55 protein-coding genes are annotated in these 53,620 nt (G+C 40.6%); 10 read left to right on the top strand and 45 right to left on the bottom strand.

All coding sequences use genetic code 11. From position 1 onward, the window contains the following. Window positions 1-185: 185 nt before the first annotated feature. From pyrF to FTU83_RS09410, 28 genes are all read right to left on the bottom strand, one after another. A complete protein-coding gene (gene pyrF, locus FTU83_RS09545; protein ID WP_180010309.1) occupies window positions 186-866 on the bottom strand; it encodes an orotidine-5'-phosphate decarboxylase in 681 nt (226 codons plus the stop codon). Window positions 867-1,106: 240 nt separating this feature from the next. Continuing rightward, window positions 1,107-1,472, bottom strand: coding sequence for a lipopolysaccharide assembly protein LapA domain-containing protein (locus FTU83_RS09540; RefSeq protein ID WP_078188931.1), 366 nt, complete (start codon window positions 1,470-1,472; stop codon window positions 1,107-1,109). 24 nt (window positions 1,473-1,496) lie between these two features. Further along, a complete protein-coding gene (locus FTU83_RS09535) occupies window positions 1,497-1,799 on the bottom strand; it encodes an integration host factor subunit beta (RefSeq protein ID WP_067767464.1) in 303 nt (100 codons plus the stop codon). Window positions 1,800-1,961: 162 nt separating this feature from the next. Continuing rightward, a complete protein-coding gene (gene rpsA / locus FTU83_RS09530) occupies window positions 1,962-3,641 on the bottom strand; it encodes a 30S ribosomal protein S1 (RefSeq protein ID WP_078188933.1) in 1,680 nt (559 codons plus the stop codon). A gap of 107 nt (window positions 3,642-3,748) precedes the next feature. Further along, window positions 3,749-4,432 carry a (d)CMP kinase gene (cmk, locus tag FTU83_RS09525; RefSeq protein ID WP_180106258.1) on the bottom strand — a complete coding sequence of 228 codons (684 nt, stop codon included), beginning with the start codon at window positions 4,430-4,432 and terminating at the stop codon, window positions 3,749-3,751. A gap of 17 nt (window positions 4,433-4,449) precedes the next feature. Next, window positions 4,450-4,881, bottom strand: coding sequence for an SRPBCC family protein (locus FTU83_RS09520; protein WP_078188937.1), 432 nt, complete (start codon window positions 4,879-4,881; stop codon window positions 4,450-4,452). A gap of 26 nt (window positions 4,882-4,907) precedes the next feature. Next, window positions 4,908-5,459: a tRNA adenosine(34) deaminase TadA gene (gene tadA, locus FTU83_RS09515; RefSeq protein WP_180106256.1), complete on the bottom strand. Its 552-nt coding sequence runs from the start codon at window positions 5,457-5,459 to the stop codon at window positions 4,908-4,910. 7 nt (window positions 5,460-5,466) lie between these two features. Then, the gene (locus FTU83_RS09510) at window positions 5,467-6,588 is read right to left on the bottom strand and encodes an enoyl-CoA hydratase/isomerase family protein (RefSeq protein WP_180106254.1); all 1,122 of its coding nucleotides are present in this window, start codon (window positions 6,586-6,588) and stop codon (window positions 5,467-5,469) included. After that, entirely contained in the window at window positions 6,585-7,298 is a 714-nt protein-coding gene (ung, locus tag FTU83_RS09505; protein ID WP_078193660.1) for a uracil-DNA glycosylase, read from the bottom strand. Before ung ends, FTU83_RS09510 begins: the two co-directional genes overlap by 4 nt. 36 nt (window positions 7,299-7,334) lie before the next feature. Next, window positions 7,335-7,931, bottom strand: coding sequence for a 6-carboxytetrahydropterin synthase (locus tag FTU83_RS09500; protein WP_078193661.1), 597 nt, complete (start codon window positions 7,929-7,931; stop codon window positions 7,335-7,337). A 130-nt stretch (window positions 7,932-8,061) separates the two neighbouring features. Beyond that, window positions 8,062-9,009, bottom strand: coding sequence for a type II secretion system minor pseudopilin GspK (gspK, locus tag FTU83_RS09495; RefSeq protein WP_180106252.1), 948 nt, complete (start codon window positions 9,007-9,009; stop codon window positions 8,062-8,064). Window positions 9,010-9,048: 39 nt separating this feature from the next. Further along, window positions 9,049-9,678: a type II secretion system minor pseudopilin GspJ gene (gene gspJ / locus FTU83_RS09490; protein WP_111885090.1), complete on the bottom strand. Its 630-nt coding sequence runs from the start codon at window positions 9,676-9,678 to the stop codon at window positions 9,049-9,051. A gap of 46 nt (window positions 9,679-9,724) precedes the next feature. Next, window positions 9,725-10,117, bottom strand: a complete 393-nt coding sequence (gene gspI, locus FTU83_RS09485; protein WP_180022530.1) for a type II secretion system minor pseudopilin GspI — start codon at window positions 10,115-10,117, stop codon at window positions 9,725-9,727. Continuing rightward, entirely contained in the window at window positions 10,107-10,664 is a 558-nt protein-coding gene (locus FTU83_RS09480; RefSeq protein WP_180049347.1) for a type II secretion system protein, read from the bottom strand. The genes gspI and FTU83_RS09480 overlap by 11 nt, the downstream gene beginning before the upstream one ends. A gap of 9 nt (window positions 10,665-10,673) precedes the next feature. Further along, window positions 10,674-11,288 (bottom strand): TetR/AcrR family transcriptional regulator, encoded by a 615-nt coding sequence (locus FTU83_RS09475; protein WP_078193665.1) that lies wholly within the window; start codon window positions 11,286-11,288, stop codon window positions 10,674-10,676. 42 nt (window positions 11,289-11,330) lie between these two features. Beyond that, window positions 11,331-12,104 carry a TatD family hydrolase gene (locus FTU83_RS09470; RefSeq protein WP_180106250.1) on the bottom strand — a complete coding sequence of 258 codons (774 nt, stop codon included), beginning with the start codon at window positions 12,102-12,104 and terminating at the stop codon, window positions 11,331-11,333. A 31-nt stretch (window positions 12,105-12,135) separates the two neighbouring features. After that, window positions 12,136-12,477, bottom strand: a complete 342-nt coding sequence (locus FTU83_RS09465) for a PilZ domain-containing protein (RefSeq protein ID WP_111885061.1) — start codon at window positions 12,475-12,477, stop codon at window positions 12,136-12,138. Between the two features lie 15 nt (window positions 12,478-12,492). After that, entirely contained in the window at window positions 12,493-13,476 is a 984-nt protein-coding gene (locus tag FTU83_RS09460; protein ID WP_180010303.1) for a DNA polymerase III subunit delta', read from the bottom strand. Window positions 13,477-13,489: 13 nt separating this feature from the next. After that, the gene (gene kdsB, locus FTU83_RS09455; RefSeq protein WP_180106248.1) at window positions 13,490-14,251 is read right to left on the bottom strand and encodes a 3-deoxy-manno-octulosonate cytidylyltransferase; all 762 of its coding nucleotides are present in this window, start codon (window positions 14,249-14,251) and stop codon (window positions 13,490-13,492) included. A gap of 3 nt (window positions 14,252-14,254) precedes the next feature. Next, window positions 14,255-15,268: a tetraacyldisaccharide 4'-kinase gene (gene lpxK / locus FTU83_RS09450; protein ID WP_180106245.1), complete on the bottom strand. Its 1,014-nt coding sequence runs from the start codon at window positions 15,266-15,268 to the stop codon at window positions 14,255-14,257. Window positions 15,269-15,271: 3 nt separating this feature from the next. Further along, window positions 15,272-16,999 carry a lipid A export permease/ATP-binding protein MsbA gene (msbA, locus tag FTU83_RS09445; protein WP_180106243.1) on the bottom strand — a complete coding sequence of 576 codons (1,728 nt, stop codon included), beginning with the start codon at window positions 16,997-16,999 and terminating at the stop codon, window positions 15,272-15,274. After that, window positions 16,999-17,421: a biopolymer transporter ExbD gene (locus FTU83_RS09440; RefSeq protein WP_180106242.1), complete on the bottom strand. Its 423-nt coding sequence runs from the start codon at window positions 17,419-17,421 to the stop codon at window positions 16,999-17,001. Before FTU83_RS09440 ends, msbA begins: the two co-directional genes overlap by 1 nt. 13 nt (window positions 17,422-17,434) lie before the next feature. After that, the gene (locus tag FTU83_RS09435) at window positions 17,435-18,076 is read right to left on the bottom strand and encodes a MotA/TolQ/ExbB proton channel family protein (RefSeq protein WP_180106240.1); all 642 of its coding nucleotides are present in this window, start codon (window positions 18,074-18,076) and stop codon (window positions 17,435-17,437) included. Window positions 18,077-18,107: 31 nt separating this feature from the next. Further along, the gene (locus FTU83_RS09430; protein ID WP_168378888.1) at window positions 18,108-18,995 is read right to left on the bottom strand and encodes a ParB/RepB/Spo0J family partition protein; all 888 of its coding nucleotides are present in this window, start codon (window positions 18,993-18,995) and stop codon (window positions 18,108-18,110) included. Then, a complete protein-coding gene (locus FTU83_RS09425; protein WP_078188958.1) occupies window positions 18,992-19,774 on the bottom strand; it encodes a ParA family protein in 783 nt (260 codons plus the stop codon). Before FTU83_RS09425 ends, FTU83_RS09430 begins: the two co-directional genes overlap by 4 nt. A gap of 24 nt (window positions 19,775-19,798) precedes the next feature. After that, entirely contained in the window at window positions 19,799-20,431 is a 633-nt protein-coding gene (rsmG, locus tag FTU83_RS09420) for a 16S rRNA (guanine(527)-N(7))-methyltransferase RsmG (RefSeq protein ID WP_180106238.1), read from the bottom strand. Window positions 20,432-20,515: 84 nt separating this feature from the next. Next, complete coding sequence (gene murU / locus FTU83_RS09415; protein ID WP_180003085.1) at window positions 20,516-21,205, bottom strand: N-acetylmuramate alpha-1-phosphate uridylyltransferase MurU; 690 nt, start codon at window positions 21,203-21,205, stop codon at window positions 20,516-20,518. Further along, a complete protein-coding gene (locus tag FTU83_RS09410; protein WP_180106236.1) occupies window positions 21,205-22,218 on the bottom strand; it encodes an aminoglycoside phosphotransferase family protein in 1,014 nt (337 codons plus the stop codon). The genes murU and FTU83_RS09410 overlap by 1 nt, the downstream gene beginning before the upstream one ends. 120 nt (window positions 22,219-22,338) lie before the next feature. Between FTU83_RS09410 and FTU83_RS09405 the strand changes: the two genes are divergently transcribed. After that, the gene (locus FTU83_RS09405) at window positions 22,339-24,810 is read left to right on the top strand and encodes an LPS-assembly protein LptD (protein ID WP_180106234.1); all 2,472 of its coding nucleotides are present in this window, start codon (window positions 22,339-22,341) and stop codon (window positions 24,808-24,810) included. After that, complete coding sequence (locus FTU83_RS09400; protein WP_180106232.1) at window positions 24,810-26,117, top strand: peptidylprolyl isomerase; 1,308 nt, start codon at window positions 24,810-24,812, stop codon at window positions 26,115-26,117. The genes FTU83_RS09405 and FTU83_RS09400 overlap by 1 nt, the downstream gene beginning before the upstream one ends. 154 nt (window positions 26,118-26,271) lie before the next feature. Here FTU83_RS09400 and hfq read toward each other — a convergent pair whose 3' ends face one another. The 4 genes from hfq to tsaE form a co-directional block, all read right to left on the bottom strand. Continuing rightward, the gene (gene hfq, locus FTU83_RS09395) at window positions 26,272-26,781 is read right to left on the bottom strand and encodes an RNA chaperone Hfq (protein ID WP_168378882.1); all 510 of its coding nucleotides are present in this window, start codon (window positions 26,779-26,781) and stop codon (window positions 26,272-26,274) included. 92 nt (window positions 26,782-26,873) lie between these two features. After that, a complete protein-coding gene (gene miaA / locus FTU83_RS09390; RefSeq protein WP_168378881.1) occupies window positions 26,874-27,818 on the bottom strand; it encodes a tRNA (adenosine(37)-N6)-dimethylallyltransferase MiaA in 945 nt (314 codons plus the stop codon). A 6-nt stretch (window positions 27,819-27,824) separates the two neighbouring features. After that, on the bottom strand, window positions 27,825-29,837 hold the full coding sequence (mutL, locus tag FTU83_RS09385; RefSeq protein ID WP_180106230.1) for a DNA mismatch repair endonuclease MutL: 2,013 nt from the start codon (window positions 29,835-29,837) through the stop codon (window positions 27,825-27,827). Next, entirely contained in the window at window positions 29,827-30,306 is a 480-nt protein-coding gene (gene tsaE / locus FTU83_RS09380; protein WP_180003097.1) for a tRNA (adenosine(37)-N6)-threonylcarbamoyltransferase complex ATPase subunit type 1 TsaE, read from the bottom strand. The genes mutL and tsaE overlap by 11 nt, the downstream gene beginning before the upstream one ends. 135 nt (window positions 30,307-30,441) lie before the next feature. Between tsaE and FTU83_RS09375 the strand changes: the two genes are divergently transcribed. The 3 genes from FTU83_RS09375 to FTU83_RS09365 all read left to right on the top strand — a co-directional run bounded on the left by FTU83_RS09375 (window position 30,442) and on the right by FTU83_RS09365 (window position 32,349). Further along, window positions 30,442-31,347 (top strand): pseudouridine synthase, encoded by a 906-nt coding sequence (locus FTU83_RS09375; protein ID WP_180106227.1) that lies wholly within the window; start codon window positions 30,442-30,444, stop codon window positions 31,345-31,347. 112 nt (window positions 31,348-31,459) lie between these two features. Next, window positions 31,460-31,807, top strand: a complete 348-nt coding sequence (locus FTU83_RS09370) for a type II toxin-antitoxin system RelB/DinJ family antitoxin (RefSeq protein ID WP_078189014.1) — start codon at window positions 31,460-31,462, stop codon at window positions 31,805-31,807. 98 nt (window positions 31,808-31,905) lie between these two features. Then, window positions 31,906-32,349 (top strand): GNAT family N-acetyltransferase, encoded by a 444-nt coding sequence (locus FTU83_RS09365; RefSeq protein WP_168378877.1) that lies wholly within the window; start codon window positions 31,906-31,908, stop codon window positions 32,347-32,349. A gap of 138 nt (window positions 32,350-32,487) precedes the next feature. Here FTU83_RS09365 and FTU83_RS09360 read toward each other — a convergent pair whose 3' ends face one another. Further along, on the bottom strand, window positions 32,488-33,207 hold the full coding sequence (locus FTU83_RS09360; protein ID WP_180106225.1) for a pseudouridine synthase: 720 nt from the start codon (window positions 33,205-33,207) through the stop codon (window positions 32,488-32,490). 151 nt (window positions 33,208-33,358) lie between these two features. Between FTU83_RS09360 and FTU83_RS09355 the strand changes: the two genes are divergently transcribed. Beyond that, window positions 33,359-33,814, top strand: a complete 456-nt coding sequence (locus tag FTU83_RS09355) for a DUF441 domain-containing protein (RefSeq protein ID WP_180003104.1) — start codon at window positions 33,359-33,361, stop codon at window positions 33,812-33,814. Between the two features lie 32 nt (window positions 33,815-33,846). Here FTU83_RS09355 and FTU83_RS09350 read toward each other — a convergent pair whose 3' ends face one another. The 10 genes from FTU83_RS09350 to FTU83_RS09305 all read right to left on the bottom strand — a co-directional run bounded on the left by FTU83_RS09350 (window position 33,847) and on the right by FTU83_RS09305 (window position 48,881). Continuing rightward, complete coding sequence (locus tag FTU83_RS09350) at window positions 33,847-35,013, bottom strand: CynX/NimT family MFS transporter (RefSeq protein ID WP_257222573.1); 1,167 nt, start codon at window positions 35,011-35,013, stop codon at window positions 33,847-33,849. 302 nt (window positions 35,014-35,315) lie between these two features. After that, on the bottom strand, window positions 35,316-36,326 hold the full coding sequence (locus FTU83_RS09345) for a sensor domain-containing diguanylate cyclase (protein WP_180106221.1): 1,011 nt from the start codon (window positions 36,324-36,326) through the stop codon (window positions 35,316-35,318). A gap of 253 nt (window positions 36,327-36,579) precedes the next feature. Further along, a complete protein-coding gene (locus FTU83_RS09340; RefSeq protein WP_180106259.1) occupies window positions 36,580-36,903 on the bottom strand; it encodes a gamma-glutamylcyclotransferase family protein in 324 nt (107 codons plus the stop codon). Window positions 36,904-36,915: 12 nt separating this feature from the next. Next, entirely contained in the window at window positions 36,916-37,836 is a 921-nt protein-coding gene (locus FTU83_RS09335) for a LysR family transcriptional regulator (RefSeq protein WP_078189020.1), read from the bottom strand. Between the two features lie 245 nt (window positions 37,837-38,081). Continuing rightward, entirely contained in the window at window positions 38,082-39,797 is a 1,716-nt protein-coding gene (locus FTU83_RS09330) for an AAA family ATPase (protein WP_180003112.1), read from the bottom strand. Window positions 39,798-39,893: 96 nt separating this feature from the next. Then, window positions 39,894-41,909, bottom strand: a complete 2,016-nt coding sequence (locus tag FTU83_RS09325) for a hypothetical protein (RefSeq protein ID WP_180106219.1) — start codon at window positions 41,907-41,909, stop codon at window positions 39,894-39,896. Between the two features lie 213 nt (window positions 41,910-42,122). Then, window positions 42,123-42,890 carry a 1-acyl-sn-glycerol-3-phosphate acyltransferase gene (locus FTU83_RS09320; protein ID WP_180106217.1) on the bottom strand — a complete coding sequence of 256 codons (768 nt, stop codon included), beginning with the start codon at window positions 42,888-42,890 and terminating at the stop codon, window positions 42,123-42,125. A gap of 11 nt (window positions 42,891-42,901) precedes the next feature. Next, on the bottom strand, window positions 42,902-44,017 hold the full coding sequence (locus tag FTU83_RS09315) for a beta-ketoacyl-ACP synthase III (RefSeq protein ID WP_180106215.1): 1,116 nt from the start codon (window positions 44,015-44,017) through the stop codon (window positions 42,902-42,904). A gap of 30 nt (window positions 44,018-44,047) precedes the next feature. After that, a complete protein-coding gene (locus tag FTU83_RS09310; RefSeq protein ID WP_180106212.1) occupies window positions 44,048-48,001 on the bottom strand; it encodes a DUF3418 domain-containing protein in 3,954 nt (1,317 codons plus the stop codon). A gap of 505 nt (window positions 48,002-48,506) precedes the next feature. Next, complete coding sequence (locus tag FTU83_RS09305) at window positions 48,507-48,881, bottom strand: hypothetical protein (RefSeq protein WP_180124319.1); 375 nt, start codon at window positions 48,879-48,881, stop codon at window positions 48,507-48,509. A gap of 828 nt (window positions 48,882-49,709) precedes the next feature. On the opposite strand from FTU83_RS09305, the gene ahpC reads away from it, so the two are divergent. From ahpC to FTU83_RS09290, 3 genes are all read left to right on the top strand, one after another. After that, window positions 49,710-50,273 carry an alkyl hydroperoxide reductase subunit C gene (ahpC, locus tag FTU83_RS09300; protein ID WP_078193727.1) on the top strand — a complete coding sequence of 188 codons (564 nt, stop codon included), beginning with the start codon at window positions 49,710-49,712 and terminating at the stop codon, window positions 50,271-50,273. A 291-nt stretch (window positions 50,274-50,564) separates the two neighbouring features. Then, complete coding sequence (locus tag FTU83_RS09295) at window positions 50,565-51,041, top strand: hypothetical protein (protein ID WP_180034674.1); 477 nt, start codon at window positions 50,565-50,567, stop codon at window positions 51,039-51,041. A 218-nt stretch (window positions 51,042-51,259) separates the two neighbouring features. Continuing rightward, on the top strand, window positions 51,260-51,466 hold the full coding sequence (locus FTU83_RS09290) for a KTSC domain-containing protein (protein ID WP_078189026.1): 207 nt from the start codon (window positions 51,260-51,262) through the stop codon (window positions 51,464-51,466). 85 nt (window positions 51,467-51,551) lie between these two features. Here FTU83_RS09290 and FTU83_RS09285 read toward each other — a convergent pair whose 3' ends face one another. Next, complete coding sequence (locus FTU83_RS09285) at window positions 51,552-52,145, bottom strand: O-methyltransferase (RefSeq protein ID WP_373685365.1); 594 nt, start codon at window positions 52,143-52,145, stop codon at window positions 51,552-51,554. 57 nt (window positions 52,146-52,202) lie between these two features. After that, window positions 52,203-52,421 (bottom strand): DUF1653 domain-containing protein, encoded by a 219-nt coding sequence (locus FTU83_RS09280; protein WP_180010283.1) that lies wholly within the window; start codon window positions 52,419-52,421, stop codon window positions 52,203-52,205. 283 nt (window positions 52,422-52,704) lie between these two features. Between FTU83_RS09280 and FTU83_RS09275 the strand changes: the two genes are divergently transcribed. Continuing rightward, window positions 52,705-53,620: thioredoxin family protein (locus FTU83_RS09275; RefSeq protein ID WP_180106206.1), on the top strand; the 916-nt coding region annotated here is incomplete at its 3' end.

Raw genomic sequence — 53,620 nt, 5'->3', positions numbered from 1 at the left:
GCCATACTGGCAGGGCTTTCAATACTATTGAACACTCTTCAGTTGTTGTCAGAGTATTCGTCTGATGAGCTGAATGCGATTGCTCAGATCGCATTCAATTTATAAAAAATGTGTAGATACCTATGCCCAAAGGCAGAGGACTTTCTCTCTCCCTTTGGGAGAGAGTTAGAGAGAGAAGGTAAATATTAAAGTGTCGCTAAAATATCTTTTAAAGTCTGACGCATATTCTCCGATTTAGTAATTGGACGGCCAATCACCAAATGTGTAGAACCATCAAGCATGGCTTGTTTAGGTGTCACAATTCGTTTTTGATCATCAGCAGCAGAACCCGCAGGACGGATACCCGGTGTCACTAAAGCAAACTCTGCACCCAAAGTTTCACGTAACATTTTCGCTTCTTGCGCCGAACACACTACACCATCTAAACCACTTTCTTTCGTTAAAGTCGCAAGACGTTTCACATGTTCAAAGGGTTCAACATCTAAACCTAAATCAGCAAGATCTTCACGACCCATCGAGGTCAAAACAGTAACAGCAATCAGCTGAGTATTGTAATTGCCTGCTTTTAGGCGCTCTACACAGGTTTCCATCATTTTACGACCACCTGATGCATGAACATTCACCATCCACACACCCATATCCGCAGCTGCACAAACTGCTTGCGCTGTGGTGTTTGGAATATCATGGAATTTCAGATCTAGAAATACTTCAAAACCTTTATCATGCAAGGCCTTAACGACACTTGGACCCTCATGGGTAAATAACTCTTTACCAACCTTAACTCGACATAATGCAGGATCTAACTGCTCTGCAATTGTAAGTGCGTCATATTGGCTTTTAGCATCTAGTGCAACGATGATACTCAAGAGACTTACCCTTCATTTTGACAAAATTAGTGCATTATAGATGTATTCAACTTGATCAGAAAGTCATAAAACTCATGTTATTTGAAATGATTAATTTGAATTGAGCTATCTCATTATTTTATTTGAGATAAGCGTATTATTTTTTCAGCCCATAAAAAAACACCCCGATGATCCACCGGAGTGTTAAATATAAAATTTAAATCTACTCATAAAAGTAGTTAATTTACTTCTAAAACCCAATTATAACGGGTTAGAAGGACGCTCATTCGCATCAATATCTAAAACTGTCTTTTCATGACGCGTATGTGCAGCCGCTTCAGCAGCAGCCAGTTGAGCAGTTTGAATTTGCTCTTTACGTAGGCGGTCAATATCTTTACGTAGACGTTTAATTTCCCAGTTATTTTGAAATACTCGGAATACTTGCACTGCCAATAAAAGACCTAACACCAAACCTAATGACAAGGTTAATAGCAATAAAAGCCCTAAACGCATTGCAGGTACTTGTGTAAACAACAAATCGACTGAAAGTTCAGTTCCGTTTTGCAGAACCAAAGCCAATGAGTATCCAAATAGGACCAGTAGAATTACGACCAATACGTAACGCATAAACACCCCTAACAATGTTTTGAATTAGTTTGCAGATTCGTTTACCGCATCACGTAAAGCTTTACCAGGTTTAAAGTGCGGTACAGCTTTTGCTGCAACTTCAACTGATTTACCTGTTTTTGGGTTACGACCCACACGTGGTTCACGGTGATGTAATGCAAAACTACCAAAACCACGGATTTCAATTCGGTTGTCTGTAGACAAAGCTTCGATCATTTGATCGATCATTATCTTAACGGCCTCTTCCACTAAGGGTTCAGCTAAGTGTGGGTTTTTAAGAGAAATACGCTCTATTAAGTCAGACTTATTAAGTGCTTCAGTAGTCATCTGCGACCTCTTTAATTATCAAGCTACCTAGGATCAGTTTCCTGATAATAACCTGTTTAAATACAAAACGGTAGCGTAATAATCACTTACTACGCTACCGTTACAGTAATTGTGTAAAATATATTAATTAATTTACATTAACAATACAATTCAAACACTTACTTAGTGGTTCATTTGAGCTTTGATCAAATCACCAATAGTCTTAGGACCATTGTCTGAAGTTGCTGTAGCTGTCTTGTTCAAGTTAGCTACTGCTTCTTTTTCTTCAGCTTCGTCTTTCGCTTTGATAGACAAGTTGATAGAACGTGATTTGCGGTCTACGTTGATGATTTTAGCTTCAACTTCTTGACCAACTTCAAGGAACTTAGTTGCATCTTCAACGCGGTCGCGGTTGATTTCAGATGCTTTAAGAGTCGCTTCAACTTCGTCAGCTAACTTAACAGTAGCGCCTTTAGCGTCAACTGCAGTTACAGTACCTTTAACAAGCGCACCGCGTTCGTTAGCAGCTAAGAAATCGTTGAACGGATCGCTGTTCATTTGTTTGATGCCAAGGCTGATACGGTTGCCTTCAGCGTCTACTGAAAGGATAACCGCTTCAACTGTGTCACCTTTCTTGTAACGACGGATAGCTTCTTCGCCTTGTTCGTTCCAAGAAATGTCAGACAAGTGAACTAGACCATCGATACCGCCTGGTAAACCGATGAAGATACCGAAGTCAGTGATTGACTTGATAGTACCTGAAACTTTTTCACCTTTGTCGTGTTCTTTAGCAAACTCTTCCCATGGGTTAGCACGAGTTTGTTTGATACCAAGAGAAATACGACGACGCTCTTCATCTACTTCAAGAACCATAACGTCAACTTCGTCACCGATCTGAACAACTTTAGATGGGTGGATGTTTTTGTTAGTATGGTCCATTTCTGAAACGTGTACTAAGCCTTCAACGCCTTCAGCAATTTCAGCGAAGCAACCGTAGTCAGTTAAGTTAGTTACACGAGCTTTAACGATAGAACCTTTAGGGTAACGGTTCATGATCGCTAACCATGGATCTTCGCCTAATTGTTTAAGGCCTAAAGATACGCGGTTACGTTCGCGGTCGAATTTAAGTACTTTAACAGTAACTTCTTGACCAACTTCAACAACTTCTGAAGGATGCTTGATACGTTTCCAAGCCATGTCAGTGATGTGAAGAAGACCATCAATACCACCAAGGTCAACGAACGCGCCGTAGTCAGTAAGATTTTTGATAGTACCAGTAACTGTTTGACCTTCTTCAAGCTGAGCAAGAAGAGCTTCACGGTCAGCTGAAGATTCAGCTTCCATAACAGCACGACGAGATACAACAACATTGTTACGTTTAGCATCAAGTTTGATTACTTTAAATTCTAACTCTTTACCTTCTAAGTGAGTAGTATCACGAATAGGACGAGTATCAACTAAAGAACCTGGAAGGAACGCACGAACTGGACCGATGTCAACAGTGAAACCGCCTTTAACCTTACCAGAGATAACACCAGTAACGATTTCGCCGTCTTCAAAGATTTTTTCAAGTTTAGTCCAAGTTTCAGCACGTTTAGCTTTTTCACGTGATAAAACTGTTTGACCCATACCGTTGTCAAGAGCTTCAACAACTACGTCAACAGTGTCGCCAACTTGAACTTCAAGTTCACGTTGTTCATTTAAGAATTCAGCGCGGTCAACAATACCTTCTGATTTAAGGCCAGTGTCAACTGTTACCCAGTCAGAGTCGATATTTACTACAACGCCTTGGATGACAGCACCCTTTTCAACGTTGAGGTTTAATTCGCTTTCTTCAAAGAGGGCTGCAAAAGATTCGGTCATGATATACCTAGTAAAGTCAGCGGTCTTGGATCAGACAAGGCCGGTTTAATTAAGCGTCTACATAGTCCGTATAAGACTGATCAAGCTATGCTTCTGCTGAAAATTCTTTAGTTTGCTAATTGCTGATCGATGTAATTCGTCATCAGCGTGAATACTTCATCAATACTCAAAGTTGAACTATCAATGAAATAAGCATCTGGCGCAGGCTTGAGTGGAGCGACTGTGCGTTCCATATCTCGCTTATCACGCGCTTCGATATTAGCTAAAATGTCGTTTATTTTAACATCCACGCCCATAGCCTGCAACTGATTTACACGGCGCTCTGCACGGGACTGAGCAGAAGCCGTTAAATAAATCTTGGCTTGAGCATTGGGAAAAATCGTAGTTGCCATGTCACGGCCATCTGCAACCAAACCAGGTGCTTGGGCAAAGGCATGCTGACGTTCTAAAAGCGCAGTTCTAAGTGCAGGAATTGCAGCAACTTTTGAGGCAAACTCTCCGACTCTCTCTGTACGGATAACTTTTGAGACATCTTCACCGTCTAAAAGCACTGAAACACCTGTTTCATTTGTCACAAATTGTATGTCTAAATTTGTTGCAATTTTTACGCACTCATCGAGCTTTGAGTCTAATGCATCAATTAAGTCTTGCTTATGCAATGACAATCCCAACAGACGATATAACGCACCTGAATCGAGTAAGTGGAACTGATAATGTGCCGCAATTTTTGCTGCCAATGTTCCTTTACCTGAGCCACTTGGGCCATCAATTGTAATGATTTGAACTGTCATTGCTCTTCCACTTTTGTTTATACGGTTTTTGCAAGTTTTGAAAAACCAATTTTAATCGCTGACTTCAGTTGCGCAAGGATTAATTGACTAACGAATGGCGCACGCGCCTGTAATTCAATCGTATAAGTGACTAAAGTACGCGCAGCATCGATCGCTTCGAATTGAATCACACCCAAATGATGTTTCACCAATGGGTTTTTAATAATCTTATATTCAATGCGTTGGTTTGGCTCAAGTAAGGTAATTTGCTCTTGTAACGGCTTCACTGGCCCAAAGCCCATTCGGCGCACTGAACCCACACCATCAGGACGCTCAGGATCTGCTGAATCTTTGACACGCACCACTTGAATCGGTGCAAAAGCCACGTTATAGGTCGAATGTTTTGAAAGTAAGTCAAAAACCTGCTCGACTGGTGCATTAAATTCTTTTTTTACTTGGATCGATTTCATGGTGTACCCTATTTTATTTGACAATATTAATTGTCAGTAGAGTTTACTTGATTTTTTAAATGAAGTTCAGTCAAAGTGGCTTTTTCCTGTAACTTCATCAGTCGTTTTTGTTCACGACGCATTTTAAAAAAATCACTTAATTGTTGGGAGCATTGCTCTTGTAGGCAACCATGCTCAAACTCAAAGATATGATTATAGTAGCCTGAATTTAACAATTGACGCGAACTGACCAAAGAACCTGCTTTAGGCTCAGTCGTTGCAAATACCACACGCTTAATTCTCGAATGTACCAAAGCGCCCACACACATTGTGCATGGTTCCAAAGTTACATATAAGGTTGCGTCGTCGGGTAAACGGTAATTATCGATATTTAAACAAGCTTGACGTAAAGCTTGTACTTCCGCATGTGCGGTGGGATCTTTCAAAGAAATCGGCGCATTAAACCCTGCACCTATGACTTGATTTTGACTCACAATGACTGCGCCTACAGGAATTTCTTGCAATTCTGCAGCTTGTGCAGCCTGCTCGAAAGCCAGCTGCATCCAGTGTTCATCACTATATAAGTTTGGTTCAGACATCAATTAATTAAATTACACCATACTGTCTTAACAGCGCATTCCAACTGTCAATATTGGTTACAGGAGGCTCATCAGCCAGAATTCCTTTGAGGGAAAGATCTGTACCTTTTTTCCATTCTGGAGACAGGTCTTTATCGACTAGGCGGGCGCGCACACCTTCAACAAAGTCCGCATGACGAATTTTCCAATCCGAAATTTGGGTTTCCAGTTCAAACACTTCATTCCAAGAATGCACTTTTTTCCCCCACTGCCACAATAACCATGTTAATGCTGCTGTTGCAAGTGAACCTTTTTGTAGATTTTCACTGGCTTGGCGTAACCAATCACTGCGTGCATCGCTTAAACCAATAATTGATTCATAGTCATGTTCAAAATTATGCCCACGGCACACACTTTGAATCACATCCAATGAATTTTGTAATGGTCCCGGCCCCACAGGACGATGCATACTATTTAAAGTGTCATCAATGGCACGGAAATCGCCCGCTGGATAATGATCCCAATCAATATTAATGACAGTTTCAAGTACATTATCACGCTGCGCATCACAAATATGCGTTGCCCAACCGATACCATAAGCACCTGCTGCGGTCATAATCGAGCCGGTTAACCCAGTAAACAAACCAATGGCGCCACGGTCAGCAAGGAAACGCGTCGCACCTACATCTGGATACAAACCAATATTAATCTCAGGCATTGCTAAACGTGAATAAGGTGTTACCAAGCGGAAAGGTGCAGCCATAAACAGACCTAAACCACCCCCCATGACATAACCTTCGCCCCAAACCAAAATCGGCTTTGCATAGTTATGCAGCAGCAAATCTAGAGCATATTCTTGTTCAAAGAATTTATTCGCCGTTTCAACTTCATCATTGACCACCAATTGTCGCAATTTGCGTACGTCGCCACCTGCACAAAATGCTTTTGGCGTAGTGGAATCCAACCAAATCGCTTTTACAGCATCATCGTGTTGAAAGTCCTGAAAGACTTCAAGCAACGCTGTACAGATAGATTCATCTAATGCATGAAGCGATTTTGGGCGATTCAGGCGAACAATGCGCCAGCCATTTTTCGCTTCTTCAACAATCAGATCTGGGTGATAATTTTTTGAAACGGGAGAATAAGTCATGCGTCCAGCTGCCAGTCTATTGGCTCAATGCCATTTTGTTTAAGATAATTATTACTTTTTGAGAACACCTTACAACCAAAAAAACCACCGCGGTTTGCAGCCAAAGGTGATGGATGCGCGGCTTTTAGCACCAAGTGCTTATTTTGGTCAATGCGTTGTCCCTTACGCTGTGCATATGCCCCCCATAAAATAAAGACAATATGCTCACGTTGTTCATTTAAAACATCAATCACATGGTCTGTAAAATCTTCCCAGCCACGTTTTTGATGTGAAGTTGGTTGCCCAGCCTCAACAGTCAGTACCGCATTTAAAAGCAAAACACCTTGTTCTGCCCAGCGTGTTAAGTCCCCATGTTTTGACACAGGTACCCCAAGGTCGGTATTTAACTCATGGAAAATATTACGTAAAGAAGGTGGTAATGCAACCCCCTTTTGTACCGAAAAACTCAAGCCATGTGCCTGATTTGGCCCATGATACGGGTCTTGGCCTAAAATCACCACCTTTACATTCGCCATAGGCGTAGTGTTTAAGGCATTAAAGATCAGCGGATTCGGTGGATAAATCACTTTATCCTGTTTGATTTGTTGTAGCAGAAAGTCTTTTAACTCATCCATGCGAGGGCTAAGCAAAAACTCACTTAGGGCATATTTCCAGCTAGGCTCAAGCTGCACTTTAGCGAGTTTTGCTTGTTGCTCTTCTGTTAAAGACATCACTGTTAACCAATCCTAATAAAACCAAATATTTACTTAAATTCTAACTTGTAAATCAACTGCAGGGTTTAAAAATTTTTGACCCTGTTTTAATTTTTCATACATTTGAGTATCGTTCCATTCCGACTGAACCTGTTCGGAGAAGACGATTTGATCTAACTGCAACAACCCCATTTGTGCGTTGTCGATATCTTCTAAGAAGCTTTGCGCATAGCCTGTGTCTGTCTCATGCACGATCACAGAATACACCTCAACATCACCCTCACCATTTTGAGTTTCTGTTGATTTTAGAACTTGTTGTGCTAAATAAAAGAAGATTCGTGAAAACTGTTCTGCTGAGGGCGATACGGGTAGTTCGACCCAACGTGCACTGAACTGTTTGCAGGCACGAATGTACTCAGCATCATCGTGTTGCCAAAAACAAATCGCGTGATCAAAACTGTCAAATAAGTCTTTAATTACCCCTTTGAGCAAACCGAAATCGTAAACCATTTGTCCATGGTCAAGTTTCGACGCTTTGAGTAATAATTCGACTTTATAACTGTGTCCATGAATGGAACGTTTGCAACGGTCTGACGTGCAATTACGCACGATATGCGCGTTTTCAAACTTAAATAACTTACGAATTAACATATGTCGTAATGCAATCAAATAATCTATGGGTTCTCAGAGATTATAATGCAAAAGTCTAACAAGAGGCATTAATTTTGCTGTTCAGCACAATTGGGAAAAGGCATCATGAAAATTTAGCGATATTTAAGACCTAAAATGGTGCCATACTGCGAAAAGCCACATATACATCTTTATCTTTTCGCACTAACTCACTGGTAAATTGACGCTTTCTTTCATTTAAAATAATTTCAATTTGCGCTTTAAAATAGTTCGACTGCACACCCAATTGTGAATTTAAAACTTCCCTATTTTCTGTGCTCACCTGTGCAAATGGCTCCATTGCCCATAAATCATTGATATTTTCGAAATGTTCAAATTTGGCAGCTTTTTGTTGCAAAGCTTGCTCAACTGCATTGACATCTAAACGATCATCCATAGTCGCTAACAAAAATGCAGGAGCGGTATTAATGTTTACCGTTGTTTCATGCGAGGGCAAGCTACTCACATAGGGCGCAATCAGTTTATATTGAGCACCTTCAAAACCACGGACTGATTTCAGTTCTTCCACACTATGAAATTTTGCATTTGGCGGTAGTGCCGCATTATTTAAACCACGATAGTACGCCAGCTCTGCTCCCATCGGGCCAGAGGTCTCATCATCTTCATCTTGCCAATCAATCACGGCTTGACTTAATTCTGCGGGCAAACCAACACGCTGCAATATTTTTTCAAACCATAGCTTAGCTTTGTCATTTACCACACCCTCTTCTGAAACCAAGCTATTAAGGTTAAATTTTCCAGATTCGTCTTGCAGCACACCTGCAACAGTTCCACCTTCCACTGGAAAGGCGGGCATAGGCTGAGCCCAATTTTCTTGGAGGTGATCCACCTGCCCTGCATTTTCGGCATCATTTACCAAAAGTTCAGCAAAAAATGCTTCGGCACTTTTCGCATATAACATCGATTGATTTTGGCGCATCACGTAGGCGGTGTTTTCAGAAGTATTGGCTTGTTGTTTTGCGATGGCTGCTGCAACAATAGTAGCCAAAGCTACCATCATCAGGATAGTTAACAAGGCGATGCCGCGTTGCTGTTTCATAAGCAACTCCGAACTTCAAATGACTCTACTACCTGACCGCTAACCATTCTTATTTTTATCCAATAAAAAATCAGTATTTAACAAACTGAATAACCATTCGTAGTTTGTCCCATCAACTGTGAGCTGCATCCTGATACCCCGCGGTAACAGTTGAATGGTTTTTTCATTATTCAAATCAGCGGCAGCATCTGGCCAATTCTCTAACTCATTTGGATTGAGTACCGTGATTTTATATTGTTCAACATTATCCAGTAAAACACTCGAATCTGGCTGATCATGCCCCGTTTGGTTGAGATTTTTAAATTTTAGCCGATACAATTTTTTTTCATCAGCTTTGTATTGATATTCCACTCGCTCGTCAGGTGCAATGCCCTGATTTAATGGATCAGTGACACCTGTCTTACTGAAATTAAATCGGCCATTTTGCAACACCAGCGCTGGTTGAATATCTCCATTAATATTGGCAGTTAAGGGCACAGCTTGTACTGTGTCTCTGAGAATTTGCTGATGGGCATCTTGCAACTGACTAAGCCTTGCCTCATGGGTTGCGTTTCGTTCCTTCACTTTCGAGACATAATCAAAAACCTTCCAACCCAAAGCAGACAGCACTGCGAAAATAGCAATCGCAACCAAAAGCTCAACTAAGGTAAATCCTGCTTGATTCTTCATTCCTTGCTGTACAAGCACAGGCATATCTTGAGATGTACGTTTTTTTCTAGTTATTATTTTCATCCAACGGAGCCTTATAGTTAAAGAACACCAAACTGCTAATCCCTGCTTCAACATCGCCTGTTTCAGCATTCATCAAACTCACTTGGATATCAATCCGTTGTACATTTGGACTAATGGTGGCTTGGGCTTTTTTGTCAATTTGCCATTGTTCGCCTTGTTCAGTGACTTGTTTTGATGCAGTACCCGTCATCCATTCACGATTGATTTCCATCTTAGCGATTTCATTCAGCGCAACGAATTGTGCTTTATTTCTTAAAATTGCGTGTGCTGTCGACTGTGTATATTGCATCGCAACATTAGACAAAGCCATTGTCGCAGTCGCAAAAATCGCCAATGCCACCATGACTTCAAGTAGCGTAAACCCTTTAGCCCGCATTGACTTTCCCTAAATGATCAATTTCGATTTCATTACCAATGGCACGTTCTTCAAAATAAAACTGTATACGTACAGGCTTTACTTCACCGTTGCCCAACCATATCAACTTGGGTGCATTGGTATTTAACAAATCATCATTATTGGCATTTTCATACTGCTGATCTAAAGGCTGAATCGTAAAAGAGACATTTTCAGGCAATACTCGGGTTTCAAAGTCTTTATAGTTTTGCCATTTATTATTCTGATTTAAAATACTATTTTCTACACGTTTTTGTTCTGGTAAATATTCTTGTACCGCATAGCTTTGGGTATTGACATCCGTTCCAGCTTTTTGCTGTAGGGCCAATATCAATGCTTGATCATTTGCATCGCGTAAAATTCGTTTCAGATCCATTACAAACACTTCACGTGCCTGCATGGCTTTGCGTTGATCTGTCCCACCGATATTTAAAAGCACCAATGAGGCCATAATGCCCATAATCACAATCACCACCATCAATTCTACGAGGGTGAATCCACGAACCGATGATGGTGATGCACTTTTCATAAGCAGCCTTTAAGCGAATTGAGCAACCGCATGCACTTGTTTTGGTAAGGCCAAGGCTTGATCAATATAAGCAACCCGCAAGGTGTCTCTTGAACCCAAATAACGCTGATAAAAACTAGAGTTCAAAATTGCTGCAGCGCCATGTGTAAGTGACCAAATTGAAGCAAGATAATCACGTACTGGCATGCTACTTTGAATCGACTCCAAATAATGCTCAGTCATACGAATGATCAATCGTAGGCGTTGTTTGCGCACTTGATATAGTTCACTAAACAAGTGCTGAATACCCACACCCGTTGTCGATAAACGCTCTTCAATTTGATGAAACAACACTGTACGTTCTGGGTGATGTAAGTGATGCAACATAAAGAAAGCAAGGTGTTCAGGAAAAGCTTTATCGGTGTCTTTAATCATTTCCAATAACATGCGTTCATTACGAATAATGAGCAACATATATAGTTCATCTTTACTTTGGAAATGTTTATATAACGTCCCTTTTGCCAAGTCGAGTTCTGCCGCTAGCGCATCTAGTGTCATCCCTGCTTCGCCATTTTCCAATAGCAGTTGCTCTGCCACTTGGAAAATTAATGCTTCTCTTGCTCTAAACTGAGCTTGACGATCCATCTTCACCCTATACTCTCTTACTCTTATATCAATTCAAATTATTTACTTAAGATTGAGGAGATTTTCAAAGTTTTGCATTGTAATGAAAGCCATCTCTTCAATTGACTTATCATATACATCACTTAAGGCTTTGGCTACATAGGGAACGTATTTTGGTTCATTAGACTTTCCTCTATAGGGCATCGGTGCAAGGTATGGACTATCAGTTTCAATCAGCACTCGATCCAATGGTACTTGCTTGGCCACATCACGCAAATCTTGTGCATTTTTAAAAGAAACAATGCCTGAAAATGACACGTAATATCCACAATCTAAGACAGCTTTTGCCGTTTCCCAATCTTCAGTAAAACAATGCAAAATACCGTGAGTAGATTTCTCTGCACGGATAATATCCACCGTATCATGCTTTGCAGAACGGGTATGTACAACCACCGGTTTTTTTACGGCTTGCGATGCGTGAATATGACGGGCAAAGCATTCTTTTTGCTCTGCAATAAAGTCTGTACTATGAAAATAGTCCAGCCCTGTTTCACCAATCGCCCAAACCTTTTCAGCTTGTGCTAATTCAATGAGATATTCTTCTGTTGCCCGAGCCATCGTTGCAGGATCTTCACATGGGTGTACCCCAACGGAATAACCCACATCGGCATGACGTGAAGCAATTTTTGAAAGTTCGATATGGTCATCTAGATCAACCGAGATACTCATAAATTTTGAGACCCCGGCTTGACGAGCCTGATCCAATGCAAGATCTAAATTACCCTCATAAGGGCTTAAGTCAAGCATGGTTAAATGGCAATGGGTATCTACAAACACAATATGTACCTACAAGTCTTCACTGTTGTAACTACATAGTGTAACTTCTACGCCCCTCAGATTTAAGCCCTGCAAGTAAACGTTCTGCTTCTGTTTTGAAATAAACGCCTTTTTCGCCGCTTAATTGAATTCCAAAGCCTTGTGGTTTAATGCCATTTTGCTTTTGCGAAATCCAAATCACTTTTCCTGTCAAAGGAATTTTTATACTTTGTTCAGGCAAAGTCGCCAATAAGAAAACCTCATCACCCATTTTCACAGCTTGCTTTGATGGCACAAATAAACCGCCACCAACGACATAAGGCATGTAGCTCGCAAAAAGTGTTTCCACATCTGGAATATTAGCGTGAACAATCCCGCCCATACGTGGTTGCATGATGTTTCCCCTTAATTAAACATTCATCAGTTTGATACAAAGCTCATCTACGACCAGATTCCCCTGTACGTTCTGCTCAATGAACTGCTTAGACTGCTGTAATTCTGTATAAATCCCAAAGAGTGTTTCGAGCGAATATTGCTCTGCCAACACCCCAAAATCCAAATCTATATTTTTTATGGATTGATTTAGCTTGACACAAATTATATCGGACAACAAGTATTCAAACATTTGACTAAAATCACTAAAACTCAGTGCTTTATTCCACTTTGTCGCAATTGCCATCGGCATGTTTTTTTGTGTCACAAGTTTTTGCCAATCTTGTAGAAACTCTTGGCGCATATTTAGCCATTCGCTACTTGCCAATGAAATTGCTTGTAATGGCATTTGACTGGCTAAGTTCATGAGAACTTTGCGCTGGGTTTCACCACTATCGGGCAAATGCTGCTGTAAATATTGCTGTGATTGTTCGGGTTCAATACGATCCAATGCATAGTGCTGCATTCGACTACGAATGGTTGCCGGTAATTTCAAATAATGCTCTGCCAACAACATAATCACAATGCGTTCGCCAGGCTCTTCAAGTGTTTTCAGCAATGCATTTGATGACGCAATGTTTAATGCTTCAGCGGGCTCAATCAACACAACTCGCCAACCATCTACGGTTTGCTGTACAAAGGGCAATAAATCACGAATTTTTTCGATTTTAATTTTGGCATTTTGCTTTTTATTGTCTTCATCTGTGCTGATGTGGACAAAATTTGGATGTGTATCTGACTTTAACCACTGGCAACTCCCACACTCACCACATGGCTCAGTTCGCTCATCACGTTTTTGACACAGCACCCAAGCAAGAAATTGTTTTGCAAATGCCTCTTTACCACAGCCTTTTTTGCCATACAAAAGCACGCCATGTCCCAGTTGTGGAAAACGGCTGGTTAATGTATTCCATGTATTTTGCTGCCAAGGGTACACTTGCGCCACAATGTCATTTTGCATAAATCGTTTAACCTTATTCGAAGTTTGAAACATCCATTTGGTTCAAACGATCAAGGTCAGCTTGAGTGTCTACGCCCGGTGGTAGGTTCGCTTCTGCCACAGCAATGGCAATACGGTGACCATTTTCCAAAACACGTAATTGTTCAAGGCTTTCTAATTTTTCTAGCACACCCATATCCCAAGTGACATATTCTTGAAGGAGTTTTACGCGGTATGCATAAATTCCTAAATGACGAAAAGCTTGATGATGCAAGGTTTTTTCAGCTTGCTTTGCACCGTCTCGGTCATAAGGAATAGTCGCACGACTGAAATACAGCGCTTGATTGTGCTTTGACATCACCACTTTGACAATGCTGTCACGTTGAAATTCTTCTAGACTATGAATCGGCTCGCAGAGTGTCGACATTGAACATTTCGGCTGATCAACGAGTAATTGTGCAACTTGTTTTACCAATTGAGCGGGAAGCAAAGGTTCATCGCCCTGCACATTGACAATAATGTCATCACTTGCCCAACCTTTGATGCATGCAACTTCACTTAAACGATCTGTCCCTGATGGATGCTCTGCAGAGGTCAGTACCACATCAACCCCTTCTGCACGACACACTGCTGCAATACGCTCATCATCTGTAGCGACACAAAGGTCATCGAATCCTGCAACTTTTTTGGCTTGATCGACCACACGTAAAATCATCGGACGACCATGAATTTCAAGTAAAGGCTTACCCGGTAAACGTGAACTTGAAAAACGTGCAGGAATAACAATATGTTTCATAAATTAAATGCCTTCGGGAAGTTTCAGACCCAGTTTTTTCAACTGCGCATGCAAAGTTTCATAACACGCAGGTGACAACACTGCATCTACAGGAACAACCCATATTTCTCTTTTAAAATCTGGATTATTTTTGAGGATCGCTAAAATTTTAACTGCATCTTTTTCAGTGGTAATGATGGGATTGGCATCTTCAAATTGCAAATCACTCAGTTCATATTCATAATGATCTGGGAATTCATGACATTGAAATTGATGAATCCCCATGTTTTCTAGGGTTTTATAAAATCGTTGCGGAAAACCGATACCCACTACGGCATAAAAATCTTTATTTGCATCAAATGTCGTCACAAGATCTTTATTGAGCAAATAAGGCTGCGCCGCTTCTAGGTGCATATTCAGTGGAGAACTTGGATCTGCTGAATGCTCAATGACCGTTCCACTGGCAAGGCGCTTTTTCGGTTCACGCAAATAACCTTCAGGTAATAATTTTTCATTGCCTAAACCACGGTTATTATCCAGTACGATCCACTCCAACTGGCGTTGAAGCGCCCAATGCTGCAAACCATCATCACAGATAATCAAATCCAATTCATGCTTGGATAGTAGCAACTCAATACTTTGCTGGCGATTTGGACCGACCGCCATTGGCACACCTGTAGACTGAACGATTAAGCTCGGTTCATCACCCACGATTTCAGCCGTCGAGTCTAAATCCACATAGGCCGGAAATGGTCCTTGACCACCATAACCACGACTGATCACACCAACACGCAGCTTTAAGCTATTCAAATAACTGACCAAATGAATGAGCAATGGGGTTTTACCACTTCCACCCACTGTGATGTTTCCAATGACCATGACTGGAATAGGCGCTTTATAGCTTTGCTTAATACCTGATTGATAGAGTTTTTTATTGAGTAAAAAGCCGCCACGATAAAGCCATGACAAAGGTCTAAACACAACGAGCCACTTTGCCTGTTCATTCCAAGCATCCTGAATCAATTGTGCAAAAGACATGACTTAATTTTCCTCAAAATTACGCTGATGAAGTTGGTAATATGCACCACGCTGTGCTATCAATTCCGTATGCGAACCTTGTTCAATAATACGCCCTTTATCCATCACCACAATACAGTCTGCATTTTCAATGGTCGATAAACGATGCGCAATCACGATCGTGGTACGATCTTGCATCGCAGCGTCAAATGCTTGCTGAATGAAAAATTCAGATTCGTTATCTAGCGCACTGGTCGCTTCATCTAAAATTAAAATCGGTGCATTTTTCAAAATGGCACGCGCAATCGCAATACGTTGACGTTGACCACCAGATAGGTTTAAACCTTGCGCACCCAAAGGCGTGTCATAACCTTGCGGTAAATCCATAATAAAATCATGTGCAAATGCAGCTTTAGCAGCAGCAATGACTTGTTCATCTGTTGCATGCTCGAGCTGACCATAAGCAATATTTTCACGCACAGTACGGTTAAACAAAACCACTTGCTGATTAACCATCGAAATCTGAGTACGCAAGCTATTGAGTTCTATGTCGTGAATATCATGCTGATCAAGCAACAACTGTCCTGACGACACCTCTTGGTAACGAACCAACAGATTGACCAGTGAGGTTTTACCTGCACCTGAACGCCCAACCAATGCAACGGTTTGCCCTGCATTGATTTTTAAATTGAAGTCATGAATCGCATGGTGACCATCAGCATAGATCAAATTGACATTTTTAAATTCGACATCACCTTTCAAAGCAGGCTTCAGCGTGCCGTTATTTACTTCTTCAGGCATATCTAGCAATTCAAAAACTGAATAAGCTGCTGCCATACCACGTTGCAATTTTTCGTTGACATCTGTTAGGGTTTTAATCGGCTTACTGAGCATACCTGCCGCAGTAATATAGGCCACAAATTCACCGGCAGAAGTATCACCCATTATCTGTGGACGTAATGCAATAAACATCACAATACTCAGCGCAATGGACATGATCAACTGTACAATCGGACTGTTTAACTGCTGTACCACCACCATTTTTAAACCGCGACGCAAGTTCTCCATTGAACTGTCATGGAAGCGCTTTTGTTCGTAGTCTTGCCCAGCAAAGCCTTTAACCACCAAATTCCCTTGCACTGTCTCTTGTACGATATGGTTTACATCCCCCATAGTACTTTGAACTTGCATAGATAATTTACGCATGCGTTTAGCAGCTTTACGAATAATCACCCCGATAATTGGGCCAAAAATCAAAATACATAGGGTTAAACGCCAGTTGGAATAGAACAGATATCCCAACAGCGCAATCGTAATCAAACCTTGCTGTACAATCGTTTTGATTGACTCAGATGATGCAGCCGTCAACTGCTCAACGTTGTACATAATTTTCGCAGTGATATGACCACTCGAATTATCTAAATAATATTGTGAAGGTAGGCGCATTAATTTAGCGAATACCAACTGACGAATATTAAAAATCAAATTTCGTGAAATAACCGCGGTGAAATATCCTCCCATGAACAAACCTACACCACGGAAGAACATTAACAGCACCACCAATAATGGAAATAGCGCGGTAAAGCTTTGATCCTTGTTTTGAATCGCTTCAATAATGCGTTCTAAAAGCTTTGCGACAGAAACCTCTGTCGCCGCATTAATACTGAAACCCAACAATACAAGCAGGCCGATGCCCCAAAAAGGTTTTAAATAACTTAATAGGCGTAGGTAGACCTTAAAATCGTGCTTCACTAATAACCTCGAGTTGGTACTTTGGTACTGATGTTGACATTAACAAATCCAAGCTGACCTGCAACATCCATCACCCGAATCACATCTTGATGTGTTGCTTTTGCATCTGCGGCAATCACAAACATTAAATCACGACGATCATTGGAAATCTGTTTAATTGCCGTATTTAAATCAGAAACTTCTTTGCTGGCGAGCGACTGACCATTCACTGAGTAATGCCCAGTCGAATCGACCACCACTTCCACCTTCTGATCATAGTTCTTTGGCGGTACACCCTGTGCATCTGGCAAGGTCAAGTTCATACGACTCATCTGATTAAAGGTGGTCGAGAGCAACAAGAACACCAAAATAAACATCAGACAGTCAATCATCGGAGTAAGGTTGATATGCACATCTTCAACCTGACGACGTTTAAATTTCATGCGCAGTCTCCATTCAGCTAGCTTTCTGAATGTCCTGATATTCTACTTCAGGCGTTTTTTGATAAAACAAGGCTGCATGGAACAACGTAGACTGCTGCTCAAGTTCTGCAACATATTCTTGAACCAAACGTTGGAAATAACGGTGAGCAAATAATGCCGGCACTGCAATCAACATCCCTGCCGCAGTCGTGATCAAAGCTTTTGAAATCCCCGGCATCATCAATACTGGGTCACTATTGGTCCCAATATCAATCATTAAAAAGGCTTCAATGATACCGATCACCGTACCTAAAAGCCCCAATAATGGCGCTACAGCACTCAACGTTCCTAAGAAGTTGATATTTTTTTCCAAATAACCAATTTCTTGCGAAGCAGTCACTTCCATTTGCGCACGCGCATATTGCTCTGATTGAGCTTTACTTGCATAACCAGCATCAAGCACACGACCGAGTGTACTTTGCTGTAGTGCTGGACTTTGCTTTAGCTGCTGCACCACATCTTTCACTGATGTGTTCACATTCATCATCAAGTCATTTGGTAGCACCATTGATTTTTTTAAACGAATAAAACGTTCAATCGTGATCGCTACGGTAAAAATCGAGCAAATAATGAGTGGGATCATTAACCACCCACCCGCTTTGACTAATTCCCACATTTGATTTTCCCCAATAAATCGAATTTAAAAATTATTCAGCCAGACAAATATTTAAAATGCCATCTAGCTCTTCAAGAGTATGGTAGCTAATCACCAGCTTGCCTTTCCCTTGTTTATTATGATCAATTTTCACATCTGCACTGAAACGATCAGAGAGACGTTGTGTCAGTTGCTGAATGTCTGATGAAACACTTGGTTTCGCTTTTTGTTGTTTTGGTGCATTCAAATCACGAACAAATTGTTCGGTTTGACGTACAGACATACTTTTTTCAATCACCATTTCAGCAACTTTAAGCTGATCTTTGGCTTTTAACGTCAAGATCGCACGTGCATGCCCCATATCGAGCAAACCTTGCTGCATAAAGTCTTTGACTTGATCCGCTAAAGACAAGAGGCGTAGCAAGTTACTAATTGTGGTACGTGCTTTACCTACCGTATCGGCAATCTCTTGATGACTTAAACCAAACTCGTCATGGAAGCGTTGTAAAGCCATGGCTTGATCGATTGGGTTCAAATCTTGACGTTGAATGTTTTCAATCAATGCCAAGGCAATTGCCACTTGATCACTCAAGTCACGAACAATGGCAGGAACTTCAGTTAAACCTGCAAGCTGAGCCGCACGCCAACGACGCTCACCTGCAATAATTTCGTAGGGATGCTTTTCATCTTCTACAGGACGAATCACGATTGGCTGCATGACACCATGCTTTTCAATCGATGCAGCAAGTTCTTGTAAATCTTGTTCTTTAATGAAACGACGCGGTTGATACTCACCACGTTTCAATAAATGCACATCAATTTGTTTTAACTGTCCATGATCTAAAGCTTTTGCTTCGAGCTGTAGTTTTTCTTTTTGGATTGAGCCGAGTAAGGCATCCAGACCACGACCTTTAGCCAGTCCGCGTTTTTTTACGGTCATGCTTTAGTTCCTTTTTTTACTTTGGTTTTTTTTAACATCTCAGCTGCCAAGTTCAAATAAGCAACTGCACCCTTCGAGCTTTTTTCAAAATAAATTACTGGTAAACCGTGCGCAGGCGCTTCAGCCAAACGAATATTTCGCGGAATGACCGTGTCATAAAGTTTCTGACCGAAGTATTGTTCAAGCTCAGCAGACACATCACGTGTTAAGGCATTACGCGCATCGTACATGGTACGAAGCACACCCACGATCTCTAGATCTGGGTTTAAAGCTTGCTGAATACGGTCAATGGTTTGGGTTAGGTCAGCCAAACCTTCCAAGGCATAATATTCACACTGCATTGGAATAAGCACAGCACGTACCGCTGCAAGTGCATTGACAGTGATCAAACTTAAACTTGGTGCACAATCGACAATAATATAGTCGAAGTCTTTTTCGACGCTTGCCAATGCTTCGCGTAAAATAAACTCACGACCGTCTTGATCTGCAATTGCAAGCTCAACACCGGCCAAGTCACGGTTTGCACCTAAAACTTTATAGCCCACTTCCGCTTTATAAATAGCGGTTTCAATTGGCACTTCACCAAGTAAGACATCCGTGACTGAATACAACAAATCATTTTTTTGAATGCCCGAACCCATCGTGGCATTGCCTTGTGAATCCATGTCCACAAGTAAAACTCGTTTTTTTAATATGGCTAAAGATGCAGCCAAGTTCACAGCAGTTGTGGTTTTACCTACGCCACCCTTTTGGTTTGCAATCGCAATAATTTGAGCCATGGTAACCCCAGTCCTTTGAAAATTTTAAATACGTTTAAGAAAAATTAAATGACGCTGCTCATCAAGTCGTGGAACTTTTAATGCAACGATATCAATCTTGAAATCACTTTTCAGTGTTTCAACTTCTTCTTCAGGAATTAAGCCTTTCATCGACGCGATAATACTTTGCGCATGCATATACGGTTTAGACGCATCCACAAAATCCGTTAACGATGCAAAAGCACGACTGGTAATCACATCAAACCGCCCCAGTTCATTAATGCTGTCTTCATTTTCAACACGTGTTTGTACCGCAATGACATTTTTTAGTTTTAAGTCAGCAATAAATTGTTTTAAGAATCGAATTTTTTTACCGTTGGCATCTAAAAGCACACATTCACGTTCAGGCTGACACAGTGCAATGATCATGCCCGGCATGCCACCACCCGTACCGATATCCAATAAACGACCTGCAGGCAAATCATTTAGGATACTTAAGCTATCCAATAAATGCTTAACCAACATTTCTTTAGGATCACGAATAGCAGTCAAGTTATACGCTTTGTTCCACAGCACTAGGGCATCTTGGTATTTCAGCAATAGATTTAATGCTTCTTCACTCAAATCTAAGCCAAGCTTTTGACTACCTTGCTTTAAGTCTTGAAAAAAAGGATGCATAAAGAAGACATCTCAATAAAAATTAACTGAAGTATACCGATTTCTAAGCCGTGGAACAGTAGCTAACGCTTAGCGAATATGCACTTAATCGTACATGCCTTGGCGAATCTGTAGATCTAGATCACTTAAACGCTCAGGTGTGCCAACATCAACCCACGCAGTTTGCATTTTCTCAGCAGAAATTTTTCCATCCAACATGGCTTGTTTCAATAAAGGTGCGAGCGGACGCTTACCCGCTTCCAATCCATTAAACATGTTTGGATGTATAACTGCGATTCCGCTATAGGTGAGTGCCTCGCCTGCATGTTCTTGCTCAAAGGTATAACTACGCCCAGCATCCAAGATAAAATCACCCTTTGGATGTTGCGCTGGGTTGGTCACATAGACCAAGTGTGCCAAGTCATCTTTTAGCTCAACATTGAGCAAGGCCGAAAAATCGTAGGTCGTCCAGACGTCACCATTGACTAAAATAAACGGTTCTGTCCCAAGCAAAGGTAAAGCATTAATAATGCCACCGGCTGTTTCCAGACCTTCCGCTTCACGTGTCCAACGAATATCTACACCAAACTGCGAACCATCACCCAAAGTACCAATCAGGATATCTGCAAGCCATGCAGAATTGATGATGATTTCAGTTACGCCAATTTTTTTTAGCTTTTCTATATGCCAAACAATCAGTGGTTTTCCACCCACTTCAAGCAACGGCTTTGGCTTATACAATGTTAAAGGGCGCATCCGATTTCCGAGACCCGCCGCTAAAATCATGGCTTTCATTATGCAACAACCTCATAAGTGCCGTATTTGGCTTCAAATTTCGGCAATACTTTAGCCTGAATAAATTGCATAAAAGGTTGTAATTCTGCATACGGTTTACTTTCTTCGAGTAAATACCACATCACGCGCGGCAAATCTTTGAGATAACCCGACTTACCATCACGCTCAAATAAGCGCACAAAAATACCTAAAATTTTGATATGCCGTTGAATCGCCATGAGGTCTGCGTCTTGTTTGAATTGCTCAAAGCTACGACCTTCTTTTGCCGATGCAGGTAGCAAATCATAGAACGTCTTAAACCATGCATAAACGCGATCTGCATTCCACTGCACATAGGCATCACGTGTAATAGAAATCAAATCATAAGTATCTGCACCAATCACAGCATCTTGGAAGTCAATCACACCCTGATCTTGCTCACCATCAAGTACCATCAAATTACGGCTATGAAAATCACGATGCACAATCACTTGAGGCTGAGCCAATGCAGCATTGGCTAAGATAGCAAAGGTACGTTTAATCAGTGCCGATTCTTCTTCAGTAGGCTGCACTTGTAGAGATGGCAATAACCAATCGGTTAACAGCTCCATTTCAGAAATCAGCTTTTCATAGGTATATGCAGGAAAATGAGCAGTACCATCAATTGACTGTAATTGAATCAACTGTTTAAAACTTTGAGCATAATGTGCGTCTACTGTTTGATCATTCAACAACGTGGACAATAAAACATCACCAAAATCCTCTAACAATAAGAAGCCTTGATCAAGGTCTTTGGCCACGATATGTGGTACACGCACGCCATGTGCATCAAAAAATTCATCAATCGACACAAAAGGACCACAATCTTCTTTTTCTGGTGGTGCATCCATGAGCATAAATGTTTTATTATTCAATTTGATTCGTGCATAACGACGGAAGCTTGCATCGCCTGCTAAGAAGTTAATTTCAAATTGATCTGAATCGAGTACAGATGAAATCCATGTTTGTATCAATTGTTCACGTTGTGTATTCATTTGCGATAAATTCTAATACAGGCTGAGTTTTTAAAGTGCTAAGTGTAGCTACTTATCAACTTTTTCTCTATGATGCGACAATAATTAATTGCGATTAAGCATACCTGGTTAATGAGACAAATGAAGCATCAGTTTAAATTTAATCCTTTAGCGACTGCGATCTTAACCCTTCTATGTGGTAGCTCGTTACCAAGCTATGCAGCACCTGTTTCAAACCCGTCCACGGATGACGATACAGAACAACTCAAACAAAGCATTTCAGAAGCTTATCCGGGGCAGCAGTTCTTCGAACAATATTATGTCGATAAATCTGCACCTGAAGCACAGATTCGCAACACCAATCAATTAAGTTCTGCGTTTTGTACAGGCACCTGGATTACCCCAGTTGCTCCAACAACGAAAGCAGTCGCACCTGAAGATGCAACCTCTACCATTACCGCAGACTATGGTCATTTTGACCCGAATGGCGACTCCATTCTTGAAGGTAATGTTCTGATTGACCAAGAAGGTCGTCAAATTCGTGCCGATCAAATCAAAATTGATAAAACCCAAACCTACGCCAATGCTTCTGGCCGCGTGCAAATGGCACAGTCTGGGCTGATTTCGCAAAGCGATTCCATTGATTACAATTTAAAAACCCAACAGGGTGATTTAAATAACAGTTTCTTTATTGCTGAACAGCAGCATGCACACGGTCGCGCTGAGAAAATTTCACGTACTTCAACCGAAACACTCGAATTAGAAAACGCTGTTTATACCACTTGTCCACCTGATGAAAAACCAACGTGGAAAATTCAAGCAGACAAAATTAAGCTGAATCAAGAAACTGGTCGTGGTGAAACCAAAGGTACAACATTATATGTAAAAAACGTACCTGTGATGGCTGTGCCCTATTTCAACTTCCCGATTGATGACCGTCGTACCACAGGTATTTTGACCCCAAGCTTTGGTTTTACCAATGATGGTGGTGTTGAACTTGCCGTTCCCGTCTATCTCAACCTTGCACCAAACTATGATGCAACGGTCACACCACGTTACATTGCAGACCGCGGTCCAATGATGGAAGGCGAATTCCGCTATCTCACTGAAAACTTTGGTTCAGGGATGGTGTGGGGTGGTTATTTACCATCCGACCAAAAGTATGATGATCAGGATCGTAAAGACTTACATTTCCTCCACAACTGGAAAATTAACGATCAATTTACAACCAATTTAGAATACAATTATGCATCTGATAAAGACTATTTCTCAGATCTCAATAATAATCCAAACTCAAAAACTGACCTAAACTTACGCCGTGCATGGGAACTCAATTATAAAAATGGTATCCCTGGCCTAAAAGCACAGCTCAAAGTTGAAGACTTCCAAACACTGGATAAAACTGTCAGTGATGAAGACCGTCCATATGCGCGCTTGCCGCAATTCCTACTGAACTACAAAGTTGGTAATCCGCTCGGCTTACAGTACGAATTTAACAATGATACGGCTTACTTCAAAAAGAACTTACGTAGTAACAATATTCCAAGCAATACTGGCAATTCGCCAATGTATGAGCCAAGTGGTGCACGTATTTATAACGACTTTAGTGTACGTTATAACTATCGTACTCCTTGGTCGTTTGTGATTCCTGAAGCGACGATTCGTAACGTCAACACGATTTACGATCAAGATACCGTTAATGCACAAAACATTAGTTCATCAAATGAAAGTAAATCGGTCGTTGTACCGCAATTTACTTTAGATGCGGGCCTTGTGATGGAACGCGAAGGTCGTTATCTTCAAACCTTAACGCCACGCTTCTTCTATGCGTATTCTCCATACAAAAACCAAGACACTAATCCGAACTTTGACTCAACCACAGCGTCAATTAATTATGACCAGTTATTTAGTCCGCGTCGGTTCTATGGTAATGACCGTTTAGAAGATAATAACTTCGCATCTCTAGGCTTGAGCTATAGTTTATTTGATGATGTTGGTCTTGAGCGTTTAAAAGCCAGCGTTGGTCAAAGTTTCTATTTTGAAGACCGTCGTGTCACACTGAACAACGTCTCTGATAAATTTGATACCGAACGCCATACCGGCCCTGTCGTGAGCATTTCTAGCCAATTATCTGACAGCATCAGTGTGAATGCCAATTCAGCATGGATGGCGAATGGTGATAATGCTCAGCGCGATATTCAAATGTATTACACAGGAAATAAAAGCAATTTATACAATGTCGGTTATTTCTATCGTAAAGACATTCCGAATCGCCAAGACAGCTATGACCAAGCAGTAGCATCGTTTATTCAACCTATTCACAATAACTGGCGTATTATCGGTCATGCACAATATGACCTCGACAACAGTATTGCGCGTGAATATTTACTTGGTGTGAACTACGAGTCATGCTGCTGGGGTGTTTCAGTTTATGGTCGTTCGTACTATAACGATTTAGATGATGTAACATCTTCAGATGTTAAACCAAAACGTGCCATTATGGCGGAGTTCACCCTAAAAGGTTTAGGTGGCTTCAACAATAAATTAACCTCTTTGCTTGAAAACCGAGTGTTGGGTTTTAACAATATTAATCAATCTTGGACAGAACGTTAATGAAGACAAAACAGTTAAAACAAATTTTTAAAGCGTCAGCCTTGGCACTTTGCCTATCGACTTCTGTATCTGTATTTGCTGCTGCGCAACCTAAAGATGAAATTGTAGCTGTCGTTGACAATAGCGTGATTCTACGTAGTGATCTTGATCAAAGCATTGCCGAGATCACTCACCAATTTCAAGCAAAAAAACAAACCGTCCCACCGACTGAATATTTGCAGCAACAAGCTTTAGAACAGCTGATTTCGCGCCAAGCACAGCTTGAACAGGTTAAACGCTATAACGTCAAAGCGGATGAAAAATCGCTCAATGAAGCCGTACTTAAAGTTGCGAAAGATGCCGGCTCTCCAAGCTTAGAAGCGTTTCAGCAAAAATTAGATGCTGTTGCACCAAATACCTATGCAGGTTTACGTGCACGTATCGCTGAAGACATCGCGTTACAACGCCTACGCCAACAGTTGGTCACTTCTCGTATTCAAATCAGTGACCAAGATGTGAAAAACTTCTTAAGTTCACCACAAGGTCAAGCTGCGCTAGGTAATCAAGTCCACGTCTTACATGTACGCGTTGCTAGCAGTGATAATGCCGTTAAAATCGCTGAAGACATTCGCAAAGAACTGGCAGCAAGTAACGATGTTAAAGCGATTACCAACAAATACAGCACCAAAGACATTAAAGTTGACGGTGCAGATATGGGCTTCCGCAACTTATCTGATATTCCAGATGAACTTGCTGCACGTGTAGCACCTTTGCAAGTCGGTCAAACCACTGAACTGATTTCAGTACGTGATGGCGTTCATGTTTTAAAATTGGTTGACCGTAAAGGTGGCGAACAAAAAGCCATTGTTCCACAATACCAAACTCGCCATATCTTGATTCAACCTTCTGAAGTGGTGAGTCCTGAAAACGCAAAACAAATGATAGACAGCTTGTATAACCGCCTGCAAAAAGGTGAAGATTTTGCTGTCTTGGCTTCAACATTCTCGAATGACACCGGTTCTGCTGCCAATGGTGGTAGTTTAGGTTGGGTTAGCCCAGGTGTTATGGTTCCAGAATTTGAAGCGATGATGAAATCAACAGCGAAAGGTGAAATCAGCAAACCTTTCCAATCTCAGTTTGGTTGGCACATCCTGCAAGTAACAGATACACGTCAACAAGACATGACACATGAAGTACAAGAACGTATGGCACGTCAGATTTTAGGTGAGCGTCAATTTGACACTGAACTGGACAGCTGGTTACGTGAAATTCGCAACAATGCCTATGTTGAAATTAAAGATCCTACTCTAGATCGTAAAAAGAAATAAGTGAATAAACAAAAAACCAGCTTCGGCTGGTTTTTTTATGTCGATTCTTATCATCATTCAGCACTTTAGTAATTATTACATACCCTTTGTGAAAACAATCTACTCTTTTATAGGCAAAAAAAACCTCCCATTTGGGAGGTTTTTTTTAATTCAATTAACGATTGTTGTTTTCGTCGTCTTGAGCATCTTCAAATTTAGTTTCGCCATCAAAACCAGCATTTTGACCGCCGAAACCACTTTGACCACCGAAGCCACCTTGACCACCAAAGCCACCTTGAGAGCCAAAACCACCTTGACCACCGAAGCCACCTTGGCCACCGAAGCCACCTTGGCCACCGAAGCCACCTTGACCACCAAAGCCACCTTGACCACCGAAGCCACCTTGTTGACCGCCGAAGCCGCCTTGTTGACCACCAAAGCCGGCAGCGCCTTGAGCACCAGCAGGAGCACCAGCAGGACGTGGGTTACGTGCTGGAACAACAGTTGAAATAGCATGTTTGTAAACCATTTGGCTTACAGTATTTTTTAATAAAACAACGTATTGGTCGAAAGATTCAATATGACCTTGTAATTTAATACCGTTGACAAGGAAGATTGACACAGGAATACGTTCTTTACGGAGAGAATTTAAGAACGGATCTTGTAAAGTTTGACCTTTAGACATGTTATAACTCCAAAAAATAATAAAAATCAGCGCAAAAGCTACCTTTACTTTTCAATTAAAAATTATCAAAAAGGTAGTCTGTAAATTTTGCTTTATCCGTAGCACTTTCGCAAGTCTTCTTGAGCCTGCTGCGCAGTTAAATATGTAGTAAATTTATGCGTTTCTTGCAAAGATCTTAACCAAGTATATTGACGTTTTGCAAGTTGTCGTGTTGCAAAAAGTGCCTTATCCTCCATTTCACGCTGTTTTTCGCTACTTTGATCACTATTTTTCAAAAAATCTAAAGCTTGACGATATCCAACTGAACGCATAGAGGGTAAATTTTCATCTAAATCGTATTTTTCAATGAGAGCTTTCACTTCATTTAAAAATCCAATTTCCCACATTATTTTTAGACGTTGAGCTATACGCTCATGTAATTCTAATCGGTCAGGCAATAATGCGTAATTATGAAAATTGTATCGGTATGGTACGTTTTTAGGTTGCTCAGCTTGTAACTGCGTAATGGGTTTACCTGTTAACTTAAAAACTTCGAGCGCACGGATAATTCGTTGCTTATCACTCGGTTTAAATTTTTCACCTGCCAATGGGTCTACATTGCACAGTTCTGCATATACAGCATCCCAACCTTGCGACTCAGCTTTGGCTTCAATTTCAGCACGTACGGCATAGTCTGCACTCGGTAAGTTTGAAGACAACCCTTCCAATAAAGCCTTGTAATACAACATCGTACCACCGACTAATATCGGTGTTTTACCTCGTGCATGCATATCATCAATCAGCACACAGGCATCTTCCACAAAGTTCGCTGCCGAATACACTTCTAGCGGACTGATAATATCAATCAAATGATGTGGATATTTCTCCAACTCAGCTTTACTCGGCTTGGCCGTACCAATATCCATATCCTGAAAAACCAAAGCAGAATCGACTGAAATTAATTCGAATCCACCTTGCTCGTATAACTCACATGCCAAGGCGGTTTTACCGCTTGCAGTTGGTCCCATTAAGTTGATGACCGGCAATTGATTTGACATGTAAAACTACTCTCCCCGAGCAAAAAGTTTATCTAGCTGTGCCAATGGAAACGCACGCCACGTCGGACGTCCATGGTTACATTGGCTGGCAAATTCAGTTTGTTCCATCTGACGCAGTAATGCATTCATTTCAGATAGACTTAAAATACGGTGTGCGCGTACAGCGCCGTGACAGGCCATGCCTGCCAATATTTGATCGCGCTTTTGTAGTAACCCTGCAACCTGATCACTTGGGTCTAAATCATTTAATAAATCTGGGATCAACGCATCAAAGTCTGCTTTATGCAAAATGGCAGGAACACCTCGGACAATAACTTGCTCATCGCCATATTGATCTATTTCTAAACCTAGGTGTGCCAATTGTTCTTTGAGCTCATCGACGCGCATCGCTTGCATCCGACTGATACTGACGACTTTAGGAATCAGCAATTGCTGTGATGTCCAAAACTCAGGTTTATCCCAAGCCGTTTTCATTTGTTGTAAAACGATGCGCTCATGCGCAGCATGCATATCAACAATGATTAAACCTTCGGTGTTTTGGGCCAAAATATAAATACCATGCAATTGCGCAATGGCAATCCCCAAAGGATGCTCATCGACTTTCTGCTGAATATGTTCAGCCAAAGAAGTATCAGGATCATTTGTAGACTCAGTTTGACGTAAAGGCGCTAAATAACTTTGCAATGCATTATTGAGCTGTCTGGAACCCCCTATATTTGACTGATATCCGGCGCTATTGTTCGATGCATTTGAATTTTGCTGTGTATACCCTTCTTGCCCTGTTGACGCATGATTTGAAGCATATTGCACAGCAGCCGGCGAACTAAAATCAGTAAGCCCGCCCGCGATCTCTGGACTGACAAAATTTGTGCCTTGCTCTGCAACTGGCTGAGGTTGATGTAATGAAAATTGTTCCTGATGACGCGGCTGCGGAATAATATTTTCGTGTGCCTGCCCATCAAGTTTCATTGCAGATGACAATTCGGCGGTCGCGGTTTGAAATTGCGCTAATGTCGATTTGGCAAAATGGCGGACAAACTCATGTACTTCACGTTGATTTAGAAACCGAATTTCATGCTTGGTCGGATGCACATTCACATCGATATTTTCTGGATCAACTTCCATAAACAACAAATAAGCGGCATGTTGATGCCCATGCAAAATACCGTCATAAGCCATGCGAAGTGCATGTGAAACGGTCTTGTCTTTTACGATACGTCCATTCACATAGACATATTGCATATCGGCCTGCGCACGTGCATCTGAAGGATGGCCTAACCAACCACTGAGACGCATATTGACGCTATCAGCATCTATCCAGTACGCATTTTCAGTAAATTGACGGCCTAATAATTGTTGTACCCGCTGAAAACGGAGCGCGCCACTGTCTGCAATAGGCAAGTTCAGCTTAATACTATTGTTATGCTCAAGGACAAAACGTATATCAAAATGGGTCAGTGCCAAACGACGGACAATTTCTTCGATATGTCCAAACTCAGTCCCCGGTTTTTTGAGGAACTTACGCCGTGCAGGCACATTAAAAAATAAATCTTGCACACGGATGGTGGTGCCTTGCGTCGCTGCCACAGGCTGAATTTCTTGCGAATCAAATGCGGTGCCATTTACTTCGACCTGATAGCCTACACCGTCATCATTTTGGCTACTGGTCAATGTCAAACGAGACACCGCAGCGATCGAAGCCAAGGCTTCCCCACGAAAACCTAGACTTACAATGGCATGCAAATCTTCAGCAGTTTGGATTTTACTTGTGGCATGGCGCATGACCGCCAAAGGTAAATCTTCAGGGTGAATACCCCGACCATTGTCTATTATTTCAATCAGTGTACTGCCGCCTTGTTCAATACGAACAATCAGCTCAGTCGCCCCTGCATCAATGGCATTTTCCAGTAATTCTTTGACCACAGAAGCGGGACGTTCAATCACTTCCCCTGCGGCAATTTGGTTGGCTAAGGCAGGATCAAGCGTTCGAATGCGGCGGGCACTGATTTCATTCAGCATGGTTAAATTTTTGCTCCAAAGCGTTTTGCAAAGTTTTTGAAGAAGAACTTAAAGTCGCTGTACGGGTGGTTTCATCCGCAGACTTTTCAATATTAATAATTAAATCAGCCTCAGGGATTTCGTCGCCCCCTTTAGATGGCCATTCAAATAAAAATAGGGCGTTCGGCGTTTCTAAATAATCACGGATACCCATAAGTTCAAGCTCATAAGGGTCATTCAGACGATATAAATCAAAATGAAAAATATCTTGTCCTTGAATATTGTAAGGTTCAACTAATGTATAGGTTGGACTTTTTACCGCACCTTGATGACCCAAGTGTTGTAAAAAATAACGTGTTAACGTGGTCTTTCCTGCACCCAAGTCACCAATTAAATACGCTACACCCGTCGTAAAATGCGTCGCCAGTACGGTAGCTAAGTTTTGGGTATCGACTTCACTATTAAGTTCCAGACTGAATGAATACTGCATATTACTCACAACATGTACATAAGAATTAAATATGATAGCATCGCACTGGCTAAAATGGATATGTTCACACTACAGATTGAGCATTTTTCATGATGTGTTCTCTGCTTCATTTGCTCAGTTTTTAGATCTTTCTTCATGCACAGTTTTGAATTTACTCCCCCGATGATCAATGGTGTCAGTGCCAGCAAAGTCTTCCTAGACGGTCAACACACGCAAGCCTCTAGCGTCTATGCATATTTGTGTGAACAATTTCCTCATATCCAAGCAGCAGAGTGGCAACAACGATTTAAGGATGGATTGGTCTATGCCGCAAATGGTGACGTTTTAACGATAGACAGTCCTTTTGAAGCCAATCGTCATGTTTATTATTATCGATTCTTAGCGCATGAAATCCATGTTCCTTTTGAGCATCAGATTTTGTTTGAAAATGATCATTTCATTGTGGTCGATAAACCACATTTTCTCACCATGAGTCCAACCGGTCAGTATGTACAAGAAACCTTATTGGTTCGACTCAAAAAACAAACGCAGCTTGAACAGCTAACGCCGATTCATCGTTTAGACCGTGAAACTGCCGGCGTGGTGCTGTTTTCCAAATGTGTCGAAAGCCGTGGGCTGTATCAACAAATGTTTGCCACTCGAAACGTTCAAAAAACCTATCATGCCATTGCAGCTTATCGAGATGAATTAAATTTCCCAATCACAACTCGCTATCGCATGGAAAAAGGTCAACCTTTTTATACAATGCAAATAGTAGATGGTGAACCTAACAGCGAAACCTTCATTCAGCTGATCCAGCAGCATGGAAACCGCGCTAAGTATGAATTAAAGCCACATACCGGCAAGCAGCACCAACTCCGTGTGCATTTAAATGCTTTGGGCATTCCAATTCAAAACGACCCCTTTTATCCAGTAGTGCAACATAAGGCAGAGGATGATTTCAGCCAACCTTTACAACTACTTGCGAAACATCTTGAGTTTATCGATCCTGTGACAGAGCAGGCTTTTCAATTCAGTTCTGCCTATGAATTGACACTGTAAATCGATTGTCATTACATTAAATTGATAAAATACTGCCGAACATTCTTGAATTTATGATAGTTTTGATTAGAATAAATGCGAAAAGTTAAGTATTTTAAAGCTTTCTAAGAATATGAGAAAAACTGAAGTCTACCAAATCCGCCTCGATTCACAGGAAAAGAAACAGGCCTTTGCCGTGTTTAAGCAATTAGGCATTACACCTGCACAGGCTGTACGTCTATTCTTTAAACAAGTTGTTTTAACCAAATCGATCCCCTTCTCTATTGAAAACCAAAATATCAATATTGAACAATTGATTAAGTTACGTAAATTAAAACAACAAGAAGCTCAAGCCATTTCAACCACTGAAATTAGCCCTGCGGAATTAGAAATTTTAAATAATGATCCATTATTAGATGATGATCATCTCGACTTGTTTGAAGAGCTCAATGCAATTTTGGGTGAAGGTGACAAAACTTAACACTGTCGCATTTATAAACAATTTATAAATCAACCAATTTCGAAAATTCGATATGCTTCATGCAAGACTGATAAAAATAGCATGGAGTATAGAAAAAAATGATCGTTCGACGCGCAACAGAAGCAGACCTTCATCCACTTGCTGTTTTATTTGATGAATATCGCCAATTTTATGGCACCTCTTCTAATCTTGATATCTCATATAAATTTCTAAGACAACGTTTTGAAAATAATGAAAGTGTAATTTTTATTTGCTTAAAAGATGATGTGATTACTGGGTTTATCTTACTGTATTTGGGCTTTTCATCTGTGGCTTGTTCAACCTACTATATTTTAGATGATGTCTATGTCAGCCCTGTATATCGTCGTCAGGGTTCAGCCAAACAATTGATCGATACCGCGGTTCTCTTTGCTCAACATGAAGGTGCGCTTCGAATCAGCCTCGAAACTCAAAAAAATAACTATCACTCACATCAGCTCTATGAATCGATGGGCTTCATTAAAGATGATGAATTTCAAACTTATCATTACTTTATTCGCTAATGCCTTGCTCGGCATTAAAATACATCATCAACGCATATTAGAAACGAATCTTTCGATCAGTAGATAGCAGACATATTAAGGGGCTTTAATACCGCACATTCATCCTTCAAATGATGACGTATCAAAGCCCAATACCCATTACTGTGGATTTAGATTTTCACGAAATTTCGATTGTTCAATTTGCGCTGCATTCAAATAAATCCATTCACCCTCAGCGAGATCTTCAAGCTTTAATTGTCCAATTTGAGCTCGATGTAAAGTTTCAACTTTATTACCGACAGCCGCCAACATCCGCTTTACTTGATGATAGACCCCTTGATGGACAGTCATTTGTAATTGCTGTGAAGCCAATAGCTGTACATCGGTTGCAGCGAAGATGCCTTTTTCGTTTCGAAGCTCCACGCCTTGTTCTAATTGTTGTATTTGCTCAGGCGTCACAGGATCTGCGGTATGCATCGAATACACTTTGGCAACATGCTTTTTAGGGTGTGTAAGCGCTTGTAGATATTGACCATCATCCGTGAGCAGCAACAGTCCAGTGGTGTCTTGATCCAGTCGCCCGACGCATTGCAAACCACGATTTAACAGCACATCATCAAATAATTCAAAAACACTAAAATGATGGGTTGCCTGATGCGAACATTCATAACCTTGGGGTTTATTTAACGCAATATAGATATGCTCACGATAGACATAGTCCTGACCATGCACACTGTAAGTTAAATCATTCAAGTCCAGTTTTTGCTTTGGATTATCTACAATCTCACCGTGTATTTCGACCGCACCATTTTTAATCAACTGTTGGCAATATTTACGCGAACCAAAACCTTGTGATTGCAGCATTTTTTCCAAAAACATAGAACAACCTAATAAACACCATATATTGCTATTTTATACTGAACCACGAGCCAACTTGCAGGAAAAATAGCGGAAATAATCTTGAACGCCAGTTTTTAATGTTTCTGCGCTACACTATTGATTATTTATTGAAGTTTCTCACGAATATCCTATGTCTCAGTTGGATTTAAATCTGATCGTGTTATTGGTGTTATTGGCTTGTGGCATCTTTAGCCACAATACAGCGATCACCATAGCAGCAGGTGTCTTGATTATTTTCCGCATCACGCCTTTAAGTGAATTTTTCCCCTATCTGCAACAATATGGCTTAAACATTGGCATTATTATTTTAACCATTGGCGTACTCACGCCGATCGCTAGCGGAAAAATACCCGGTGATTCGATTTTAAAATCCTTTTTAAGTTGGAAATCCCTCGTCGCAATCGCCATTGGCATCTTTGTCGCATGGTTAGGCGGTCGCGGTGTCAAACTGATGTCCAATCAGCCAGATGTGGTTGCCGGACTATTGATTGGGACAGTCGCAGGTGTTGCCATGCTGCGTGGTGTACCTGTCGGCCCACTCATTGCAGCAGGCATCTTGTCGCTACTGATTGGGATTAAACAATAAGGCCGTTGCTGACATAGCGGTTTAACAAAATTTTAATTTGAGCCATGCTGCATTTGAAATAAACGTCGACTAAGCATGATTCCAACGAATGATAATGCTGACATCAAGATCCCCGCCCAAAACCACGCTCCAGTTTGTGAAACCACAGTGGCAATCACAGGTGGCAGAACAAATTGTGATATGGCAGAGCATTGTAAAATCATGCCGACCGTCGTACTAATTGCCGCAGGATAAGGTGCAAAATGCAGTGATTGCGCAAAGACCGTCGCAGCAACCAAGCCTCCAAAAAGCGAAAAACTAAACACCGTTAAATATTGCAGTAAAAAAGGTAACGCATCTTTAGAGAGATAAAATCCTAAAGAGCAAATGATCAAGACAGCAAAACCCAGTTGGACTAAAGTTCTAGCTTGAAAACCACGCTGTAATAACAGTCCGCAACCCCATGTGCCCACTGCATTCGCAACGGCAACACTGGCTGTTAAAGCGCCTGCCAATTCAGCTGAAATTTGGTTTTGTGCATAAATCATCGGTAAGAAACCCACCAATGCAAACCACTGCCCTGCATATGTCCCAAAAATGAGCGCCAAAAGCCATGCTGCAGGATGTTTCAAGGTATCTCTAATGAGACCAATAATAGGTGTTGTATTCAGCGCCACATTAGGCTGAGGAATAAACATAGCGATACAGAGTAGTAATGCTGCAGTAATCATAGCGAAACTGAGCCAAACCACACTCCAACCATATTGAGCAATTAGAAATGGCGCAACCAATAAGGCTATGCCCATACCTCCGCCCATATAAGCACTCCACAGTCCCATCTTTGCTCTGATGTGCTGTAGCGGTACAAGCTGACGGATAAATGCAGGCCCTGTGAGTGTCACCAATAAGAAGCCAAATCCTTCTATGACACGCAGTAGCAACAAGACATCAAAGCTTTGTGCAAAGCTCCCCCATGCACTTGCTATCGTCAATAGACTTAAGCCCAATAAGATACACAGTTTAAATCCAATTTTTTGGATATAACTACCAATCAACAATGCAAAGCACATTCCTGCACCCTGTACTAGTGAGAGCAATAAACCAGACTGAATAAAGCTAATGCCGAGTTGCTGTTGTAATACAGGTATTGCGGGCGGTAGTTTCCCGATATGCATTGCAGCAATAAAACCTGCCGCAATAATGAATAAATCTTTTGACATCCCTTTCATTGAATTGTCATGCTCTTTTCGCCATGCAATAGTGCACAGCTTAACAATTCAAAATATTATTTTGAGTCAAAAAACAAATGACCTTAGATGATTTTTCAATTATTTAATCATCTTGCACCGTCACATGCTAAGCGCACTTTGATTTAAATTAAACAATGATACTTAGTAATGTCATCCGCATTTGTTTGAGACAGGACAAGTTTTCATCAAAACGTTTTGCGATACTTTAGATAATATGAAGGTAGTGAAGGAATTCACCTACATAACAATTAGAGAATTATTTAGGCAGTACGTTATTCAGGATTGATTTGTTTCCGTACACGCTTATTGGCGTACATTTTCAAATCTGCCATTTCGACCAATTGATCGATAGATTGAGCATCTTCTGGAAATAAAGCCATGCCTATACTGGCACCAATTTTCAAGCTCATTTGCTCAAATACAAACGGCAGTCCGCAACTTTCTGCGATTCGATTCATCGCCGTTTGCGCACGTTCTAAGTTGGCAATATTGGTTAAGATCACAGCAAATTCATCACCACCCAAGCGTGCAACCAAGTCATCTTGACGTGTTTCACGCAAAATGCGCTGTGCAATTTCTTTCAGTGCAGCATCCCCAATGCGATGTCCAAACTGATCATTAATCGGCTTCAGACCATCCATATCAATCATCAAGATACCTAGCACTTTTTTCTGCGCACGTGCTTTTTCTATCCCTTGGCGTAAAAAGTCGACAAACAAAGCCCGATTGGCTAAGCCGGTTAAGCTATCTTGAGTCGCCAATTTATATAACTCTGTCGCACCGAAACGTGTTGCATGGTACATCGCCGCAGCGATCAACTCAGACATCAAACTCAATATATGTAAATCAGCTTCCTGAAAGGCATCGACTTGGTCAGAGTAAATCTTTAAAACACCAACACCTTCATCACAGTGAATCAATGGCACCACAGCCATCGAACGCAACCCGACACGTCGACATGCCACGCGATCTACCCGTGCATCTGTTTCCGAATCTTGGCAATACAGTGTTTGTTTTTGCGCTATACATAGACCCGATAAACTATTTTCAATATGAAGTCTTAGACCCAGTAAATGGCTCGCCCCGCCAGACACTGCACGATAGACCATATCACCATCTTCAGCCAACTCTACAACTGCACCTTTAGCATGTGTAATCTGCTGCGCCTGTTCTGCGACCACGGTCATCACTGCATTTAGATCTAAACCCAGTTTGGCAATAGCTGTCTGCGTTTGAATCACAGACATGAGTTGAGTTGGTGATGGTTCTATAGTATTCGGCATGATTGAGCTCAAACAGGTTTCAGTGTGAGATACAGCTCAATTCTAAAAATTATTCATCCACTTGTATAGCAATCTTAAAGTGATTTCTGTGCATTCAAGCACTTTAGATACAACTCTTTCAAATACTGCTCTTCGAAAGAAAATGCACTCAAGGAAACAACAGAGCAAGCAGAATCATCGATACATATTTCAAAGGTCGGGGAAAGTCATAATGTATGGATGGCCCACGTATTTTACGACTCTCCCCTCTATATTATTTCAAGGCGTAAATTTCACTCTGCATCCATTCTCCGCCTTCCAATTGCACATCAACAGCCACACGTTGATATTCAGCACCTTCAAATTCATCTAAAGCCGCCCAATGAGCTGCTAAGTTTTCAGAGATAAAAACATAGCCTTCAATGGCTTGACCTGCCTTCGATAAACGAATGCCCGGACTGCCCATCGCTGCACCCCAGCCTTTATGTTCTAATTCACCCCAAACCACACCTTTCTTCCACACACCACCTATGCGCTCCATCACATTAGCATTGGGCTGACCTAGACGTAATGTCCCGTATACAAAAAGATTCTGAATCATAGATCCCCCTTAGTTGGAATAATATTGATTGCGTTTTTGTGAGAATTTCGCCAACTGTTTTAGGAAGCCTTCAAAGTAGCTTTTTTCAGCCTCTTCGGTACGATAACCGGCGTACAAAGTCCGTCTTAAACCTTCAGGTGAAACACAATCTAAACGTCGAGAGGTCACCCAACCTTTTTGTTCATATTCATTTACCACCCAATCAGGTAATGCCGCGATGCCACGACCGCTTGCAACCAACTGAATCAGCATCTGGGTCAAATCTGTCGTACGAACGTGTTTAGGCTGAATATTGGCCGGTAAAAATAATTTTGCCATGATATCTAAACGATGTTTATCGACCGGATAGGTTATCAGCGTTTCTTCTGCTAATTCTTGAACAGTCACATTTGTCGCACGAACCAATGGATGTGTATTGGACAATACCAAACGAGACTCATATTCAAAGATAGGGAAATATTCCACACCTTTTAAATTGATTGGGTCTGCCGTAATCAGAAGATCAAACTCGCCCGTTTGTAATAGTTCATGCGGATTGGCTTCAAAGCCAGAGGCAAAGTCTAAATCTACATCGGGGTATTGCTGACGGTAGACATTCAATAACGGCATCAGCCAATCAAAACAACTATGGCATTCTGAAGAAAAAATAATTCGGCCGGTTTGACCATGCACAATACGTGTAATGTCCGATTGTGCAATTTGAACTTGCGGCAAAATATCATCAGCAAGGCGTAGTAAACGTTGCCCAACATTCGAAAAAGTAACAGGACGTGTGCGTCGGTTCACCACCTCTACCCCATACCAATGATCTAGCTCTTTCAACTGGTGTGAAAGTGCAGAAGGCGTTAAACACAGATCATTAGATGCAGCGACCAAAGAACCGTGTTCTCTGAGTGCCAATAAGGTTTTAAGATGGCGTAATTCCAACATGATTGTTCTCAACTAAACTTGGGAGCAACTTTGCAATCAAATTGTTTTCGCAAAGTATTAATGAATTATACTCATCTTATCATTATTTTATTAAGTATTATTCATTTGAAGTTTTATTTGGAACTTTAACCACCAATTCATCGTTTTTAAGCAGATGCAAAGGATGAAAATAAACACGATGCCCCCTTATTAAAAAAGCCAGATTGATCAATCTAGCTTTAAATGTATGTAATCCAAAGAATGTGTTATTCCACAAATAATAAAGCCAAACGAACTTGGTCATATCCCATGCGTGGACTGGTTAACTCCACAATTGGACGCAACTTAACCGTGCCGTCATCATTATAATGTGCTGGGTCTTGTCGTTTCGCCAAACGTTTATAGATTTTACGCACCTGCTCAACCACGTCTTCTCCCGGATGTGCCACCGAGATATCTAAACCTTGCTCTTTTTGCAGACGAGCCAAATGGTTAATAATCGTAGCTGGTGTTAAACCACGCTCCACAGCAATATCCTGAATTTCATAACCTTCCTCAAACAACTCCCGAGTTTGATCTAAAGTCGCTGTGGCAAAGCTTTGTTTTGCACCAGTTTTGGCTATTTTCTTTTCATTGCGCTCGATTTCCACTTCATTCAGCGTTCCACCACAATGACGAATAAAGGCTTTATGTTGTACGGTTAAATCAGCCTCTGCAAAATTGGTTTCCGCTTCGTCAGAGAGCTCCTGAAAACGTCGATCGGCTTTAATCGCCAAACTGTCGAGTTCTAAGGCTTGTTCATTAAAACCAAGTAAACGCAGACCATCTAATGTTTTTAAACGCGACAATGCCACATAACCCTGACCTTTCTCAAAAGTATGCGTTAAGTTAATTTCAGCCGCTGCAAGGGTCATCCCTTGAGATTTATGAATGGTGATTGCCCAGGCCAATCGCAGTGGAATTTGTTGGAAACTGGCAATGGTTTTACCATCATCATTATCGACAGACCATGTTTCAGGCTCGACCACTAAGGTCGTGCCATCAGTGAGCTTTACTTTAGGCAAGATGCCATATTCATCATCTTCTTCAAAACCTATCACTTCACCGAGACTGCCATTGATATAGCCCACATCAAAGTTGTTTTTTACAAACATCACTTTGGCATTTTTCTTTAAGGTCAAAGTTTCCGGCGCACGCACTGAAGATTTTAAGGTTTCAATCAGTTTATCATTACCATCGCATTGAGCATCAAACTGGCGAGATTCTTGCTCAATTTCATTTAGATGTTTATAGTTAATACTATCTACATCCATATTATGGGTATACAAGCGCGTAAAGGTTTCACCTATATTTTGTGAACTTGTCTGCCTTAAAGCATGCAAATGATCGCCAGTAATTTGCTGAGCACGAATCGCATTTAGAATGTCATTCAGATAGTCATTGCCCTGACGATGTTGTTCGGTCAAATAACACACGCGAAACTTCGCCTCTACCCATGCTTCGGACATAAAGCAAAACTTATCACGGTTTAATTCACCTTTACGCCCCACAGGAGGTAACTGGAAGAAGTCACCTGCAACAATGACTTGAATCCCCCCAAAAGCATCTTCACTGTCTTTAAAAAATTTTAAAACTTTATTCACCAAGTTTAATTGCTTGGCATGCAACATCGAAATTTCATCGATGATTAAAACTTGGGCATTTTCCAAATGCTCTTTTAAATATTTACGTTCTTTTAAGCGCTTTAACTCATCTTCGGAAATCGCATCTTTAATCCCAATCCCTGCCCATGTATGAATTGTCATGCCATTCATATGGGTTGCAGCAATCCCTGTAGAAGCCGTAATTGCCACCGGCACTTTGCGCGCTTTCAGATAATTGATGTACTGATTTAAAGTATAAGTTTTACCTGCACCAGCCGAACCTGTTAAAAACACATTTTCGCCTGCTTTGAGCAACTTGAGTGCAGTTTCTTGTTTCATAAGACCTATACCGTAAAAGAACGGCTATAGCCTAACGATTTTTGACTCAAAAGTTAAGCGCACAACATAGTTTACTAAATCCGTATTTTGCCAATCTTACTTGAAGCTATTGAACCTATTTAAAAATTCTTTGGCGATATTTACTTTTTCTATTTCTGCTTGGGTATTATTTGAATACTCAAGTTGATCAAAAACCAAAATGTGGTTTTGCACATGACAGCCCAAAGTCATCGATACATGCAAAATGGGATGGTACATACGAAAAGCTACATATACTCTTGCAATGATACTGGCGCTATAACTTGATGCCAAACAATGTTTAAAGTGAATAGATTCATCAATAATTCGATCGATGGTTTTTAATTCTTCAAAGACCCACTCTTGAAAATATATTTTGTCTTCTGTTGTAAATGGCTGCCAGACTGTTGTCTCAAATTTACGCTTTAATTGAGTTAACACTTCTTGCTTTTGTTGCTTGGCATGCCAATGCACCGCCTGATGAAAGACCCCATTCCAAGTAATATTTTTAGGGACTGTATCACCTGTAGAATAAGTCGCACTAACATAGTCACGCACATATGCATCAAATACAGATACTCTTAAATTAGCATGCTTTAAATAAAATAAATTTCGAAAATCGTGCAGTTGAATTTTATGCTGTCGTAACATACTTAAAAACTGGCGATTTTCTTGGGTTTCTGGACGGATATAATCCATCAAAGCCTGAGGTAAATGCTGCGTACAACGTACTAAATGTTGCAGATAGGCCTGCATAATACGGCTCAAAGGTAGATAGACTTTTTTTATGGCCTGATCCTCCGCGCCTAACACCTGTCGCATTAAGATCAACCACTCATCTAAATACAAAATCGATGGGCTGATCACTACACGATGGTCATCATGCTGCTGATATTTTCGCTGTAAAACAAACTGCAGATTTTTTTCATGATTAAACCAATCATGTTCATGCGCAATCGTATGGCAATTTTGAATAAATAAGCGCGCTGCAACAAATTGAAAATGTTGTAAGGTCTCAAGAATCAATGCGGGATGAATATGCTGCGTATCGACAAAACTTAATGCCGTCACAGCCACTCGTACATTACTGTGTTGAAAATTACGACTCAGCCAATCCAATACTTCGGCTGACTGCTTGAACATCCATCGCACCGCACGATTGTTATCGAGCAAAGGGAGTTTTCCACATTTTTTTTGCCAAATTGCTGTGGCTTGCACAAAATTACTGTGGCTTAATATGTCCTGCTCTGCCCAAACATCCCGATGCATCAAACGAATAAAACCCAGTAAATTAGGACGCTCATATGCATGGTCGAGCAACAATATAATATCTTCTATATGTTCATTTAATTCTTGTAAATTAAACCGATCTTCATAACTCAAACTGATGATCCGGTATATGGTCGGATCTAAAAATTGTGCTGTAGCAAAACAAATCTCGTCCAAGCTATCCATCAATAGTTGTATCGGCAATATTTCAGTTTCTGTAAGTGAATGAAGCGCGAACATCTGCTCAATCTTTTGCATCAACCAATGTGGTAGACTGATCTGGCATTCAATATACGCTTGTAATAGTGGTGTCTGATAAATCTGCTGCTCTTGCATCAACTGATCAAAAATTTGCGCTTCAACTGCTGTCATCTGTGCTAAAAACTGCTGAACACGCGCTGGCCCATTTAGATGTTGAAAAATCGACTGTAAGATCAATTGTCTAAATTGCTGTGCTTTTTCTCTGAGCAAGAGTGAATGTTGCGGCTTTAGGTCGCCAGTAAAAAAATACAATTCATGAAATAAGAAATCTTCTATTGCCTCAATACATGGCACTGTCGTATGCAATTCAGCAATTTTGATGGGTCTAAATGGACTTCTAGGAAACTGATAGCCAATCGATTCACGACTTTGTAGCTGTAAGGTCCACAGTCCATTACACAGTTGAATGCGGTGCTGCTCTTGTTCAATTTTAAAGATATTTTGTGAATTGAGTGCTGTAGCAAGATCCATTTGCTCTTGATACAACTGCTTTAAACTTGGAGATATTCGAATAAGTTGCCGAGCAATATGCTCAAGCTGCGGGGTCAAGCTGTTCTGTTCCATCTTCCGCCCTAACGATCGTTGATTATTTTTCAACCTTCACTATAGTTAAAGTTTAGTGCTCCGACTACTGCCATTAATCGGCCAAATAGCTGTTAAAAAGGTCAATGCAAAGGTATTAGTTTGAAAAACCGAAAGGCCAATGTTGTGACTCATTTCTCTACGATTTTGAGCTGTGACGAATAAAAAATAGATAAAGTTTAAGAGTAGTCACTACTATTGGTCTACAGAATGTTGTTCTGCACGGATTTTTTTAAGCTGTTCTATCGCAGTGTAAATATCTTGTTGTAGAGCCTCACGATAACGCTTTAAATCCTCCACACTCTGAATATGACTTAAGCTTTGACGGGGTAAAAATTGAAAATAGAACGGAATGCGCTTGGGGATAATACGTTTGGGTAAAGACGGAATCACATCACCATGGCGTAATAATTTATCGAGTTTTTGTATTTTTAATAGTTGTTTAAACCAACGATGTTCAACGATCACACTGGCATCAAAACCCAGTTCAAAGACTTCATCTCCACCTAAAGCGGCAAAAGGCACGATGTCATAATTAAATTCTTGCGCCAGTTTTAAAAAGCCATAACGTTGCTTCCAGATCAGTTGATAGGCTTCGCCTTTGCGTTTCAAAACCTCTCGACCGCCACCGGGAAAAACTAAAATGGAATAACCTTGTTGCATCACTGTTCTGACATAGTCCTGAATGCCTTGGACTGCACCGAACTTTTTGACCATGCCACGCCAACCGGGCAAATAAAAATGGCTATGATCAGCAATACTGACCACAGCCACTTTATGTTCATTGTAGAGATAATCAATAATCACAGGTGAATCGAGTACACCGTAAATTGTGTGATTCCCTACATACATTGCAGGTTTAGATGCATCGATGTATTCAGCGCCTAAAAATGTTGGCGTGAAATACATGCGGGATAAAGCGCTTAAACGCTTTATCCATTTTGCATCATGTTCAACCTGCAAATGTGCTGACTTTAGGCAGCATCATGTTTTTGAACAAGTACAGAACCTACTGAGTAGCCTGCACCAAATGAGCAAAGCACACCGTATTCGCCATGGTTTACTTCATTTGCTGTACGGTGCAACACAATAATGACACCTGCTGATGAAGTATTGGCAAATTCATCAAGAATGATTGGCACAAGGTCTGGCTGAGCGTGTTCTTTACCCACAACCAGTTTCAGAATCAATTCATTCATGCTGGCATTTGCTTGGTGTAACCAGAAGCGTTTTACATCTGTTGCCGCAATTTTATTGTCATCCAATTGCTTGGTGATCATTTTCGCCACTAATGGACACACTTCTTTAAATACTTTACGACCGTCTTGACGGAAACGGTTGTTGTCGATGTCAGCATCGACTTCACTCATATTTAAGTAACCGAAGTTGTTACGAATATTGTTTGAGAACTGTGTAAACAGGTCAATATCCAACACTTCAAAACCAGCTTTGGTTTCAGTTTCTTCAATGATCGAAGCCGTTGCAACGTCACCAAAGATGAAGTGACAGTCACGCATACGGAAATCTGTATGCCCAGATGTAATCTCAACGTTTACCAATAACACGCGACGAGCGCCTGATTTGATCGCGTCATAGGCTTGCTTGATACCAAAAGTTGCAGCTGAACATGCAACGTTCATGTCATAGGCATAACCCTGAATACCCAACGCAGTTTGAATTTCAATTGAAACGGCTGGATATGCACGTTGAATGTTAGAGCATGACAAGATCACAACATCGATGTCTTCAGCAGTCACACCCGCATTTTCCATCGCTTGCTTTGCAGCAGCTACGCCCCATTCCGCTTGTAGCGAAATTTCATCATTTGGACGCTCATGTAACACTGGGCGTAAACGTTTTGGATCTAAAATACCGCTTTTTTCAGCAACATAACGTGCTTTCACGCCAGACGCTTTTTCGATAAATTCTGCACTTGAACCACGGCGCGCTTCTAGCTCACCGGCTTCAATTTTTTCAGCATTGTCGCTGTTGTACTGTTCCACATAAGCATTTAAAGCTTCAACTAACTCTTCGTTAGTAATTACGTCTTCTGGATGATAAAGACCTGTACCCGTAATGCGGATGCCCATGTAAAACTCCTTTTAGAAATTACCTATATCTTAACTGATTCCGAGCTTATCCCATACTTTTTGCAAGCGGGATGGAGAAATTGGCATCTTGGTCTTCATTGGTTGAGAGAAAATAGAGATGCGTAACTCCTCAACCATGAAATACAATTCTTTAAGGCGAGTGTCATTTTTAAACTTAAATAATTTTTCCATCCATGGGTCAACTTGATCAATGGCAGAATTGTCCCTTTGTAGGTTATTTTGCAAGCGGTCTAAACGCAAGACTAATGCCTTCAAATATCTTGGAAATTCGAGCCACACATCGGAAGTTTTGCCATAAACAAAATCTGAAAGTTGCATCAAATCGAGTTGATCTTCAATGTCATCAATGTTCTTTCCAAACACAGAATCATCTAAAACCAACAATTTCCGACGTATATCCTGCCATTGAATATAGGTTTCAGTTAAAACGGCTAACGCTTGCTGCCCATGGGTTAAGAAAGATTTCTTTACATTTAAAATTAGGTTTTGGTACTCCTGCACATTGACAGGTAGCTCATTTATTGCAAGCTGAAGTGTGGCATAAACTAACATTTGCTCTAGTTTTGCTTTGTCACCTAGCGGTGAATAAGCCAATGCCAAGGGTTTAGAAATCTGTTTTTTCAACTGACGAACTAAGTCCCCCAGCTGCATATGAACCAAACGAATGATCCCTTCGCGGTGTTGTTTGACTGCTTCAAATTGGTCATTGAAAGTCTGAATCACCACACCAGATTCGTCTTTGGCATCCAACTCCGCAAAGCCTTTGACTGGAACAAGCGCTTGGTATTGTTTCACCAGCACACCCGTGACTTTTTGTGATGCTTCGAACACAAAATTATCAGGGAAGGTTTTAAACTCACCTTTTAACTGTTTGACTGGGCTATGAGTTTCAGTACGACAGCGAGCTTTGAGTTCATCTAGGTCACGACCTTGCTCAATCACACGGCCTTTTTCATCAATGACTTTGATTAAAGGCAGCAGATATTGCTCAACGCGTTCCCAAGAAAAGTCCTTATCTGTGATTTGCTCACCACGTAGTTGGAACGCCAAGAAACTAAAAATATGCTCGCGCAAATACACGGCATCGACACGATCCATTAATTTACGCGCTGTATCTGGGATTGGCACCAAATGACGGCGCTTATCTTTTGGCAATGCTTTAAGTAAAGCTTCAATCAGGTCTTGTCGCCAACCAGGTATACCCCATGACCAAATATTTTCATCCACTTGCGGCAAAGCTTGAACTGGAATTTTGACCGTTGCGCCATCTTCATCATGACTTGGGTCAAAACGATAACTTGCAACCAAACGCAGTTCACCATTACGTAGGTAGTCTGGAAATTGCTGGGTCGTTGGACGGTCATTCATCCAAAGTGCATCATCATCGATAAATAAATGACGCGGATTTTGTGGTTCTACCGTTGCACGCCAGTCTTCAAAACTACGACGGCTTGCCACCTCTTCAGGTACTTTAGCAGCATAAAACTGGTAGATGGTTTCTTCATCCACTACTAAATCACGACGACGCAGTTTATCTTCAACGCGCTCAACTTCTTCGAGTTTTAATAAATTGTGTTTTAAGAACGGTGGCGTAATACCCAAATGCCCCGTCGTCAACGCATCGCGTAGGAAAATTTCATGCGCCGCAGGATGATCTACTTTTTCATAATTAATCTGACGGCGTGGCTCAATAATTAAACCAAACAAAGAAATTTGATCATAGGCATTGACTACACCAGATTTTTTGGACCAATGGGCTTCAAAATAATGATGCTTCAATAAATCGCCTGCAGCCAATAGAATCCATTCAGGTTCAATTTTTGCCAACGTACGAAGATATACCTGAGAGGTTTCAACCATCTCAAAAGCCATGACCCACGGTGTATTGGTTTTATGCAAGGTTGATGCAGGGAAAATGCGTGCCTTTTGCTGACGCACCGCCATGAACACATTACGTTCATCGGTTTTGTTGGCAATAAATGAAAGTAAACCCGTTAATAGCGCACGGTGCAAATTTTCATAATTGGCCTTCTTTTCATTAAAGGACAGTTTTAAGCCTTGAGCCAAATCCACCAATTGCTCATGGGTTTTTTTCCACTCACGGAGGCGTAACCAACTAAGGAAATGGTTGCGTGCAAAGGTTCGACGCTTATTTTCACTCATGTCACGGTTAGCAACCAAAGCTTCCCATAATTTGATATAGAACAAGAAATCCGAGTCAGCTTCACGGAACAAAGCATGTTTCTGATCGGCCTGCATTTGTTTATCCGCAGGACGTTCACGTGGATCTTGTACCGCTAAAGCAGCGACAATAATCAAGACTTCATTTAATACGCCAAAATGCGCTCCACCCAAAATCATCCGTGCAAGACGTGGGTCAATCGGCATTTTTGCCATTTGCTGACCAATTTTGGTTAAACCACCACCCTTCGCCGGAGGAAGTCCCCCTTTTGTAAAGGGGGATTTAGGGGGATTACTTTCAATAGAATCTCCCCCAACCCCTCTTTGCGAAAAAGGGGCTTTCCCTTTCTCAACCATCGCCCCAAGCTCAATCAAAAGCTTACGACCATCATTCACCAAACGATGATCTGGCGGCTCAATAAAATCGAAATCTTCTAATTCACCAAAGCCCAAACTTTGCATTTGCAAAATAACCGAGGCCAAGTTGGTTCGTTTAATCTCAGGCTCGGTAAATTCAGGACGACTCATAAAGTCTTCTTCTGAATACAGTCGAATACACACACCCGGTGCAATACGACCACAACGACCTTTACGCTGATTTGCTGCCGCCTGTGATACAGCCTCAATTGGTAGACGCTGTACACGTGAGCGATAGTTATAACGGGATATCCGTGCAAAGCCACTATCAATTACATAGCGAATATTTGGCACAGTTAAAGCCGTTTCTGCCACGTTGGTGGCAATAATAATCCGTCGCCCACCGCCTGATGATGGATTAAAGATCTTTTGCTGTTCTGACAAAGCTAATCGAGCATATAAAGGTAAAACTTCGGTATGTTTTGGCCCAAACTTTTGCAGTGTTTCCTGTAACTCACGTATTTCTTGTTCAGTGCTGGCAAAAATCAAAATGTCGGCATGTTCAGGATGACCTTTTTCCTGCGCATCTTGAAAACATTCTTCTACGGCTGAAACCACAGCACGGGGTAAATTTTCTTCAAAATCGTCAAATTCATCGTCATCACTACCGATAATGCTCAGCTCTGAAATCGGACGATAACGCAACTCTACAGGGAAGCTTCGACCCTCGACTTCAAAAATAGGTGCCCCATTAAAGTAATTCGAGAAGCGATTTACGTCTAATGTCGCGGAGGTAATAATAACTTTGAGATCTTTACGACGTGGCAAGAGCTGTTTGAGATAGCCCATGATGAAGTCAATGTTCAGCGAACGTTCATGCGCTTCATCGATAATAATCGTGTCGTATTTATTTAAGAATCGGTCATTGGCCAGTTCAGCCAATAAAATACCGTCGGTCATCAAACGAACGATGGAATCTTGTGAACCTTGTTCATTGAAACGAACTTTAAAGGAGATCGACTCCCCCAGTTTTTCGCCCACTTCTTCAGCAATACGTTGCGAAACGCTACGTGCAGCCAGTCGACGGGGTTGAGTATGACCAATCAAACCCGTTAAACCACGACCTGCAAGCATGGCAATTTGCGGTAACTGCGTGGTTTTACCCGAACCGGTTTCACCTGCCACAATAATCACTTGATGCTTTTGAATCGCGTCAATTAGTTTGTCTGCATACTGCGTAACAGGTAAGTCTTGATTTAATTTAATATTTGGAATGCGGGCAATTCGTTCGCGCACTTTCGCATTCGACTTTTCAAACAGTTCTTGAAATTTTTCTGAGTTAGCATCTTTGCCTTTTTTCAGCCGATTTAAACGATGACGATCACGAACCATGACCAATTGATCAACATTGAGCTGATTTAGCACAGATACACTTTCCTAAAAATAAAAGATTGAATTTCGCATTTTACGCTGAGCGCTTTGATAATTAAAGGTGATTCAGAGCGAATCCTTTTCACATTGCAAAAGATAATAAATCCATACACCTAAATATCAATTGAAACTGATGATCATTGACAATAAAGCATTATTTTGACAAAGATAAATGCTGTCGTAAATCACTTGATAAAATGGTGCTGTACAAAAACATCGCCATTAGTGTCACTAAAATAAAAATTAAAGCCAAACCTGAAATAAGACATGAATTTCTTCTTTTTATGAAACACATGAACAAAGAAAAAAAACACAAGATGACATTTACAATTAAATCAGTAAAAGTTCATCAGAAGTAAAACCGTTCATTTCTGTATGTCGCGTAATACCGTCAATCCCATAACCCACATACAAAAAACATCACTTAGGAAGGCTAAGATCCTGAATCCACCTGTAAAAAACAGACAATTCCTCATTACAATGCGACAATTTCTAAGCTTTAATTTCTGGTACATGGGTTATCAAACTTAAAGTAGCAAATAGAAAAACCGATATACAAAAATTTAAAAACTAAGAAAGCGATAATCCAATTGTTGCCACAAAACTGGATACTATCCTTAATAATTTCATTGATTGGAAAGTTTACCATTAGTAAAGTTAAAAACTGCAAAATGCACTGTAGGCTAAACAATCCAATTAACCAGTCTCTTCTTAGATTTAAAAACCAAATTGGGGCAAAAAGAAAACCTAGCACTGCTGCATCTTCAAAAACCAAACTATCTTCACTTGCACCACCTTGTATATTACTAAAGTAGATGACACTGCCCTTTTGGTAAAATCCTAAAACACAAAGATTTGTAGCATCGATGTGCATGGCACAAAAGCTAGCGATTAAAAGAAATATTAAAATGATCGTTTTTAAAATGCTTATTTTAAAAATTTTATTTATTAAACTCATGAAATATAAAAATTAAACTAAAAACAGTAAAAAAGCAGTTCGCCAATCAACCAAGCCAACAGCCCATAATTGTGACAATAGACAATGCTGTCATAAATCAAACCAACAACTGAAGGGGATAAAATGGCATGGCTCAAAAAAACGAATTGCATGAGATTGAACAATACAAAAAATAAAATATACCAACCCCATCTATATGACAATAACAATGGAATACAAAATAACAAGCCAATACCTGCATTTATAGCAAGCATTGCATGATCATCACTGATCCCCCGTATGAAATGTATCAGTTTGCCAAATCGTACCGCCGCCTGCATATTAATATAAGCAGAATGCGCCATTGTTGCTGATCAAGCACCATGCGGAAATCAGCAAGCAGATTAAAGCAATAGATCTTATGGCTTAATTAATCATCTTAAAGTGCAATTTTTTCATAGAAATGTTCATCTTATAAATTAAAAATTTAACTTTCGAAATATTTTAAAATTTTTTTAACTTTCACCCTTGAATTTTAAGGGGTGTGACTTCATGTCTGTGTAGGACGTTTAGGGTAGTTCCTGTCATTTAATCCTCACATAACTGCGGTTAAATGAGATGAAATACTGGTCTATTGGGAAATGAGTAAATCACTATTAATTCGGATTTTCCGATATTAGTTATGTAAAAATACTATTTCAGCAATAAGAAAAATTTCTGTACCCTATTGGAAATCAAAAACAAACCTCAATCATGGAGACAATGATGAGCTTAATTAATACTGAAGTTAAACCGTTTAAAGCACAAGCATTCCAAAATGGTCAATTCATCGAAGTAACTGAAGCTGATCTTAAAGGTAAATGGTCTGTTGTATTCTTCTACCCAGCTGACTTCACTTTCGTTTGCCCAACTGAACTTGGTGACCTTGCTGACAACTATGCAGAATTCCAAAAACTAGGTGTTGAAATCTACTCAGTTTCTACTGACACTCATTTCACTCACAAAGCTTGGCACGATTCTTCAGAAGAAATCAAAAAAATCCAATACGTAATGGTTGGTGATGCGAACTGGACTCTTGCTAAAAACTTTGACGTATTAATCGAAGCTGACGGTCTTGCTGATCGTGGTACTTTCGTTATCGATCCAGAAGGTAAAATCCAAATCGTTGAAATCAACGCTGGTGGTATCGGTCGTGATGCTCAAGAACTTCTTCGTAAAGTTAAAGCAGCTCAATACGTACACGCTCACCCAGGCGAAGTTTGCCCAGCTAAATGGAAAGAAGGCGACGCAACTCTTGCTCCTTCAATCGACCTAGTTGGTAAAATCTAATCTGTATTAGATTGAACTGATTCAAAAACCACGCTTTTAGCGTGGTTTTTTTATGCCTATTATTGGCGAGTATGTACCTCTATACACCCTACGCAGTTCACACTTTATTCATACAGCTATAACGCCCTAGCACTTTCCATCTATCTATAGATATTCATCAACTTAGCACTTACACAAATATAATAAAAATGCGCCTCATACCTGATAGTTTAGACTTACATCTTTGTCGGTATTTCAGTATTTTTAACTTGAATTTTAGGTCAATTGCTTATTTCAGGAAGATGTAAGCCCATGAAAAAATATTTCGTCTCGATCAGTTTAATTTTATGTTCGTTTACGACTTTTGCTGCCGTGAACTGCGAAGGTGAAATTAAAAACCAAAGTATTCGTGAAGATATTAAAGTCAAAAAAAATTGTCAGCTTGAAGGTTTAATTGTTCATGGCAATGTTATTTTAGAAAATGGCGCTAGTGTTGAACTGCATGACAATCATATAAAAGGCAATATTGAGTCTAATAAAAATTTTACCAAGATCATTGCCAATCATAACAATATCAGTGGCAATGTCGATTTTACGACAGGGAAAAACATCCAACTCCTCAATAACCAAATTTCAGGCGACCTGAAATTAAAGAAAAATAACGGCAATATTGTTCTAAATAATAATGAAATCGCAGGTAATTTGATTTGTCTTGAAAATGCTTTTTCAATTAATGGCAGCAACAACCAAGTCAAAGGCAATAAATCAGAACAATGCCGTAGTTTTTAACTCCCCCGACACCAACAAGTGAGAATGACGCTTATGGCATTTCTTTGAACTGGCATTATTTTTATCAAATTAGTTGATAAAGAAATGAAAAAAATGTGAGATAAAACATTATTTTTTAACAATTCTGCAATACTTCACGCCCTAAATTTGTCTTAATTTCAAATGAGATAAACCTTTAACTGCAGTATGACTATAACAACGCAATAAGGGGGTGGCTTATGACAACAACTGTTGTAACTTCTTGGAAATACAGTTCTTCTTCACGTTACTTAAAAATTTTTTATGCGAATGGTTCTGGGGATCTCTTTTATCCAGTTTCACCTTTTATTTATGATAATTTACTTCGATGTAGTGATAAAACGGCATTTGTCCACAAATATTTAGAATATGATCTACATTTTTCACGAGTAAGCTTACAGGGTTAATCCGCTACAAGCTTAGCGCTATAGCAACAGTATTTTATTAATTAAAAAATATTTTCGATCAAATCAGGGCTGAATGCCCTGATTTTTAGTTGCGCCAACTCACCATAAAAAGCCCTGCACCCACATTTAATGTCGTACTGATAAAACGATCATCCGCTTCAACACGTTGGATAAATTCAGCGACCTCATTGGCATGTGATAGCACATTGTCCACGACTAACACGCCTCTTTGAGCTTGTATCAATTCAGCTAAATATGGCCAATACGCCACATATGCATCACGTTCTGCATCTAATAAAATGAAGTCATAACGCTGATTTAACTGCTGTAAAAAATGCAGTGCATCGCCCTGATGAAATTCGATGTATTCGGCTAAGCTTAAATTTGCCGCATGTTGTTTAGCTTGTTCGATACGCGCTGCATCAATTTCAATGGTTTCGACCCGCCCTTGTGTAGACTGCGCAGCATCTGCTAACCACAGCGTGGAATAGCCTGTAGATGTTCCAATTTCCAAGATTTGTTTGGCTTGTTTTAAGCGAATTTGCATAGCCAAAAACAGTGCAGACTCAGGCTCAATATTTCGGTAACGCGCAAGTCGGTGATTTTGCGCAGCATCGTGAGCACTAAAGTCTGCATAGAGTTGTTGCGTATAGTTTTTAAAATTTGCATCCATGCTTATGATTCTATCCTTTTGCTATTTCATTCATATTTATAAATTGAAGTACTAAATATCTACTTAGTGGGTTTCTTGGATCAGCTTAAAACGTGGAATTACTTCACCATCAATTTCAACGGTTTCCATAAACATCTCTAAGGGTCTGACCCACATGGAATAGTCGTCATACAAGCACTGATAGACCACAACTTTTTCACGCGTTTCACTATGTGTTGCAACATGAAAGACTTGATACAACTGACCTTTATAATGCTGATAAATCCCTTTCTTAACCTGCATGTCATTTCCTTAAAAAGTTCTCAATACAATTGCGTTGACTCTAGCATTCTCTCGCTTAAAGCGCGATGAATTCGTTTATTTTTCCACTATTTAACTTGTATTTCTCGATAATGACCCAATATTGACTGCATTCACATCGGTATATTCTTATGATTTAGAAAGAAATTTAATCATTTGATTTATAAAACCGATTAATTTTATAAAAACAAACCGTTTCACCTATTTAATGGTTTGTTCTATCATTCTCTCATCAAATAAATTTACTCCTCTGGAGACGTTAGCAATGTTAGATCAAAATACTTCTGCTCAATTAAAAACCTTACTTGAACGCCTTGAAGGCCCGATTGAAATCGTCGCGACTTTAAACGGCACTGACAAATCAGACAAAATTAAAGAATTGGTAACTGAAGTTGTTGCCTTATCTGATTTAGTGACTGCACGTTTTGACGGTAACAACAGCCGTGCGCCAAGCTTTGGTATTGCAAAAGCAGGTGAAACACCACGCGTATTCTTCGCAGGTCTACCTATGGGCCACGAATTCACATCTTTGATTCTAGCTTTGCTACAAACTTCAGGTTATGCACCGAAAGTTTCTGACGAAGTACTGAACACTATCAAAGGTCTAGGTCTTAAAACTGACTTTGATGTGTTTGTATCTTTAAGCTGCCATAACTGTCCTGACGTGGTTCAAGCACTTAACTTGATCGCAATTTACAACCCGGGTACAACTGCAACCATGATTGATGGTGCATTCTTCCAAGACGAAGTGGAAGAACGCAAAATCATGGCTGTACCAATGGTATTCCAAGACGGTAATCACATCGGTCAAGGTCGTATGACCTTGGAAGAAATCATTGCCAAATTAGACACCAACTCTGCTGCAAAAGATGCTGAAAAGCTAAATGCCAAAGAAGCCTTTGATGTCCTTGTGATTGGTGGTGGCCCTGCGGGTAATACCTCTGCAATCTATGCAGCACGTAAAGGCATTAAAACCGGTATCGTGGCTGAACGCATGGGCGGTCAGGTCATGGATACGATGGACATTGAAAACTTCACGTCGATTCAAAAGACTCAAGGTCCTAAGTTTGCTGCTGAAATGGAAGCACATGTACGTGAGTACGGTGTGGACATTATGAACTTGCAACGTGTATCTGACATCAAAGGTGCTGACCAAACAGCTAATGGCTTAGTTGAAGTGA

Origin of the sequence: Acinetobacter sp. YH12152 (genome assembly GCF_013418285.1) — a bacterium.
In the GTDB taxonomy this organism is placed as follows: domain Bacteria; phylum Pseudomonadota; class Gammaproteobacteria; order Pseudomonadales; family Moraxellaceae; genus Acinetobacter; species Acinetobacter amyesii.
This window is presented reverse-complemented; position numbering and strand designations above follow the sequence as displayed.

Excerpts from the sequence above, each read along its gene's own strand:
- ahpC (WP_078193727.1), top strand. The coding sequence starts at position 49,710 with ATGAGCTTAATTAATACTGAAGTTAAACCGTTTAAAGCACAAGCATTC.
- FTU83_RS09440 (WP_180106242.1), bottom strand. The coding sequence starts at position 17,421 with ATGAAATTTAAACGTCGTCAGGTTGAAGATGTGCATATCAACCTTACT.
- FTU83_RS09330 (WP_180003112.1), bottom strand. The coding sequence starts at position 39,797 with ATGAAACAAGAAACTGCACTCAAGTTGCTCAAAGCAGGCGAAAATGTG.
- gspJ (WP_111885090.1), bottom strand. The coding sequence starts at position 9,678 with ATGAAGAATCAAGCAGGATTTACCTTAGTTGAGCTTTTGGTTGCGATT.
- FTU83_RS09510 (WP_180106254.1), bottom strand. The coding sequence starts at position 6,588 with ATGACTTATTCTCCCGTTTCAAAAAATTATCACCCAGATCTGATTGTT.
- FTU83_RS09360 (WP_180106225.1), bottom strand. The coding sequence starts at position 33,207 with ATGTTTTTGGAAAAAATGCTGCAATCACAAGGTTTTGGTTCGCGTAAA.
- FTU83_RS09370 (WP_078189014.1), top strand. The coding sequence starts at position 31,460 with ATGAGAAAAACTGAAGTCTACCAAATCCGCCTCGATTCACAGGAAAAG.
- FTU83_RS09405 (WP_180106234.1), top strand. The coding sequence starts at position 22,339 with ATGAAGCATCAGTTTAAATTTAATCCTTTAGCGACTGCGATCTTAACC.
- rsmG (WP_180106238.1), bottom strand. The coding sequence starts at position 20,431 with ATGCATCCTTTTTTTCAAGACTTAAAGCAAGGTAGTCAAAAGCTTGGC.
- FTU83_RS09400 (WP_180106232.1), top strand. The coding sequence starts at position 24,810 with ATGAAGACAAAACAGTTAAAACAAATTTTTAAAGCGTCAGCCTTGGCA.
- FTU83_RS09345 (WP_180106221.1), bottom strand. The coding sequence starts at position 36,326 with ATGCCGAATACTATAGAACCATCACCAACTCAACTCATGTCTGTGATT.
- rpsA (WP_078188933.1), bottom strand. The coding sequence starts at position 3,641 with ATGACCGAATCTTTTGCAGCCCTCTTTGAAGAAAGCGAATTAAACCTC.
- FTU83_RS09475 (WP_078193665.1), bottom strand. The coding sequence starts at position 11,288 with ATGGATCGTCAAGCTCAGTTTAGAGCAAGAGAAGCATTAATTTTCCAA.
- gspI (WP_180022530.1), bottom strand. The coding sequence starts at position 10,117 with ATGCGGGCTAAAGGGTTTACGCTACTTGAAGTCATGGTGGCATTGGCG.
- cmk (WP_180106258.1), bottom strand. The coding sequence starts at position 4,432 with ATGACAGTTCAAATCATTACAATTGATGGCCCAAGTGGCTCAGGTAAA.
- gspK (WP_180106252.1), bottom strand. The coding sequence starts at position 9,009 with ATGAAACAGCAACGCGGCATCGCCTTGTTAACTATCCTGATGATGGTA.
- FTU83_RS09280 (WP_180010283.1), bottom strand. The coding sequence starts at position 52,421 with ATGCAGGTTAAGAAAGGGATTTATCAGCATTATAAAGGTCAGTTGTAT.
- FTU83_RS09435 (WP_180106240.1), bottom strand. The coding sequence starts at position 18,076 with ATGTGGGAATTAGTCAAAGCGGGTGGGTGGTTAATGATCCCACTCATT.
- FTU83_RS09520 (WP_078188937.1), bottom strand. The coding sequence starts at position 4,881 with ATGAAATCGATCCAAGTAAAAAAAGAATTTAATGCACCAGTCGAGCAG.
- FTU83_RS09315 (WP_180106215.1), bottom strand. The coding sequence starts at position 44,017 with ATGGGCATCCGCATTACGGGTACAGGTCTTTATCATCCAGAAGACGTA.
- FTU83_RS09500 (WP_078193661.1), bottom strand. The coding sequence starts at position 7,931 with ATGTTAATTCGTAAGTTATTTAAGTTTGAAAACGCGCATATCGTGCGT.
- FTU83_RS09325 (WP_180106219.1), bottom strand. The coding sequence starts at position 41,909 with ATGGAACAGAACAGCTTGACCCCGCAGCTTGAGCATATTGCTCGGCAA.
- FTU83_RS09540 (WP_078188931.1), bottom strand. The coding sequence starts at position 1,472 with ATGCGTTACGTATTGGTCGTAATTCTACTGGTCCTATTTGGATACTCA.
- hfq (WP_168378882.1), bottom strand. The coding sequence starts at position 26,781 with ATGTCTAAAGGTCAAACTTTACAAGATCCGTTCTTAAATTCTCTCCGT.
- FTU83_RS09425 (WP_078188958.1), bottom strand. The coding sequence starts at position 19,774 with ATGGCTCAAATTATTGCGATTGCAAACCAAAAGGGTGGCGTAGGTAAA.
- FTU83_RS09480 (WP_180049347.1), bottom strand. The coding sequence starts at position 10,664 with ATGAAAAGTGCATCACCATCATCGGTTCGTGGATTCACCCTCGTAGAA.
- lpxK (WP_180106245.1), bottom strand. The coding sequence starts at position 15,268 with ATGTCTTTTGCACAATTGATTCAGGATGCTTGGAATGAACAGGCAAAG.
- ung (WP_078193660.1), bottom strand. The coding sequence starts at position 7,298 with ATGTCTTTAACAGAAGAGCAACAAGCAAAACTCGCTAAAGTGCAGCTT.
- FTU83_RS09375 (WP_180106227.1), top strand. The coding sequence starts at position 30,442 with ATGCACAGTTTTGAATTTACTCCCCCGATGATCAATGGTGTCAGTGCC.
- FTU83_RS09430 (WP_168378888.1), bottom strand. The coding sequence starts at position 18,995 with ATGACCGTAAAAAAACGCGGACTGGCTAAAGGTCGTGGTCTGGATGCC.
- tsaE (WP_180003097.1), bottom strand. The coding sequence starts at position 30,306 with ATGCAGTATTCATTCAGTCTGGAACTTAATAGTGAAGTCGATACCCAA.
- tadA (WP_180106256.1), bottom strand. The coding sequence starts at position 5,459 with ATGTCTGAACCAAACTTATATAGTGATGAACACTGGATGCAGCTGGCT.
- murU (WP_180003085.1), bottom strand. The coding sequence starts at position 21,205 with ATGAAAGCCATGATTTTAGCGGCGGGTCTCGGAAATCGGATGCGCCCT.
- FTU83_RS09305 (WP_180124319.1), bottom strand. The coding sequence starts at position 48,881 with ATGCACATCGATGCTACAAATCTTTGTGTTTTAGGATTTTACCAAAAG.
- FTU83_RS09535 (WP_067767464.1), bottom strand. The coding sequence starts at position 1,799 with ATGACTACTGAAGCACTTAATAAGTCTGACTTAATAGAGCGTATTTCT.
- FTU83_RS09410 (WP_180106236.1), bottom strand. The coding sequence starts at position 22,218 with ATGAATACACAACGTGAACAATTGATACAAACATGGATTTCATCTGTA.
- FTU83_RS09335 (WP_078189020.1), bottom strand. The coding sequence starts at position 37,836 with ATGTTGGAATTACGCCATCTTAAAACCTTATTGGCACTCAGAGAACAC.
- mutL (WP_180106230.1), bottom strand. The coding sequence starts at position 29,837 with ATGCTGAATGAAATCAGTGCCCGCCGCATTCGAACGCTTGATCCTGCC.
- miaA (WP_168378881.1), bottom strand. The coding sequence starts at position 27,818 with ATGTCAAATCAATTGCCGGTCATCAACTTAATGGGACCAACTGCAAGC.
- FTU83_RS09460 (WP_180010303.1), bottom strand. The coding sequence starts at position 13,476 with ATGCAAAATGACATTGTGGCGCAAGTGTACCCTTGGCAGCAAAATACA.
- FTU83_RS09350 (WP_257222573.1), bottom strand. The coding sequence starts at position 35,013 with ATGTCAAAAGATTTATTCATTATTGCGGCAGGTTTTATTGCTGCAATG.
- FTU83_RS09290 (WP_078189026.1), top strand. The coding sequence starts at position 51,260 with ATGACAACAACTGTTGTAACTTCTTGGAAATACAGTTCTTCTTCACGT.
- kdsB (WP_180106248.1), bottom strand. The coding sequence starts at position 14,251 with ATGAAACATATTGTTATTCCTGCACGTTTTTCAAGTTCACGTTTACCG.
- FTU83_RS09465 (WP_111885061.1), bottom strand. The coding sequence starts at position 12,477 with ATGCAACCACGTATGGGCGGGATTGTTCACGCTAATATTCCAGATGTG.
- FTU83_RS09295 (WP_180034674.1), top strand. The coding sequence starts at position 50,565 with ATGAAAAAATATTTCGTCTCGATCAGTTTAATTTTATGTTCGTTTACG.
- FTU83_RS09365 (WP_168378877.1), top strand. The coding sequence starts at position 31,906 with ATGATCGTTCGACGCGCAACAGAAGCAGACCTTCATCCACTTGCTGTT.
- FTU83_RS09355 (WP_180003104.1), top strand. The coding sequence starts at position 33,359 with ATGTCTCAGTTGGATTTAAATCTGATCGTGTTATTGGTGTTATTGGCT.